Origin of the sequence: Mammaliicoccus sp. G-M28, assembly GCF_022386595.1 — a bacterium.
In the GTDB taxonomy this organism is placed as follows: Bacteria; Bacillota; Bacilli; order Staphylococcales; family Staphylococcaceae; genus Mammaliicoccus; species Mammaliicoccus fleurettii.
The window spans coordinates 1-57,671 of sequence record NZ_JAJNIF010000002.1 but is presented as its reverse complement, the minus strand read 5'-3'; the positions used below and the strand labels follow the sequence as shown (position 1 = coordinate 57,671).

General features: G+C 30.2%; 52 protein-coding genes, 2 pseudogenes and 1 riboswitch (1 of these 55 running past the window's edge). Of the genes and pseudogenes, 35 read left to right on the top strand and 19 right to left on the bottom strand.

All coding sequences use genetic code 11. The features are described from left to right. From LQ609_RS12680 to LQ609_RS02130, 4 genes are all read right to left on the bottom strand, one after another. On the bottom strand, positions 1-204 hold the start of the coding sequence (locus LQ609_RS12680; protein ID WP_275584132.1) for a GW dipeptide domain-containing protein. Its footprint begins 4,191 nt before the window's first position; only the first 204 of its 4,395 coding nucleotides appear in the window; it begins with the start codon at positions 202-204; its stop codon lies off the left edge, out of view. Positions 205-320: 116 nt separating this feature from the next. Next, positions 321-746, bottom strand: coding sequence for a GNAT family N-acetyltransferase (locus LQ609_RS02140; RefSeq protein WP_078356732.1), 426 nt, complete (start codon positions 744-746; stop codon positions 321-323). A 126-nt stretch (positions 747-872) separates the two neighbouring features. After that, on the bottom strand, positions 873-1,349 hold the full coding sequence (locus LQ609_RS02135) for a DUF2538 family protein (protein ID WP_078356886.1): 477 nt from the start codon (positions 1,347-1,349) through the stop codon (positions 873-875). A gap of 18 nt (positions 1,350-1,367) precedes the next feature. Further along, positions 1,368-2,663 carry an LCP family protein gene (locus LQ609_RS02130; RefSeq protein WP_078356733.1) on the bottom strand — a complete coding sequence of 432 codons (1,296 nt, stop codon included), beginning with the start codon at positions 2,661-2,663 and terminating at the stop codon, positions 1,368-1,370. A gap of 197 nt (positions 2,664-2,860) precedes the next feature. Between LQ609_RS02130 and LQ609_RS02125 the strand changes: the two genes are divergently transcribed. The 5 genes from LQ609_RS02125 (at position 2,861) to LQ609_RS02105 (ending at position 6,930) form a co-directional block, all read left to right on the top strand. Next, positions 2,861-3,709: a WecB/TagA/CpsF family glycosyltransferase gene (locus LQ609_RS02125; protein WP_088368990.1), complete on the top strand. Its 849-nt coding sequence runs from the start codon at positions 2,861-2,863 to the stop codon at positions 3,707-3,709. A gap of 129 nt (positions 3,710-3,838) precedes the next feature. After that, positions 3,839-5,212 (top strand): AMP-binding protein, encoded by a 1,374-nt coding sequence (locus LQ609_RS02120; protein ID WP_239734267.1) that lies wholly within the window; start codon positions 3,839-3,841, stop codon positions 5,210-5,212. Further along, entirely contained in the window at positions 5,194-6,342 is a 1,149-nt protein-coding gene (locus LQ609_RS02115; RefSeq protein WP_239734266.1) for a thiolase family protein, read from the top strand. The genes LQ609_RS02120 and LQ609_RS02115 overlap by 19 nt, the downstream gene beginning before the upstream one ends. Continuing rightward, positions 6,305-6,667 carry a hypothetical protein gene (locus LQ609_RS02110; protein WP_078356736.1) on the top strand — a complete coding sequence of 121 codons (363 nt, stop codon included), beginning with the start codon at positions 6,305-6,307 and terminating at the stop codon, positions 6,665-6,667. The genes LQ609_RS02115 and LQ609_RS02110 overlap by 38 nt, the downstream gene beginning before the upstream one ends. 8 nt (positions 6,668-6,675) lie before the next feature. Then, positions 6,676-6,930, top strand: a complete 255-nt coding sequence (locus LQ609_RS02105; RefSeq protein WP_078356737.1) for a hypothetical protein — start codon at positions 6,676-6,678, stop codon at positions 6,928-6,930. A gap of 58 nt (positions 6,931-6,988) precedes the next feature. Here the strand turns inward: LQ609_RS02105 and tagH are convergent, their stop codons facing one another. Continuing rightward, positions 6,989-7,783, bottom strand: a complete 795-nt coding sequence (tagH, locus tag LQ609_RS02100; protein ID WP_078356738.1) for a teichoic acids export ABC transporter ATP-binding subunit TagH — start codon at positions 7,781-7,783, stop codon at positions 6,989-6,991. Between the two features lie 207 nt (positions 7,784-7,990). Between tagH and LQ609_RS02095 the strand changes: the two genes are divergently transcribed. From LQ609_RS02095 to LQ609_RS02085, 3 genes are all read left to right on the top strand, one after another. Next, complete coding sequence (locus LQ609_RS02095) at positions 7,991-8,794, top strand: ABC transporter permease (protein WP_078356739.1); 804 nt, start codon at positions 7,991-7,993, stop codon at positions 8,792-8,794. Between the two features lie 84 nt (positions 8,795-8,878). Beyond that, positions 8,879-9,934, top strand: a complete 1,056-nt coding sequence (locus LQ609_RS02090; RefSeq protein WP_158079020.1) for a CDP-glycerol glycerophosphotransferase family protein — start codon at positions 8,879-8,881, stop codon at positions 9,932-9,934. 4 nt (positions 9,935-9,938) lie between these two features. Then, a complete protein-coding gene (locus LQ609_RS02085; RefSeq protein WP_078356741.1) occupies positions 9,939-10,991 on the top strand; it encodes a glycosyltransferase family 2 protein in 1,053 nt (350 codons plus the stop codon). 80 nt (positions 10,992-11,071) lie between these two features. On the opposite strand, the gene LQ609_RS02080 is transcribed toward LQ609_RS02085, so the two are convergent. Both LQ609_RS02080 and tagD read right to left on the bottom strand, forming a co-directional pair. Next, positions 11,072-12,178: a serine hydrolase domain-containing protein gene (locus LQ609_RS02080; protein WP_239734265.1), complete on the bottom strand. Its 1,107-nt coding sequence runs from the start codon at positions 12,176-12,178 to the stop codon at positions 11,072-11,074. Positions 12,179-12,303: 125 nt separating this feature from the next. Next, a complete protein-coding gene (gene tagD, locus LQ609_RS02075) occupies positions 12,304-12,696 on the bottom strand; it encodes a glycerol-3-phosphate cytidylyltransferase (protein WP_078356743.1) in 393 nt (130 codons plus the stop codon). Positions 12,697-13,034: 338 nt separating this feature from the next. Between tagD and LQ609_RS02070 the strand changes: the two genes are divergently transcribed. The 12 genes from LQ609_RS02070 (at position 13,035) to LQ609_RS02015 (ending at position 29,798) form a co-directional block, all read left to right on the top strand. Continuing rightward, complete coding sequence (locus LQ609_RS02070) at positions 13,035-14,708, top strand: CDP-glycerol glycerophosphotransferase family protein (RefSeq protein ID WP_239734264.1); 1,674 nt, start codon at positions 13,035-13,037, stop codon at positions 14,706-14,708. A gap of 14 nt (positions 14,709-14,722) precedes the next feature. Beyond that, the gene (locus LQ609_RS02065; RefSeq protein WP_239734263.1) at positions 14,723-15,889 is read left to right on the top strand and encodes a glycosyltransferase; all 1,167 of its coding nucleotides are present in this window, start codon (positions 14,723-14,725) and stop codon (positions 15,887-15,889) included. Positions 15,890-16,026: 137 nt separating this feature from the next. Next, a complete protein-coding gene (locus LQ609_RS02060) occupies positions 16,027-18,012 on the top strand; it encodes an acyltransferase family protein (RefSeq protein WP_208144007.1) in 1,986 nt (661 codons plus the stop codon). A 167-nt stretch (positions 18,013-18,179) separates the two neighbouring features. Continuing rightward, complete coding sequence (locus tag LQ609_RS02055; RefSeq protein ID WP_078356747.1) at positions 18,180-19,463, top strand: nucleotide sugar dehydrogenase; 1,284 nt, start codon at positions 18,180-18,182, stop codon at positions 19,461-19,463. 18 nt (positions 19,464-19,481) lie between these two features. Beyond that, positions 19,482-20,426: a hypothetical protein gene (locus LQ609_RS02050; RefSeq protein WP_078356748.1), complete on the top strand. Its 945-nt coding sequence runs from the start codon at positions 19,482-19,484 to the stop codon at positions 20,424-20,426. Next, positions 20,426-23,056 (top strand): glycosyltransferase, encoded by a 2,631-nt coding sequence (locus LQ609_RS02045; protein ID WP_107510090.1) that lies wholly within the window; start codon positions 20,426-20,428, stop codon positions 23,054-23,056. Before LQ609_RS02050 ends, LQ609_RS02045 begins: the two co-directional genes overlap by 1 nt. Positions 23,057-23,082: 26 nt before the next feature. Then, a complete protein-coding gene (locus LQ609_RS02040; protein WP_119634686.1) occupies positions 23,083-24,912 on the top strand; it encodes a hypothetical protein in 1,830 nt (609 codons plus the stop codon). Between the two features lie 23 nt (positions 24,913-24,935). Next, positions 24,936-25,748 (top strand): ABC transporter permease, encoded by an 813-nt coding sequence (locus LQ609_RS02035; protein ID WP_239734262.1) that lies wholly within the window; start codon positions 24,936-24,938, stop codon positions 25,746-25,748. A gap of 12 nt (positions 25,749-25,760) precedes the next feature. Next, positions 25,761-26,972: a glycosyltransferase family 4 protein gene (locus tag LQ609_RS02030; protein ID WP_078356751.1), complete on the top strand. Its 1,212-nt coding sequence runs from the start codon at positions 25,761-25,763 to the stop codon at positions 26,970-26,972. Positions 26,973-27,093: 121 nt separating this feature from the next. Further along, positions 27,094-27,873 carry an ABC transporter ATP-binding protein gene (locus LQ609_RS02025; RefSeq protein ID WP_411815765.1) on the top strand — a complete coding sequence of 260 codons (780 nt, stop codon included), beginning with the start codon at positions 27,094-27,096 and terminating at the stop codon, positions 27,871-27,873. A gap of 23 nt (positions 27,874-27,896) precedes the next feature. Then, complete coding sequence (locus tag LQ609_RS02020) at positions 27,897-29,222, top strand: glycosyltransferase (RefSeq protein ID WP_208144005.1); 1,326 nt, start codon at positions 27,897-27,899, stop codon at positions 29,220-29,222. Between the two features lie 294 nt (positions 29,223-29,516). After that, positions 29,517-29,798 carry a hypothetical protein gene (locus tag LQ609_RS02015; RefSeq protein WP_078356754.1) on the top strand — a complete coding sequence of 94 codons (282 nt, stop codon included), beginning with the start codon at positions 29,517-29,519 and terminating at the stop codon, positions 29,796-29,798. Positions 29,799-30,279: 481 nt separating this feature from the next. On the opposite strand, the gene qoxD is transcribed toward LQ609_RS02015, so the two are convergent. The 7 genes and pseudogenes from qoxD to LQ609_RS01980 all read right to left on the bottom strand — a co-directional run bounded on the left by qoxD (position 30,280) and on the right by LQ609_RS01980 (position 36,080). Next, a complete protein-coding gene (qoxD, locus tag LQ609_RS02010) occupies positions 30,280-30,573 on the bottom strand; it encodes a cytochrome aa3 quinol oxidase subunit IV (protein WP_078356755.1) in 294 nt (97 codons plus the stop codon). Beyond that, positions 30,570-31,178 (bottom strand): cytochrome aa3 quinol oxidase subunit III, encoded by a 609-nt coding sequence (qoxC, locus tag LQ609_RS02005; protein ID WP_078356756.1) that lies wholly within the window; start codon positions 31,176-31,178, stop codon positions 30,570-30,572. Before qoxC ends, qoxD begins: the two co-directional genes overlap by 4 nt. Continuing rightward, positions 31,171-33,165 (bottom strand): cytochrome aa3 quinol oxidase subunit I, encoded by a 1,995-nt coding sequence (gene qoxB, locus LQ609_RS02000; protein ID WP_078356757.1) that lies wholly within the window; start codon positions 33,163-33,165, stop codon positions 31,171-31,173. The genes qoxC and qoxB overlap by 8 nt, the downstream gene beginning before the upstream one ends. Next, positions 33,165-34,280: a cytochrome aa3 quinol oxidase subunit II gene (gene qoxA / locus LQ609_RS01995; protein ID WP_078356758.1), complete on the bottom strand. Its 1,116-nt coding sequence runs from the start codon at positions 34,278-34,280 to the stop codon at positions 33,165-33,167. Before qoxA ends, qoxB begins: the two co-directional genes overlap by 1 nt. Before the next feature lie 344 nt (positions 34,281-34,624). After that, positions 34,625-35,050, bottom strand: a pseudogene (locus LQ609_RS01990) (immunoglobulin-like domain-containing protein); the annotation flags it as partial. A gap of 180 nt (positions 35,051-35,230) precedes the next feature. Next, positions 35,231-35,521: pseudogene (locus LQ609_RS01985) on the bottom strand (immunoglobulin-like domain-containing protein); the annotation flags it as partial. Between the two features lie 130 nt (positions 35,522-35,651). After that, complete coding sequence (locus LQ609_RS01980) at positions 35,652-36,080, bottom strand: RrF2 family transcriptional regulator (RefSeq protein WP_078356760.1); 429 nt, start codon at positions 36,078-36,080, stop codon at positions 35,652-35,654. Between the two features lie 184 nt (positions 36,081-36,264). On the opposite strand from LQ609_RS01980, the gene LQ609_RS01975 reads away from it, so the two are divergent. After that, positions 36,265-37,422, top strand: coding sequence for a globin domain-containing protein (locus tag LQ609_RS01975; RefSeq protein ID WP_078356761.1), 1,158 nt, complete (start codon positions 36,265-36,267; stop codon positions 37,420-37,422). Positions 37,423-37,551: 129 nt separating this feature from the next. Here the strand turns inward: LQ609_RS01975 and folD are convergent, their stop codons facing one another. After that, positions 37,552-38,409, bottom strand: coding sequence for a bifunctional methylenetetrahydrofolate dehydrogenase/methenyltetrahydrofolate cyclohydrolase FolD (gene folD / locus LQ609_RS01970; RefSeq protein ID WP_078356762.1), 858 nt, complete (start codon positions 38,407-38,409; stop codon positions 37,552-37,554). 208 nt (positions 38,410-38,617) lie between these two features. Between folD and purE the strand changes: the two genes are divergently transcribed. From purE to purD, 11 genes are read left to right on the top strand one after another with little or no spacing between them, the layout of a single operon-like run. Next, complete coding sequence (purE, locus tag LQ609_RS01965; RefSeq protein ID WP_078356763.1) at positions 38,618-39,100, top strand: 5-(carboxyamino)imidazole ribonucleotide mutase; 483 nt, start codon at positions 38,618-38,620, stop codon at positions 39,098-39,100. After that, a complete protein-coding gene (gene purK / locus LQ609_RS01960) occupies positions 39,087-40,214 on the top strand; it encodes a 5-(carboxyamino)imidazole ribonucleotide synthase (RefSeq protein WP_107509838.1) in 1,128 nt (375 codons plus the stop codon). Before purE ends, purK begins: the two co-directional genes overlap by 14 nt. A gap of 1 nt (position 40,215) precedes the next feature. Next, entirely contained in the window at positions 40,216-40,917 is a 702-nt protein-coding gene (gene purC, locus LQ609_RS01955) for a phosphoribosylaminoimidazolesuccinocarboxamide synthase (protein ID WP_208144003.1), read from the top strand. After that, entirely contained in the window at positions 40,918-41,178 is a 261-nt protein-coding gene (purS, locus tag LQ609_RS01950) for a phosphoribosylformylglycinamidine synthase subunit PurS (RefSeq protein WP_078356766.1), read from the top strand. Next, entirely contained in the window at positions 41,178-41,849 is a 672-nt protein-coding gene (gene purQ, locus LQ609_RS01945; protein ID WP_078356767.1) for a phosphoribosylformylglycinamidine synthase subunit PurQ, read from the top strand. Before purS ends, purQ begins: the two co-directional genes overlap by 1 nt. Next, entirely contained in the window at positions 41,842-44,031 is a 2,190-nt protein-coding gene (purL, locus tag LQ609_RS01940) for a phosphoribosylformylglycinamidine synthase subunit PurL (protein WP_078356768.1), read from the top strand. Before purQ ends, purL begins: the two co-directional genes overlap by 8 nt. Next, a complete protein-coding gene (gene purF, locus LQ609_RS01935) occupies positions 44,010-45,506 on the top strand; it encodes an amidophosphoribosyltransferase (protein WP_239700535.1) in 1,497 nt (498 codons plus the stop codon). Before purL ends, purF begins: the two co-directional genes overlap by 22 nt. Next, complete coding sequence (purM, locus tag LQ609_RS01930; RefSeq protein ID WP_239700546.1) at positions 45,490-46,524, top strand: phosphoribosylformylglycinamidine cyclo-ligase; 1,035 nt, start codon at positions 45,490-45,492, stop codon at positions 46,522-46,524. Before purF ends, purM begins: the two co-directional genes overlap by 17 nt. Further along, positions 46,521-47,087 (top strand): phosphoribosylglycinamide formyltransferase, encoded by a 567-nt coding sequence (gene purN, locus LQ609_RS01925; RefSeq protein WP_078356771.1) that lies wholly within the window; start codon positions 46,521-46,523, stop codon positions 47,085-47,087. Before purM ends, purN begins: the two co-directional genes overlap by 4 nt. A gap of 15 nt (positions 47,088-47,102) precedes the next feature. After that, entirely contained in the window at positions 47,103-48,581 is a 1,479-nt protein-coding gene (gene purH, locus LQ609_RS01920; protein ID WP_107509835.1) for a bifunctional phosphoribosylaminoimidazolecarboxamide formyltransferase/IMP cyclohydrolase, read from the top strand. A gap of 9 nt (positions 48,582-48,590) precedes the next feature. Beyond that, positions 48,591-49,841 carry a phosphoribosylamine--glycine ligase gene (gene purD, locus LQ609_RS01915; protein ID WP_239734261.1) on the top strand — a complete coding sequence of 417 codons (1,251 nt, stop codon included), beginning with the start codon at positions 48,591-48,593 and terminating at the stop codon, positions 49,839-49,841. 630 nt (positions 49,842-50,471) lie between these two features. Here purD and LQ609_RS01910 read toward each other — a convergent pair. The 4 genes from LQ609_RS01910 to LQ609_RS12675 all read right to left on the bottom strand — a co-directional run bounded on the left by LQ609_RS01910 (position 50,472) and on the right by LQ609_RS12675 (position 53,693). After that, complete coding sequence (locus tag LQ609_RS01910) at positions 50,472-51,263, bottom strand: energy-coupling factor transporter transmembrane component T family protein (protein ID WP_078356774.1); 792 nt, start codon at positions 51,261-51,263, stop codon at positions 50,472-50,474. Continuing rightward, positions 51,253-52,656, bottom strand: a complete 1,404-nt coding sequence (locus LQ609_RS01905; protein ID WP_239734260.1) for an ABC transporter ATP-binding protein — start codon at positions 52,654-52,656, stop codon at positions 51,253-51,255. The genes LQ609_RS01910 and LQ609_RS01905 overlap by 11 nt, the downstream gene beginning before the upstream one ends. Positions 52,657-52,667: 11 nt before the next feature. After that, complete coding sequence (locus LQ609_RS01900) at positions 52,668-53,243, bottom strand: ECF transporter S component (protein WP_078356776.1); 576 nt, start codon at positions 53,241-53,243, stop codon at positions 52,668-52,670. A 95-nt stretch (positions 53,244-53,338) separates the two neighbouring features. Then, positions 53,339-53,442, bottom strand: a riboswitch (TPP riboswitch). Between the two features lie 125 nt (positions 53,443-53,567). After that, a complete protein-coding gene (locus LQ609_RS12675) occupies positions 53,568-53,693 on the bottom strand; it encodes a hypothetical protein (protein WP_256681898.1) in 126 nt (41 codons plus the stop codon). A gap of 147 nt (positions 53,694-53,840) precedes the next feature. Between LQ609_RS12675 and auxA the strand changes: the two genes are divergently transcribed. From auxA to LQ609_RS01885, 3 genes are all read left to right on the top strand, one after another. Beyond that, positions 53,841-55,139, top strand: coding sequence for a lipoteichoic acid stability factor AuxA (auxA, locus tag LQ609_RS01895; RefSeq protein WP_078356777.1), 1,299 nt, complete (start codon positions 53,841-53,843; stop codon positions 55,137-55,139). Between the two features lie 652 nt (positions 55,140-55,791). After that, complete coding sequence (locus tag LQ609_RS01890) at positions 55,792-56,964, top strand: class I SAM-dependent rRNA methyltransferase (RefSeq protein WP_239734259.1); 1,173 nt, start codon at positions 55,792-55,794, stop codon at positions 56,962-56,964. 72 nt (positions 56,965-57,036) lie between these two features. Further along, the gene (locus LQ609_RS01885; protein WP_078356779.1) at positions 57,037-57,573 is read left to right on the top strand and encodes a DUF697 domain-containing protein; all 537 of its coding nucleotides are present in this window, start codon (positions 57,037-57,039) and stop codon (positions 57,571-57,573) included. The last annotated feature ends 98 nt before the right edge of the window (positions 57,574-57,671 follow it).

Below are 57,671 nucleotides of genomic sequence, written 5' to 3'. Positions count from 1 at the left end.
TTTTGTACCTGATAAGTTCAAAGATTGGCTTTTTAATTCTTTTTGCTCATCTTGAATTTGACTAGCATTGTTATGTTGCTCAATGATGTTTTTGTTATCTTTGTTTGATGTTTCTTCTGCATTCACCTGATGAGAAACGAGTGTCGTACCTGCTAAAGTCATTGCTACAAGTGCAGGGGTTTTGTAATAGAATTTTTTATCCATAAACAATCTCCTTTGAATAGGTATTTTATTTAATAACATTATAAGGCTTTTTGACAGTAAAGTATGAAAATTATCTAAATTGTAATGTAACTTTAATATTTGAGATGAATAATAATTTAGCTAAAAGTCAGTTTCATATGGTAGTGGGGGATGTTTTCTTCTAAAAACTCTTCGCCTTCTGTTATATATCCTAATTTTTCATAAAAACCTTTTGCATGAGATTGGCCATTTAAGACAGTACCTAAGAATCCATCTTCTTTAGCTTTTAAATTTATAAAATCCATTACTTTTTTTCCATAACCATATTTTCTGTATGGTTTTAATACGGCTACTCTTTCAACTTTAGCGTAACCGTTATGATATGTTCTATATCTTCCTACTGCAGCAGGTTCTGCTTCATGATAAAGAATAATGTGCTTAGAAATTTCTTCAAATTCATCAATTTCTGCTTCTAATGGCACACCTTGTTCCTCTACGAAAACTGTTTTTCTTATTGTTAGTGCATCTTGTTTTTCTATATCATTTTCAACTATTTTTATCATGATAGTACCTCCATTAAATTGAATGTTTTTATTATACATTATTAATGTATTTCACTCTAATTAATTAAATAACTCTCCTAATCCTGGTAATAAAATTCGGATTGGAGAGTTATATTTTTATAATTTTTAATTTTGAATTGCTGCTCTTCTTACAATCGCTGTATATTGCCAAAACAATCTAAGTTGATGGATGCTCCAATTGGTAATGCCCATTGTGTATCCACTTGGTGTGAATATTTGAATTTGGCTTGTTTCTAATGCTGCGGCAACGAGATATTGTAAGTGCACACTTAATGATTTCATTTCTTCTGTTAACCCTGTTTCAGTGTATACCCATGAGAATGGAAGGGGATTATCGAAAATGTTAATTGCATTAAATATTTCTGGAATTGCAATAATATAACAAGCACCATCTACAATTGGATCATGGTTTGCTTGATTATAATAAAGCAACAATGCTTCGTAATTTTCATGATGTTCATGATTAACATAGTATAAGTTCTTTCTAAAGTTAGATAAATCTCCAGAATGAATGATTTGATTTTCTAACGCATCAAACATTGTATTGATTTGTTCATACTTTTCATATGTTTTACGTTCAATCATAATATACCTCCTTTCCTAGTAAACATTAGGTTCTTGTTGCTGTTGTACACTAGGGTCTACTCCTGGATTAGTTTGTTCAGGAGCTTGTTGCGGTGTTTCTTGTGGTGCTTGTGGCACTTCTTGTGACGGCACTTCTTCGGTAGGTGGCTGCTCTACAGGCTGTTGTTCAATAGGCTGTTCAGTAGGTTGCTCTGTCGGCTGTTCTATTGATTCATCAGTATCAGGTTTAACTGCTGGTTCAACTGTCTCTGATGAATCGTCTGTGTTAGTTTCACCACTTTTTAGACTTTTTTTCGAAACTTCGATATATGGCATAAGATCACCATAAGCTTGAGTCATTAAATAATTCATCATTTCTGTCTTTTTAGTTTTAGGTAGTTTTAAATCTTTTCTCAGTTTGTTAGAAAGTTCTAATAAGTTATCTAAATCTGGATTATAGAAATAAACACCATTAAAGTTAGCATCTGTACCAGTTATTTGTTCTGTTTTAATTTTCACTTTGCTTGAAGAGTAAGTAGTTGCTAAGTTTTGAATATCATCAAATGTGAAATTATGTTTAGCATTTTTACCAACTATTTTAACTAAATCGTCTAGTTTATTAATTGAATTTGTTTCTTGTGCTTTTTTGATAATGGCTTTTATCATTTCCATTTGTCGTTTACCACGTTCTAAATCTGAGTCTTGTTTTCTTGAACGTACAACTGCAAGAGCTTCATCACCAGTTAAGTTTTGTTTTCCTTTTTTAACTTTAATTCTGCCTTTATCTTCTGTATTAGGTTCATTTAAACTGAATGGTACATCATATTCAATACCACCAAGCTCGTCTACAACTTCTACAAAAGCTTCCATATTAATACGTGCATAAAAGTCTACTGGCACATTTAATGTAGATTCAACACTTTCCATTGAACCTTCTGGACCATCAATAGCATGTGCATGTGTAATTTTGTCATAGTACTTAACTGCTGGTATATAACTCAAAGTATCACGTGGAATACTTACCATACGTATTTGCTTTTTGTCTCTATTAAATGTAGTGTAAATCATTGCGTCTGTACGAGACTGGCTAGCTTTTTGGCCACCTTTACGTCTAGAATCGCTATCATCAACACCTAAAAATAATACGGAAACATGATCTAAGCTTGGGTCTACTGGTTTATCTCTTAAAGATGATTTGCTTTTTTTTGAATCTAGAAATGAATCATTTATAGCACCTTTTGTTTCAAGATAAAGCATAAGGCCGAATACTACAGGTAGTATCATAAGAATCATGGACATCAAAAGTAAACCTATCTTTGCGAATCTATTCATATTATATATTTACCCTTCTATTCGTGATTTGATTTAAAATATAAATTTTTGCATATTATACATCATATACGATTATACAAGTAAAATTCAACAATTTAAATGAATTATGTGTATCGATTAACGAGTGTTGAATGTAAATTTGTTGTAAATTATGTAGAAATGGTGTAAATTATAGTGAAGAATGTGAGGTGAAACAAATGGCAAAAGTACTAGAAAAAGATTTAAGTAGCATTGGTGAACAAATTAAATTAAATAGAGAGAATTCGTTTGATGTAATTAAACCACAAACAATAAATGTACTTGGTTTGCCATTTGCAAACCTTACAAAGTACGAGATGGTCGAACGAATTAAATATTTTGTTAACCAAGAAACAAATGATAATTTATTTGTTGTTACTGCGAATCCAGAAATTGCTCATTACGCTTATAACAATAACCATTACCAAAGACGAATTAAACATGCGGATTACATTGTACCAGATGGTATCGGTATTGTTAAAGCAGCTAAATATTTGAATACACCTTTGAAAGAACGTATTCCAGGTATCGAGTTAATGGAAGAAATGTTAAATATCGCGAATGCTAGCAGCAAGAGAGTGTTCTTACTGGGATCTTCTAAAGAAGGCGTTAAAGCTACTAGAAAAATTTTAGAAGAACAATATCCTAATATAACCTTTGATCATAAGCATGGATATAAACATGTACTTGATTATAAAGTTACTAAGAAAATTAAGAAATTCGAACCTGATTTTATTTTTGCAGCAATGGGCTTTCCTAAACAAGAAGATTGGATATACTACAATCGTCATCATTTTAAACATACAGTAATGATGGGTGTAGGTGGGTCATTCGATGTTATAAGTGGTAATGTCAAACGTGCACCTAACATGTTTATTAAACTCAATTTAGAATGGTTATATAGAATTATAACTGACTTAAAACGTGTGAACCGTGCTCTTAAGATTCCATTGTTCTTAAAAGAAGTACAATTTCAAAAATCAAGTACACCTAAAAAGAATAAATATGAATATATGAAATATAAATAAATTTTAATAGAACAACTTGTTGTTGTGAGCTGATGCTTATCATGACAAGTTGTTTTTTTGCTTTTTATTAATCAATATTGTTAACTGAATGATATAATATAGTTAACAATGCGAGAAGGTGTTCAGTTTATGAAAATTTTGGATCTAATTAAAGAACAAGTTTATTTAAAACAACAAGTCAAAGCAATTTACATAGAAAACCAATCGATATCATTTCGTGAATTATGGAATGAATCAGAAATTTTAGCTGGAAAGTTAAAGCAATATCCTGAAAATATAATGGTAGGTATTGCAATAAAGCATCCAATTCAATTTATGAAATGGTATATTGCTACTTTGATGAATAATCAAATTCCATGTGTATTTGATGTAAATTTAACAGATGAAAAAATAAAACATTTGATAGATATATATTATATTGATGTATTCATAGCAGATTCTAATACAATAAGTTATTTCAATCATTCTAATCATAACAACATATCAAACGACACTTTGCATATTGGATTTACTTCAGGTACAACTGGTACTCCTAAAGCATACATGCGCAATAATGATTCGTGGGTTAAGTCATTTAAATACAATGAGAAGTTAATGCAAGACAATACTCAAGTTATAGTAGCTCCTGGCCCTCATGCCCATTCATTGTCATTATATGCGATGGTTTATGCTTTATGTACCGGTAGAGGGTTCATTGGTCAATGTAAATTTAATGCACAATCTTTAGAAAAAGTAATGAATAAAATTAAAGAGCAAAAAACGATGTTTATTGTGCCAACGATGTTACACAGTTTACTTAATTATAAAGTTAACTTAGAGAAGGTTAATAGTGTCTTTTCATCGGGAGCCAAATTATCCAATACGATATTTCAAACTTTCAAAAAAGAATATCCACAAATAGATGTCATTGAATTTTTTGGCAGCTCAGAAGCTAGTTTTATTAGCTATAATATTAATGGGAATGCATCTATTGAATCAGTAGGTAAGTTGTTTCCGAGTGTTAAAGTTAAATTTACAAACCAAGATAAAGACAATGTTGGTATCTTGTATGTAAAAAGTGACATGACTTTTAGTGGTTATTTAAATGATGAGAAATTTGAAGAATGGATTAAAATTGGTGATTGGGCATCCATTTCAGAACAAAATGAATTGTTTTTATATGGAAGGGAAAGTGATCGGCTAATTATTGGTGGGAAAAATATTTATCCTGAAAGTATAGAGCAAAACCTCTTAAACTCAAAAGAAATCGATGAAGCAATTATTATTAGTGAAAAACATAATAAGTTTGGAGAAATAGCTGTTTTAATATATATAGGACAAGAAAAAATATCTTATTTGAAAGTTAAAGAATTGTTATTAGAATGTGGCTTTAGTCGATATGAAATACCATCTAAATTAATAAAAGTTAACAAAATGATATATACATCTAGTGGAAAGATAGCTAGAAATAAGATGAAAATATTATACGACATAGGAGGAGAAGAATGGAACCAGTTATTGTAGCTGCGAAAAGGACACCTTTTGGTAAATATGGTGGTGTATTTAAACATTTAGAACCTGAAATATTATTGAAGCCTTTATATGAATATTTATTAAACGAACATAGTAAAGCGATTGAAGATGTATCAGAAGTTGTCTTAGGTAATGTTGTAGGTAATGGAGGGAATATCTCTAGAAAATCATTGCTAGAAGCAAAATTGCCACAACATATACCAGGTGTAACTATAGATAGACAGTGCGGATCAGGAATAGAAGCTGTTACATATGCATGTCGAATGATACAAGCAAATGCTGGGGATATTTATATTGCTGGTGGTGTAGAAAGTACGAGTAGGGCACCTTGGAAAATAAAAAGACCACAATCAGTTTATGAATCCGATGTTCCAAATATTTTTGAAAGAGCTTCATTTGCACCTGATGGAGAAGACCCATCTATGATTGAAGCGGCAGAAAATGTTGCTCAAGTTTACCAAGTAACTAGAGAAGCACAAGATGATTTTGCATATAATAGTCATCAAAAGACAATTTCTGCATTAGAAAAAGGACATATATCCCATGAAATATTACCTATTAAAGTGCGAAATGAATGGGTTGATCGTGACGAAAGTATAAAGCCAAAATTGACTTTGAAAACCTTATCTCGATTGAAACCGTTAATTAAGAGTGGGACTGTAACCGTTGGTAATAGTTGTATGAAAAATGATGGAGCAGTATTACTTTTAGTTATGAGTAAAGAAAAAGCAATTTCATTAGGCTACGAGGAAGGATTAGAATTTGTAGACAGCGTTGTAAAAGGTGTAAATCCAAAAGTATTAGGTATCGGTCCAGTACCTGCAATGGAATCTTTACTAAAGAAACAAAATTTAGATATAGATGCAATTGATGGTATAGAATTTAATGAAGCATTTAGTTCTCAAGTATTAGCATCTAAAGAAATGTTAAATATACCTGATTATAAATTTAATATTTATGGAGGTGCATTAGCCAACGGACATCCGTATAGTGCAAGTGGAGCTCAACTTGTAACACGATTATTTCATATGAAGCATATCAATACTTCTATAGCTGCAATGGGAATAGGAGGAGGTATGGGACATGCAGCATTATTCAAAAGATGGAACAGAAATAATTGATATAGTATTTAGTACAGAAGATATAAATGCATATAAATTACTTATACAAAATAATGACCGTAAAGAGACCGTACCAGTATTGTACTTAGCGAGTATTTGGCCAAAATTTCAAATGTTTGAGCAATTTTTGGAAACAGAAATATACTTAAGAGAAACGAGTATTAATAAGTATAAAGACTTAATTGTAGATACATGGTATGAAGCGGTCTTAACTAAAGAAAAAAGAACTCATGTAAAATCTTATACAATCTATCAATTTAGCTTAAAGATAAAAAAAGAAGAAGAAACATATGTAACAATCAATCAAACATTTATAGAGAAGTGAGGAACAATATGAAATATGACTTAGAAACAGTTCAAGCTTACTTAAAACTTATCAATGACGCTAATCCTATACATGATGAAATTGTTCCTGGACAGTTAGTTTGCGAATGGCTACTAAATGACGTGGTCTGGTATAAATATAAAATTCAATATAAAAATCCAATTAAGATAAATGAACCTTTAATAAAAGAAATAATTAAAGATAAGATAGTATGTATGAATGAAGATGGAACAGTAAAGATAGTGGTGAGTAAAATAGAATAAAAATAGGCTGAGACATAAATTTGTCTCAGCCTATTTTTACTTTGGATATTATATTTAATTACTTAATATAAAAACGAGTAGAATCTAATTCATCTTTAAAAGCTTTTTTGTCTTTAGCAGATTTCTTGTTGAACTCTTTTAAGAATGATTGATATTTAGGTAATACTTCTTCATTAGAGCCAAATTCTTTTAACTTCCCGCCTTCAATCCAAGCGATTTTTGTACAAAAATCTTTAACTTGTCCAATATTATGACTAACGAAGAAAATTGTCTTTCCTGCTTCTTTAAATTCATTCATTTTATCTAAACTTTTTTTAGTGAAAGTTTGATCACCAACAGACAAGGCTTCATCTATAACTAAAATGTCAGGATTAACTGTAACATTAATCGCAAAACCTAATTTAGATTTCATACCACTTGAATATTTTTTAACTGGTTGATAGATAAATTCGCCTAACTCTGAGAATTCAATAATTTCAGGAGTTAGTTCTTTAATTTGTTTCTTAGTAAAGCCAAGTAAGAGCATTTTATATTCGATATTATCTACACCATTTAATTGCGTGTTTAAGCCTGAATTAATTGCTATAACATTCACATCACCATGACGTTCAATATCACCACCAGTGGGTTGTAAAGAGCCACCTATGATATTACTCAATGTTGATTTACCAGAACCATTAATGCCTACTAAACCTATAATATCTCCTTCATAAGCAGTGAAAGTAATATCCTGTAGTGCAAAAAATCTTTTAGTTTGATGTTTTGGTAAGAACACATCTTTCAATCTCTCTTTATTACTTCTAAAAATTTTATATTCTTTTGTTAGATTATTAATGATAACTGATTCTTTCATATGTACTTCATTCCTTATAATTATTAACAATTCTATTATGCATTATTTTAAGAGTTTAGTAAATTTATTGTAAATTTTGTTGGAATCATGTAAATTATATATGTTCTGTAATTATATGATTAACCTAAAGATAAATATATCATCTATTAGTAATTGATGCTATATTATTGATTAAGTAATAAATGTCTAAGCGAGAGAGTGATATTCATGAATGCTGTATTTACTGTGATAAAAGAGCATGTTAAAAACTTTTATCTAATACAAAGATTAGCGATGTTCCAATTAAAAATTTCAAATCATGACAACTATCTTGGTTTAGCTTGGGAAATTATAAATCCTATGCTTCAAATCTTTGTTTATTGGTTTGCGTTTGGATTTGGGATACGACAAAATGCACCAATTGATGGTGTGCCATTTATTTTATATTTATTAGTCGGTATAAGTATGTGGTTCTTCGTAAACCAAGGTGTATTAGAAGGTACTAAATCTATATCAACTAAATTTAATCAAGTAGCGAAAATGAACTTTCCATTATCTGCCATACCTGCTTATATTTTAACAAGTAAATTTTATAGTCATCTTATTCTAGTTTTAGCTATTGTTTTAATTTGTATTCCAACAGGTATCTTACCATCGATTTATATTTTACAATTGTTTATATATATGCCTTTAGTATATGCATTTGCATTCTCAGTATCAATGTTTACATCAACATTAGGTGTGCTTATACGTGATACTCAAATGGCTATGCAAGCTATTCTAAGAATGTTGTTTTATATGTCTCCGATTTTATGGATACCAGAAAAAGGTTCTATTATAGAATTGATCATGAAATTAAACCCTGTATTTTTCTTTGCGGAAGGATATAGAGCGGCAATCCTTTATGATAATTGGTACATAATCGACCATTGGCAATTGGCGCTGTATAATATATGCGTAACAGCATTATTCTTTGTTGTCGGTTCTATATTACATGTTAAATTTAGACAAAGATTTGCTGACTTTATTTAAAATAATAATCAATAAAAAAGGATTGCTCGTATGAGTAATCCTTGTTTTATAAAAAGAACTTAATTCATGTTAGGAAGTGTCAAAGTGATTAGAAATGTGATTAAACAAGTTTATCTTTCTTTATTATTCATATTTAATAAATTTTTCAAACACAATATAAAAAGTCGAAATGTTGTTGTATTTATGACTTTTAAAGAAGATGTATTACCAATTATTGAAGAACTTAAAAGAGAAGGCTACTGTATCACAATCATTGCACACCCAAAATGGCTTGAATTTGCTAACAGTTTAGAAGTTGATAAAGTGATAAATTTAAAAAATAAATATGTAGTCCAGCAACTTAAAGCAATTAAAAAAAGTAAAACAATTATTATTGATACATATTATTTATTACTTGGCAGTATTAGTAAATCAAGAGAACAATCTGTCATTCAAACTTGGCATGCTGCAGGTGCATTGAAGAACTTTGGACTTGAAGATAATAGTATAAACAAAAGCAATAAACAGCTTATAAAAAATTATTTATCTGTTTATCATTTTACAGATTACTATCTTGTTAGTTCAGATATAATGAAAGATGTTTTTATAAATAGTTTAGATGCTAAAGAAGAACAAATGTTACCGTTTGGATTACCGAGATTAGATCAATATAAAAATAAACATACATATAATGATCATTCAAAAAAAATCGCTCTATATGTTCCAACATATAGAGATTATACGAATGAGATACAAACAATTGATAAAGAAGTATTTGAAAAAATGTGTCCTGATTATGAACTCATAACTAAGTTACACCCGAGCATTACAAGTTATGATTCAGACGAAAGAAATATTCAAGAATTGGTTGAAATAGCAGATGTTATTATTACAGATTATAGTTCTCTAAGTATAGAAGCTTCATTGCTAAACAAACCTATAATATTTTATTGCTATGATGAAGAAAAATATGATGAGATGAGAGGGTTAAATAAATATTATTATGAAATGACTAAAGAAAATAAAGCATATAATTTAGAAATGCTTTATAAACTAGTTAATCGATGTAAAGTTAATGAAGCAATTAAGCCAATGTGGCATCAATATACTCATTTTGATGCGACGAAAAAACTAATTGATTTTATAAAAAAAGGAGTCTAAACCTATGGAAGTAAGTGTCATTATACCAATTTATAACGCTGAAAAAACAATAGAAGAAACGATTCGCTCTATTAAAAGTAACTATGAACATGAAATAATTTGTATTAATGATGGTTCCAAAGATTATAGTGCAGATGTTATTAGTAAAATAAACAATCCCAACATTGTTCTATTAAACAGAGAGAATAAAGGGGCAGCAGCAACAAGAAACGAAGGTATAAGTATTGCTAAAGGTAAATACATTATGTTCTGTGACGCTGATGATAAGTTAGGCGAGGGAATAATCGATAAAATGGTTAAAGCTATAAAAGAAAACGGCACAGATATTGTTGTTGGTAAAGTATCACATTTAATTGGAGAAGAAATAAGACCAATTAAAACTTACAATGATTTAAAAGCTATCGAGCATACAACATTAAATCGTACACCTGAAATCATTCAGTCAATTGGACCATATGGGAAGCTATATAAGAGTGAAATCATACGTGATATAAGGTTTGATGAAGATATAACATTTTGTGAAGAACACACTTTTAACTTAAAAGCTTGGTCGAACAGTAAAATCACAATAATAGATGATCTAGCATATTTATATAATATTGGAATTGAAGATTCTATTGTAGCATCTAGTTATAAACATATTGAAAAGTATTTAAATGATGCTACAGAAGTAAGAAAAAGATCCTTAGTTATTTTAGATGAACTAAAAGAAAAAGTAAGTAATTATTACAGTTATAGAATGGACTATTTAATCATTTATTTCTTAATCCGTAACAATTTTATGAAGGTAGAAAATTTAGATGATTTAATAAACCCAGCTACCAAATATTTAAAAGGCATAGAAAAGATTGAGACAGATAGTGTGAAAGAATTGAAAGAGCTTATATTAACAATCTCTTCAGGTGCACAATATGAAAAGTATGTAGAAGTATCTAAAGAATTGAAATTAGAGTTTAATAAAAAGACATATAGAAATTATCAAATGAAACTTTTAAAACTCAAAACAAAAATGAATTTAAGAAGTATAAAAAATAAAAGTAAGAAAATATCTCATTAGAAAAAAGAGGGTGGCTCGAACAATTAATTTGTCTGAGCTACTCTCTTTTTTAAATAAAATAAATATCTATGTTAATTCACCTATTTTTGTTTCAATTGTTGTCCCAGTATATTAGTGAATATATGTTGTGCCATCTTCTCAGTTTCTTGATTGTATGGTTCTGGTAATTTATTGCTTGCTATAGATACGATATAGCGATCATTAGAATATGTAACGATATCATTTTTATAAAAAATACCTCTATATCTTTGATAGTTTAAATAGTTATAAAAGCCGTATCTATAAGTACCTGGGTATAAATTTAAATCTCCTGTTGAAAGTAAGTTTACTGTAGATGAATGAGATAGGATACTATCAGATTTAAATTTCTTTACGAGTTTAGCCATATCATCTGTAGAAATATAAATATTACCTGCACCATCATACTTATCTAAGTTCATAGGTGGTACGTAAATATTTTGGTTATGGATAGATTTATATCCTTTAGCCATATATTTCTTATGTTCAACTGAATCATAACGTGATGTATATTTTAAATGGGCTTTGTTAAGTATTAGTTCATTGAGATTTTCTTCAAATGTTTTATTAGTTGCGACTTCAATGATTTTAGCTAGGGTTATATAGTTTGCATCATTATAGTTAAATTGATGATACTGTGCAGGTAATACACCTTGTGATTTAATACTTGCTATAGCTCCGTCTAAGTTATGCATATTAGGATTTAAATTTATTTTGGCTAATCCACTTCGATGCAACATTAAATCTTTAATACTAATGGGATATTTATTTTGGAAGTTTGGTATATATTTGTTCACATTATCGTTTATATTGATTGTGCCTTTTTCTTCTAACTGGCGTAACATTAATCCGGTTATGAATTTATTGGCGGACCCGATTAAGTACATAGACTTAGAATCATTTTTTATACTATTTTCAAAATCTCTATAACCATATGCATCACTCATCACGAGTTTATTATCTTTATATATTGTGATATTTCCATTGAAATTTGATGTAGTCAAATAATCATTAACGTCTTTAAATTCAATGAAAGTTTCCTTATCAGAGTTAGCAATATTTTTATGATTTTTACTTTGATGAGAGGATGTTGTCTCTGATGTAAAAGCATCCTTTTTTTTATTAAAATCTTTAAATTGGTTAATAAACAGTATAATGATTAATCCCACAATAATACATAGGGAAAATTTGTATAAATTTTTCATGTATCTCTCCTAATGTTTTTAACATTATATTACCATAATTACTAAATTTTAACATTTATAACCATAAAAAAAGAACACAATTAAGTGTTCTATTCGGTACCATATAATTCTTTTTTAATTTGAGTTGTTGAAATACCTTCAGTTCTTTTAAGGTATATGACTTCACATTCATCTTTTAAGAAGTCAAATTCACCTTCCCAATCATGACCCATTAAGAATGTATCTACGTTATAGTTTTTAACGTCATCTGTTTTTTGTTCCCAATTATTCTCGGGAATTACAAGGTCTACATATCTTATTGACTCAAGCATCATTTTTCTTTGTTCATAATTATAGTATGATTTTTTGTTTTTAAGTTTATTAAATTCATCAGTCGATAATGCAACAATTAGATAGTCCCCATATTGTTTAGCTCTTCTTAAAAGTTCAATATGGCCATAATGTAGTAAATCATATGTTCCATAAGTAATTACTCTTTGCATTTTTTTCACCTCATTATTTTATATATCAAGCTTAATATATATGTATACCAATGTAAACTATTTGTCTACTTTGTAAATTTTATATTAAGGTATTTTAGGTTATTATTTCATCAAAATAACCATTTTACAATTCTGAAAATGGTTATAATGTATATTTATTACTTATTAGTATATTATACTAGAATATGTTGAGTTTGAGTAAAATGGGATGACCCTTTACCAAAATGAAAACTTTGCAGAAATGTTATAATTATAACAATGAAATTACTCATAAATCTTACGTGTACAGACAATGAAGTCAATTTATTGTATTAATTTAATATTATTAGAGGTGTAAAATGATTAAAATTATAGATATTCATGAGCAACCGAACTTAGAGAACTTCATAAATACGCATTGTCGGGAAGTAAGTCATATTATTTTAAAAGATAAATATACTCAAGTTAGAGAAGATATTGTAAAAAATACAGAGCTAGATGACAATTCTTATATAGTCGATTATACAAATAACGGATATTATACAAACGATAGTAGATATATGGGAAAAGCATTTATAACAATATCTGATTGGTTTAATAATGTAACGCTTCAACCAAATATTATTTTTGAAAAAGAAGATTTAAAATGGTTAATCACTAACTTTGAATGGGAAAATATTTTTGATATTACTTTAAATGCTTTAATTCATTTAGATGAAATTAAAATAGATTCTCATGTTGTATTTGATTTTTATGATCAAAACCAACCAAGTATACATGGAATAAAAGCTTTGAAAGAGCAAAATCTTGATTCAGAGTCGAAATTTTATATAAATAAATTAGCGCTGCTTAGTTCTATGAACAGTGTGTTTGAAATGAAAGAAGTCAGCTTACCGTATAATGCTAGAACGATTGACAAGATAATGCTGAAAACAAAGTTTAAATTACCAAAAAGCACCTATCAAAATTTAAATAAAAAAGCTGTACAAAAACAGTTGGAATCTATAAACATTTATGAAAAGGATAAAACAAAATTAAAGCCTTATATTGTATTTTTAGGTTTTGATTTTGGATATAGAGGTAATTCAAAGTATTTGTTTGAGTATTTAACAGAACAATATTCGAAATACACGGTATATTTTGTTACCGATGATAAAAAAGGTGATCATTTTATTTCACCTAGTCATATTGAAACAAATGAAATGATAGAAAGAGCTAGTGTCGTGATACTGGAGAGTTATTTACCAGACAATATAAAACCTAATGGAACGATTATCCAATTATGGCATGGTACACCATTAAAACGGTTATTTTTAGATAGTAAAGAACCTAAACAAAATATTGATATTTTTAATTATAGAGCACGTAAGTATAATAAATTAATTAAGCAAGATTATTTTATTACTGATGTTGAATCGATTAACTATGTATTTGAATCTGCATTTCCTATGCAAGACACAAAGATAGTATCTTGTGGTTATCCTAGGAATCAATATTTATTGGAATATAAAAGGGATATGAATGAAATCGAAAGTATTAAACACCTTTTAAATTTAAATAAAGAGAAAAAAACGATTCTATATACGCCAACATGGAGAGATAATAATGATGAAGAATTTTTACTTGAATTTCCTGAAGAAATAAAGTCGAAATATAATATCATCTATAAATATCATGAAGAAGATCATTCTAATAAACATAAGAATTATATTGATACAGCTCAATTTGAAACGCAACAACTTATATTAGTATCCGATATTATAATTAGCGATTATTCATCTATTATATTTGATGCGTTAACGATTGATAAAAAGGTATACTTATATACACCAGACTATAAAGTTTATGACTACAATAGAGGTTTATATAAACATATTTATGAATTAGTAAACGAGAATCAATACTTTGAAAAAGAGGCTTTATTTAAAGCAATATTGAGTGGAGAATATTACGACATTAACGAAAAATTTATTAATAAAAATAATGAATCATGCGAAACTATCACAAGTTTGATAGATGAGTCCATGATCTGAAATAGGTGATTATTATGAAATCTTTTACATTTTTAGTTCACAATATATATCATATGGGTGGTACAACTAAATCAATTTCTAATTTGGCAAATATTTTAAGTGAAAAAGGACATAAAGTAAAAATTATTTCAGTTTTCAAAGCAAATCAAAAACCTTATTTTGATTTGCATGAAAAAATTGAAATCAAACCAATTATAGAGTATAACAAAACAGTTAAAGGTTTAACTAATATATTTATGAATAGATTGAATAAATTCACACCTTTACTTAAACCGAAAATAATACATCCGTCTGAGCCAGGGTTACATCAGTTTTCAAGTTATATAGAGAAACAAATTATTCGAGAAATTAAAAATGTTCATACAGATATAATTGTAGGTACACGCGCAAGCTATAATATACTTGTTGCAGATTATGGTCCAAGTGATGTCTTAAAAATAGGTATGGAACATATGTATTTACATGCGCATAATGAACAATATCAAAAAAGCATTCTTGAATCTTATAATAAGCTAGATTTGGTAACAACCTTGACGAATGAAGATAAAATGGATTATCAGCAAGGACTGTCAGAAACCAAGGTTATAATAGTACCTAATATTCTTAAAGAAACTAAATATGATATTGCAAAGCAAAATGTTATTACTGCTGCTGGTCGTTTTGAACAAGAAAAAGGTTTTGATTTACTGATTGAAAGTATTAACCATATACAAGAAACTATGAGGAAATACGACTATCAATTTGAAATATACGGTGATGGCCAAGAAAAAGAACATTATAAAAAAATGATACAACAATATGGTATAAGTGATATCGTTCAATTGAAACCAACTACAAATCAACTATCTAAAATTTTAGCATCTAGTAAAATTACCGCAGTTCCATCTAGAGTTGAAGGATTTGGATTAGTCATTTTAGAAGCGATGTATCAAAGTAATATTGTGGTGAGTTATAAAGGTTGCTATGGACCAGAATTTTTAATAGATAATAAAGTTAACGGTTATCTAATAGAACAGCAAGATATAAAGCGTTATGGCAATCAATTGGCATATATTATTGAAAACTATAATAGTGATGAAATACAGAATATTATAAGTTATGGTGAACAAAGAAGTGCCCATTTTGAAGGTGACACAATATATCATCAATTTATTAAAAACATAAATCTGCATATGAAATAGTAGAATCCCTAACAATTCAATTGTTAGGGATTCTTTAATTACGTATTAAGATATTGTAAATATTATATATTTATCTTTCTAATGAATATCTAGATAGATATACTAACATTTGTATAATATTAAAAGGAGTTTTTCATATGCAGACACAACCAATCAATATAGAGAGGAAATTTAGACCTGAAATCGAGGGTTTAAGAGTCATTGCAGCATTGCTAGTAGCAATTTATCATATATGGTTTGGAAAGGTATCAGGAGGCGTAGATGTATTCTTCGTTGTTTCAGGATTTCTTATAACGACATCAATCATATCTAGATACAATCGGGAAGGATCATTTAAATTTTTACCTTACATAACAGGATTAATTAAACGATTATTTCCATCAGTTATCACAGTATTACTTACAACGGTCGTATTAAGCTTTTTCTTATTGCCTGAATCGATATTAGGTAAAACTATAAAAGAAATTATAGCTTCATTGTTTTACTATCAAAATTGGCAACTCGCTTTATCAAGTACTGATTACTTAAATAAAGATCAAATGAAGACACCAGTAGAACATTTCTGGGCAATGTCTATACAAGGACAATTTTATATTATTTGGTTCTTATTATTTAGTTTGATTTTTGTGATATATAAAAAGAAAACAAACTTGAAAATCGTAAATATAATGAATTTATTCTTAGGTACTTTATTTATTGTATCTTTTATTTATTCAATATATTTAACAAATGTAAATCAACCATGGGCATATTTCCATACATTAACTAGAGTTTGGGAGTTTTCATTAGGTGGGTTATTAGCAATTAATTTATCTAAAATAAAAATATCCAGTGTAGTAGCTAGCATTATAGGTTGGTTAGGTCTAATTGGTTTGATCTTAACAGGTGTTATTTTCAATGTATCAACAATGTTTCCGGGATACATTGCATTATGGCCAATGCTTTGTGCAGTATTTATTTTAGTATCTGGAAACCACGAAACAAAGCTTGGTGTTAAGAAATTTCTAGGTTCTTCCTTTATGGTAAAAGTAGGTGGATTATCATTTGGGTTATACTTGTGGCACTGGGTAATACTTTCATTCTATCAATATCATAACAACGAAAAACCAGGTATTATTTTAGGAATATGTATGATTTTACTTTCTTGGTTATTATCATACTTAATGACAAAATATATTGAAAAGCCAATTCGAACAGCATCTTCAGATAAAATTTCATTTAAAAAGTTAGGGATTGGTTTAGTAATTAATTTAATAGCTGTGGCAGCATTATATTTCATTGTATTTAATAATCCATTAGAAAAAGATAAAGTTGCATTAAGTGAGGACTATCCTGGTGCAATGGCTGCAGAAAAACAAGTTAAAGTAAATGATGATGTAGATGTGATACCAGAATTTTCGAAAATTAGAAATGAATCTCCTGATTCTACTAGAGACAAAGTACATCAAAAAATAGGTGAGTCAAAAGTTTTAGTTGGAGAATATGGTAAGAAAGAAGATTATGATAAGACAATTGCACTAGTTGGAAGCTCTCATGCACAACATTGGCTTGGTGCATTACAAACCGCTGCTAAAGAAGGTAATTACAGAGTCTTAAACATGACGAAAAGTGGTTGTGTATTGACAACTAAAGATAGTGAGCAAGATTGTACAGAATGGAATAAAAACTTAATCAAAGAAATTGAAAAGCAAGATATAGATTTAGTTGTAACAACAGCAGATTCAAGTACAGATATAAATGGTAAAATAGATCCATTACAAATTAAACAATTTGAGAATATCACTTCAACTAAGACACCAATAATGGCAATAAGAGATAATCCACGGTATGAATTTAATGTTCCAGAGACATTAGATAAATTTGGTGAAAAAGAAACAATCAATAAAATGAATGCCAAACAACGCTTACCAAAAGAGGATAAATGGAGTCAACTTGAAGAAAAGCCGAAGAATACAAAATATGTTGATTATACAAAGTACTTTAAAGAAAATGGCAAATTTGTACCGGTTATAGGAAATGTAATTGTTTATATGGATAAAGGACATATATCAAATAGTTATTCAAAAACATTCGGACCTAGATTAAAAACTGATATTGAAAAATATTTAAAAGAACTCAATTAATTTTGAGTTCTTTTTATTATTAAGCAAATGTAAACTATGATAAAAGAATGTAAACCCTTCCTTAAGTATCTGTTAAACAACTGTTTATTGCTTTAATAATAGTTACAATATAATTAATATTACATAAGTAATAGCTTAACAATTAATTATTAAAGGATGGATATAATATGAAATTAACTACTATTGGTTTAGGATACATCGGATTACCAACCTCAATTATGTTTGCGAAACACGGCGTAGATGTTGTGGGTGTAGATATAAATAAAGAAGCAGTGAATAAATTAAATAACGGTCAAATTCATATAGAAGAACCTGGCTTACAAGATGCTTATGAAGAAGTATTATCTAAAAATAAATTTAAAGCTAGTTTAAAACCTGAAAAAGCAGATGCTTTTATAATTGCAGTGCCTACTCCAAATAATGATGATCAATATGAATCATGTGATATTTCATTAGTAATGGGAGCAGTTGAATCAATCGTTCCATTTTTAGAAAAAGGAAATACTGTTATTGTTGAATCTACAATAGCACCTAGAACAACGGATGATCACGTTAAACCTTATCTTGAAAGCCAAGGCTTTGAAATTGGTAAAGATATTTTCCTAGTACATTGTCCTGAAAGAGTATTACCAGGAAAGATATTACATGAATTAATTCATAACAATAGAATTATTGGTGGTATCACGCCGGAATGTGTTGAAGCAGGTAAAAAAGTATATGGCACATTTGTACAAGGTGAAATGATTGAAACTAATGCTAAAACTGCTGAGATGAGTAAACTAATGGAAAATACTTATAGAGATTTAAATATAGCATTAGCAAATGAACTCGCTATGGTATGTAATCATTTAGATATTAATGTATTAGAAGTGATTAAAATGGCGAACAAACATCCTCGTGTTAATATTCATTTGCCAGGACCAGGGGTTGGTGGACACTGTTTAGCAGTGGATCCATACTTTATTATTGCAAAAGATCCAGAAACTACACCGTTAATTCAAGAGGGCAGACGTATTAATCGTTCAATGCCACAATATGTCATTGAAGAATCTAAAAAAATATTAAAAGAATTAGGTGGCAACAAGATTACAGTATTCGGCTTAACTTACAAAGGCGATGTAGATGATGTAAGAGAATCACCTGCTTTTGATATTTATAATGATTTGAGAAAAGAAGATGATCTTATAGTAGAAACATATGATCCACATGTTGAATTAGGCTTTGTTGAGAAAGATATTAAAAAGGCAGTTGAAGATGCATCATTAGTATTAATACTAAGCGATCATTCTGAGTTTAAAACATTAACTGATCAAGACTTTGAAGGTATGAAAAATAAAATCATATTTGATACTAAAAATGTTGTTCAATCTAAATTTGAACAAGTTAAATATTATAATTACGGCAATTTATATACATTCGGAAAAGAAATTGCATATTCATTTAATAAGTAAAGATTGAGGGGTCTTCATATGATTGATGTAAAAAGTCCATTTATTCAAAGCGGATTAAGTTTTCAAATTATTTTAAGAGAACCAGAAAATCAAGAAATATTTGATGTGGATGACGATGAAATTATAGTGAATCATGTTTCAGATTATTTAAATAAGGCTTTAAAAGTTATTTCAGTAAAAGACATAGAAAGTGAACTTTATGGACTCGTTGTAAGAGGTACCAATATAATTGGATGGACTAAATTGAATAACTCTATCAAATTAATTTCAAAGCCTATAGAAACAATAAGAGTTGATTTAACTCATTTTAATACGCCACAAATAAATAGAGATTTAGGTTTTAAAGTAGATTATAACTTATTGTTCCAAGAGAAGAACTATTCTTCTAGAGCTTTATATTTATATGAAGGTGAAATTTTAGAAGCAATATTTAATAAAGGTACATTTAGTGGTTTTGTAAAAACTGAAGATATAGACAGAGCAGTTATGATAAATACTAAAGTATCTATAAAAAATTCTACTTTATTTTATCAAGATAGTGCCAAGAACAAAACAATTGACCTTTCTTTAGATGAAGAACAATTTGACTTTAACAATGTGAATATCGATATGGTATTTTTAAAAGCGAAATCAGTTCGCGTTATTATTAAAAAGAAAAAATATTGGATTAGTCTTTCAGATTTAATTGATAACGAAATGATTGATTCTTTAGAAAGTATAAGTTACGAAAATTATAATGAATTGGAACTAGAACAGTTAGATATTATTACTAATTTTCAAGAAGAAAGAAAAGAATCTAAATCAGCTATTGTTCGTTTGATTAATGAGAATATTAATTTACAAAAAAATCATAAAAAAGAAGAAAAAGCACAATACGAAAGACTATATCACAATTTAAGAAATTCTAAATTAGGAAAAATTCAAACGAAATACTGGAGTTGGAGAAATAGGAGGAAATCATAATGTCTTCAAATGAACCAACAAAAATCGACAAAAGTAATAAACTTCAAACAGCTAAAGAAGAATTAGTTAACTTTGACGACAAAACAAAAGTTGAACAATTAGAAGAAGTTCTGGATATTGTTGAACAAGATTATATGTATGGATTGTATAAACTCAAAAAAGTAAAAGATTATACTAATCATCATAATTATTATAAAAAAGTTGCAGATGAATCAAAATTAGATTTCCTTGAAAATCATCAACAACATATCTCACAACTTAATACCTCTAACGAATCAAGAGTATTTGTAAAAAATAAATATAAAGTTGGTTTAATCGCTGATGAATTTTTATATAATTCGTTTAAAGATATAGGTAATATTGTATATATAGATAGTGAGTTTTCATCATTAAGTGATGATATGGATGTATTGATTGTAGCAACTGCATGGAGAGGTATAGATGGAAGTTGGACTGGTCTAGCATCAGTCAATAGCGAAAAGAGAAGAATGTTAATAGAAGGTATACAAAAAGCGAAAAATCTTAATATACCAATTGTATTTTACTCGAAAGAAGATCCTGTTAATTTCCATTTATATAAAGATATTGCTACTGAGTGCGACATTATTTTAACTTCTGCAGAAGAGGTTGTTAATGATTATAAAGAATATTGTCAAAATGATAATGTTCATGTACTACAGTTTGGAATTAATCCACATTATCATAATCCTGTTGGTTCAAGAAGCCAATATAATCAAGCATTTAAAAATGATGTTATTTTTGCAGGAAGTTGGACTGAAAAATATCCTGTAAGAAACCAAGAATCAGCAAGAATTTTTGATGAATTAATAAATAATGAAAATGATTTAACGATTATAGATAGAAATTTACCTTTAAGAAGAACGCGTTATCAATTTCCTATGAAGTATATTCCATTTTTAACAATGCCAATCGATCATAATGAACTTATGAGCTTACATAAAGTTTATCGATGGGCTGTAAATGTGAATTCAGTTAAATATTCAGAAACTATGTTTGCGAATAGAATTTTTGAATTACAAGCGTTTGGCAATTTAATCTTATCTAACTATTCAGTTGGCGTGAATAATCAATTTCCTAATGTGTTTATGATTAATCATAAAAGCGATGTCGCACCAATTATGAATCAATATAAAGAATATGAAATTGAAGATATGCAGGCGAAAAGTATTAGAAGTGTTATGAGAGATAGCACAACTTATCATAGATTAGATGAAGTTTTATCGTATATAGATATAGAGCCAACTCAAAAGGACAGTAAAGTTTTAGTAATTGTTGATCAATTAACAGATAAAATGAATGATATTTTATCTCGTCAACTTTATGTGCAATTTGATGTAGCTGAAGCTAACCAGACAATAGATGACTATAGTCAATATGAATTCATTACATTTATGAAAGACTCTATTTCATATGAAGAATATTATTTAGAAGATTTATTTTCTGTTTTTAAATATGTAGATGTTGATTTTGTCACTAAAGATAAACAGCATGAAGCTCATCAATATATTGATGAAGCAATAAATAAATATTTAACGATGTATCATAGAAATATTGTAGACGAAAACTTAAATATATTACAATCCAATAATGGCTATAATTTAGATCAATCCGAAATTTACGAATCTACTTTATATGGTCAAAATAAGCAAAAGAAAAAATTGAGTGTAATTATCCCTATACACAATAATGGGACGTATTTAGAAGATAAATGTATGCGTAGTTTAAGAAGATCCTCTATCTTTAGTGAAATGGAGATTATATTTGTAAATGATGGAAGCACAGATTCAGAAACGATTTCCATTATTAACAGACTTAGAAGAAGATTCCCTGATATCGTGTATTATGAATATGAACAAGGATCAGGAAGTGCATCAAGACCTAGAAATAAAGGTGCAGAGCTTGCTTCTACAAAATATATAACTTATCTTGATCCTGATAATGAAGCAACAGGCGATGGATATGCAACTTTATTAGAAGAAATCGAAACAAATAACGATGTAGATATGGTTGTTGGAAACATTATTAAAGAAGACAACAAACGTAGAGCATTGTTTAATTATGCTGGAACTGTTAAGAAATACAATGACGGTAACTTATTAATTGAAGATCCTAAGAAATATATGAAGAAATGTGGATTACGAGCACAAAGTATACAAGCTTTAGTTATTAAATCAGCAATTATTAAAGATAATAACATTCAAATGATTGAAGGAGCAGCTGGGCAAGATACATTGTTCTTCCAAGAATTGATGATTAATTCTAAAAAGGTAAAAGCTGTTACTGACGTTATTCATATGTATTATGCAGCTGTTTCAGGTTCTGTAACTAATTCAATTTCCAAAAAATTATTCGATAAATATTATGCTTTAGAAATTGAAAGAATTCCTTTCTATGAAAAGCATGGCTTACTTAGTTCGTATTTAGAACATAGATTTAACTTCTATGTTAAAGGTTGGTATTTACCAAGACTTGAGAAAGTTAAACCTGATGAAAGAAAAGAAGCGGTTGAGAGATTTTTAGAAATTTATAGTTTATACGATCAGTATAAGCGTCCAGAAGACCATGATTTAAATAAATATGTTGAAAATCTAAAAAAAGAAGTTCAATAAGTGATGGATAATAGGGGGAGAATATGATGGATAATGTATTGGCTAAGTTTCATAAAGCATATATTGTATTACCTAATCAATTCTCTCTTGATCATACATACTATCAAGAGAATACGAATATCGGTAAGTTTAATGTTTATTATGCTTATGATTTAGCTCAATGTGAAGTAATGGTGAATGAAACAAAAGTCATCTTATTAGGTCATTTAGTTCATACTCAAAATAGTGAATTAAACTATCATGAAATAATCTCTCGCTTATTATCACATGAGTTAGATTCTTATGAATTTCTTGAAGAGATGAGTTTTTATAACGGTCGATATGCAATGTTTATTGAATATAAAGGACAAGTGTATTTTTATAATGATGCTACATCATTTTTGTCTTTGTATTATCATAATGAATTATCATTGTATGCTAGTCACTCAGAACTACTCAAGCAGTTGATTGAAGATTACTATAATATTGAGTGTGAAAAAATAGCTTCTAAATCAAATGGTTTTTTAGACTATAGCAAATATAAAAACATATATAAGTTTAATTCCAATACACGGCTAAATATGACACAGCATCAAATAAAAAGAATTTATCCAATTAAACCTTTTAAAGTCAAAACAGCTGAGGAAGTATTGAACTTAATAGATAATGAAATAAAAGAATCAGTTAAATATTTATTTAATTTAGATAAAAAAATATTATGCTCTATTACAGCAGGACATGATTCAAAAGTATCATTATCATATATAAAAGATTTTGTGGATAGTGTTAAATTCTTCACTTATACGAGAAACATAGATGAATTGGAAAACAAACAAGTTTCGAAGATATATAAATTAGATGAATCAATCGCACGTAAAATTGCTTATAATCTTAATTTAAACTATAAATTATTTAATATGGATAATTCGTCTATAAAGCCTGAAATGAAAGTTAAATATGAGCAATATGAAACAAGTCATAGCATTAATTTAATCAATTATTATAACGAAAATTATGATTTTCAAAATGCATTACATTTAAAATCGACAATTTTTGAATTAGCAAAAGATATTGTCCCAAAAAGTATTCAAACAAAAGATTCTTTTATTCCTTATACGAATGCTATTAAAAAATGGGCTAAAGACTTTCCGTTTGATGATGAGCATCAAATAGAATATTTATCTAATTTTATTGAAAGAAATGAATTGAATAAGACGATAGAAATGGGTTATCATCCATATGAAATTTTATACTATGAATCTAGAATGAACGGATGGCATAGTTGTATTATTCAAGAAAGTGATGACTTTTTAGATGTCTTTAGTTTAATTAATACAAGGCATATACTATTTGAATTACTTAAAATAAATGATTCAGATAAAAACGAAAACAAGCTTCATCAATTGATTGTAAAAAATAATTGGCCAATTTTAAATTATTTTCAAGTAAACAATAGCCAAACTTTAGAAAATAAAGTGGATCAATTAGAACAGCAAATAAATGAACGCAATAGTAACTTAGAAAACATCATAATTGAAACAGATGATTTTTATCAACGTAATAATTTAAATAGCACACGGTTTAGAGCACTTTCAAATAAGTTTAGCAATGTAAATAAAAAGATAATTACTTTAACTAACAAAACTAATAACGTTCAAAAAATTGAAATAAAAACATTTTATAACAACACTAATGGCAGAGAGATAATATACTTTGATATTGAGGATCATCAAATCGATTTAGTCGATTTAAGTATAAATGGATATGATTTGAATTTTAATCCTCATGAGTCAAAAATAATTTCAGTATATGCAAGTAAAAATTTTGAAAAGTCATCGTGGATAAATGCTTCAGAATTTGAACTTATTGAAAAATAAAAAATCAAGTAGGTCGTTATAATATGAAGATAGTTACTGAAATCTTTAAAGAACAACTTAATAATTTACCTAAAATTTTAAAACTTGCAATTTATAATATGAAAAGTCAATACGCCAATCACTATCTTGGTGTGTTTTGGAATATATTACAGCCAATACTACAAGTAGCAGTTTATTATCTCGTATTTGGTTTAGGTTTAAGAGGAGATGCTAATGCACAAGTAGTTGGTGTACCATTTTTAGTACATTTAATTTCAGGTCTCTTTCCATGGTTATTTATATCACAAGGTATCAATACTGGTGCAACTTCAATACAAGGTAATGTAGGACTATTATCAAAGATGAGATTCCCTTCATCAATATTTATTTCAATCGCATTAACTAACAATATGATTAATTTAATGATTACATCATCAATATTATTTGTAATTTCACTTGTTAATGGTTATGTACCATGGTGGCACTATTTCTGGTTTATTTATTTCTTAGTAGCATCGTATGCAATTATTTTTGGTATTTCACTAATTATGTGTACTTTAATAATTATCATTAGAGATACTAAAAATTTACTTCAAAATATCATTAGAATGTTATTCTTTATGACACCAATATTTTGGGCGATGGAAGAGGCACATGGTATTCTACAAAGATTAGCGAGCTTGAATCCATTTGCCTACTTAGTAGGTGTATACAGAACGGCATTTGTTCATGGAAATGTATCAGTATATGGAGAATGGCATGATCATTTATATTTTTGGTTAATAACAATATTATTATTGTTAATTGGTTCATTAATTCATTCAAGATTTAAAAGGAAGTTACTAGACTACTTATAGGGTGTTTATAATATGACAAAGAAATTATTAATGATTTCCCAAAACTTTTACCCAGAACTCGGATCTGCAGCAAACAGAATGAAAATGATGTTTAAAGCATTTAAAGTCAAAGGCGCAGATCCGACTATGTTAACAACTGAACCAACATATCCAAATCAAAGCTTATTTGATGATGATGCATACTTTACTGATCAATCTTTAAATAAATTAGAAAAAAGTAAAATTATACGTATGAAAATGCATGGTAATAAACAAAATAGTAATTTTATTATGAGGTTAGTATACTATATAGAACAGTACGTTAGATTAAAAGTATTTCTGAATATGCATAAAGAAGATTATGATATTATATACGTTTCCAGTCCAAATATATTTCTTGCTTGGGCGACGCTTTTTTTCAAAAAAGCAAAAAAACCGACATATGTTTTAGAAATTAGAGATTTATGGCCAGATAGTGTAAACGGTTTAAAACATATAAACATCAGTTTATTTATGCCACTTTTAAAATATTTAGAGAAGAAGATGTACAATTCTACAGATAAAATTGTTATAAACAATGAAGCATTTAGAGCACACATACAAAATAAATTAGAAAATAAAACACCAATTTTTTACTTACCTAATGGAATTTCAAAGAGTGAGCTAATAACAGAAGAAAAGTATCAAGATTTCAGTGTAATATATACTGGAAATATAGGGTATGCTCAAGATGTCGATAAGTTAATCTCAATATGTAAAGCATTAAATAATAAAAAAATATACGTAACTGCTATTGTGTACGGTGTACAAGCTGATAAATTTAGAAAAGCTGTCAAAGAATGTGCGTATATCCAAGTGAAAAAGCCAGTTGATCGTGTAGCTTGTCTATCAGAAATTTCTAAACATCATGTATCACTTTCAATATTAGAATCGTCAGATGTTTTTATGAATGTTATGCCAGGTAAAATTGTTGATTCAATTGGAGTAGGTACTCCGCCCGTATCCAATATAAGTGGTCCTACTGAAGCGATTATACAAAAATATGATTTAGGATTTGCTCGGAAACAAGCTTCAAATGAAACAATAGTTAATGAGATAGAATCTTTAAAAAATGACAAAAATAAGTTGTTGATAAAAGAAAACAACGCAAAAAAATACCGAGATGAACATTTAATTTGGGAAGATAATATTGAAAAGCTAATTACGTTTTTAAGAAAAGGTGATGAAGATGACAAAAACATATAAAATTAAATGTGAAAATGTCTCAAAGGTTTATGACTTGAATGTAAATAGAAAAGAAAAATTATTATCTTTATTTACTTTTGGCTTAAGTTATAAATCAAAACCTTACTATGCTTTACACGATATAACATTTGAAGTTGAAGAGGGGACATCTGTAGGCATTATTGGATTGAATGGTTCCGGAAAGTCAACTCTATCTAATATTTTAGGTGGGGTAGTCGAACCGTCGTCTGGTACAGTACATACAAATGGTAAACCTTCCTTAATTGCTATTGGTGCAGGTTTGAACCCAGATTTTACTGGTGCAGAAAATATTCAATATAAATGCTTGATGCATGGCATGACACAAAAAGAAATCAATGAAAAATTTGATGATATTGTACAATTTAGTGAATTAGATGAATTTATATATCAACCTTTAAAATCGTATTCTAGCGGTATGAAATCTAGATTAGGATTTGCTATAGCTATCCATACAGACCCAGATATATTAATTGTTGATGAAGCGTTATCTGTAGGAGATGAAACTTTTTCAAATAAATGTATAGATAAAATGCATGAATTACAAGAGCAGGGTAAGACAATATTTTTTGTATCACACTCAGCAGGACAAATTAAAAAAATGTGTAAGAAAGCAATCTGGATACATTATGGAGAAATGGTTGCGTATGGTGAAGTTAATGATGTAGTTGCGAGATATGTTCATCTCATTCAAAAAGTAAAAAAGAAAACTAAAGAAGAACAGTTAGATTATAAACGTATTAAAATTCAACAACAACGTGATAAAGAAGTTGATGAATCTGTAATTCATAAAGAAAAAAGACCAACAAGCATATTAGCAATGATTGGGCTAGTGAGTGTAGCATGGTTGTATATACTGTTGTTCCAAGTAGGTATACTATAAATCATAAAGAATGAGGTTAGAAAATGAAAAAAGTCACAATGTTTGTTTGGAATCATTTTACAAATGATGCGAGAGTAAATAGAGAATGTACAACATTAGCAGAACAAGGCTATGAAGTAGACTTAATTGCAATCAATGATCCTAAAAATCCTGTCATCACAGCCTATGAAGAAATTTCTAATTCATTTAGAGTCCATAGAGTAAAACGTTATCCTTGGATGTTACAAGCATATCAAGATTATGGAAAAAAATTTTTACTAGTAGTTGCTGGTGTTCAAGTTGCGATTATACCAGCGCTTTTTTACATTAGCTTTACTATAATGGCTGCCTATTTAATGTCACTAGTCATTGCTGCAGGTATGATTAAAATTAAAAAACTAAGAAAATGGTTCATAAACGGTGCCATTATAACGAGAATGATTGTTAAAGGTTATTTCCAGAATGCAGATATATATCATGCAAATGATTTAAATACATTACCTCAAGCAATCGTTTGCTCGAAATTAAGATTAAAACCAAGACCACTTATTTATGATAGTCATGAAGTTCAATCAGATAGAACAGGTTATAATAAAGAAAAAATTAAAAAAATTGAATCATTTATGCTAAAATTTGTTGATCAAATGATTGTAGAAAACCATACAAGAGCAAAGTATAACGAAAAAATTTATGGATTTTATCCAAAAACGCTATACAATTACTCTGAAAAATATGAAATACAAGATAAACATAAAATCAACTTACATCAAATAATAGGTATAAATGAAGATGAAAAAATATTGTTATATCAAGGTGGACTACAACAAGGTAGAGGACTAGAATTATTGATTAAAGCAATGGATGAAATTGAAGAAGGACATTTATTATTTATTGGCGGAGGAAAATTAACACAACAATTAAAAGATATGAGTAAAAGTTCTGCCAAAGCACATAAAATACACTTTTTAGATAAAGTGCCTTTTCAAGAATTACCATCTTATACTAGAGAAGCTTACTTAGGATTTCAAGTGTTACAAAACATATGTTTCAATCATTACTCAGCAAGCTCAAATAAATTGTTCGAGTATATGATGGCACATGTACCAGTTATAAGTTGTGATTTTCCAGAAATCAAAAAAGTAGTAGACGAAACTAATACAGGTATAGTAGTCGACCCTCATAATGCAAATGAAATAGCTGAAGCGGTTAATAAATTAGTGAACGATGAGGCACTTAGAAATAGACTTAGTGAGAACACTAAACAAGCTAAAGAAATCTATAATTGGAATAACGAAAAAGTAAAACTACTTGAAATTTACAATCAATTCGCACCATTATCAAATAAAGAAATACAATTGAACTTTAAGTAAAGGAAAAGCTGAGACAAATCAATTGTCTCAGCTTTTTCGTGTGGAGAAAGTGGGTATGGTTGGGGCTTGGGTTCGGGCTAACTGGCAGAATTCTGGATAATGCTCCTTAACGATAAGACCCCTTACGGACATTACTCGGAATAATGTCCTTAACACTGCTATTTGTAAAACAAAAGTGTTATAAAATAATTATTGATTTAATACTAAATACATTTTAGTTAACTTGTATTTAGCCAACTTAGGTATTACAATGATATAGCTAATATAGATATGGATAAAAGGAGTTTATTTAAGATGTATATTAAAAAGGGAATTAAGAACGTTAGTGATTTTATAAAAGAAGGTAATGATCATGAAGCTATGATGTTATTAAGAGACTTAGAAGCTAACGTAATGAAATATGACTTTGAAATTATGGGAGAAGGATTTAATCAGTTTGCAGATATATACGTTTCACTAAAAAATAGAAAGAAAGCAATAGAAATGTATCAAAAAGCAATACTTTACTTTAGAGAAGTAGGGAATAAAGATAAAGTAGAAGAAATTAGCCATAAATTTGAATATCTTATTTTATAGTAAGGGAAGCTATTAGATAAATTGCGCTACAAAGTAAACCGCCTAATTCGGGAACTAAGTTCTTGAATTAGGCGGTTTTTATATTTTAATGACAATGATTTATAATCTATAAGGAATAAATATAGGGCACCTATATTCACACAAGTTGAAAGAAGTGTAACTAAGGGCACCCATATTCACAGAAGTCGAGAGAAGTGTAAGCAAGGGCACCTATATTCACACAAGTTGAAAGAAGTGTAACTAAGGGCACCCATATTCACACAAGTTGAAAGAAGTGTAAGCAAGGGCACCCATATTCACACAAGTGGAGAGAAGTGTAACTAAGGGCACCCATATTCACACAAGTGGAGAGAAGTGTAACTAAGGACACCCATATTCACATAACTAAAAAGAAGTGTAAGCAAGCCCCCCCCCAATATTCCCACATAAAAACAAAATTAAAAAAGCCACTCTATTCAGAGTGACTTTTAATATATAGGTATTACATATGGGAACTATGTCCGCCAACCATAACCCAATAAGTACCGATTACTACTAATAAAGTAATAATTACTGCGAATAGTACTTTGAAGGCTGTTGCACGTCCATCTGGTCCTTCTGTTAAATGCATGAACATTAATAATTGAACTAATGCTTGTATAAATGCAAATCCTATAATAATTGAAGTTCTTACTTGTAGTGACATGCCAGTGTATAACATAACATAAACAGCTAACAACGTAAGTAAAATTGAAAATATTAAACCGACTGTATGCGTAACGACTGTTTTATTCATGATCCACTCACCATCCCTACAAGATAAACTAGTGTAAAGATAAAGATCCATACAACATCAAGGAAATGCCAATATAAGCTTCCGATAAATACTTTTGGTGCATTATGTTCGTTTAATCCACGTGTAGCAATTTGAATTAATACGCCTGTTATCCAGAATACACCTAAAGTAACATGAAGACCATGTGTTCCTAAAAGTATAAAGAATCCAGACCAGAATGATGCTAATTGTGGTGTAACACCTTCATGAACATAATGTGTGAATTCGTATACTTCAAATCCAACGAATCCTGCACCAAGTAATAATGTGATGATCATCCATACCATCATCATTTTGACATTTTCTTTACGCATGTAATGTACACCGATACCACAAGTGTAACTACTTACTAATAAAAGGAATGTCATTATCATTACTAATGGTAATTCAAATAGTTCTGGTGTAGTAAAACCACCGTAAGAACCACTTTTTTGTAATACTAAAAATGTTGCAAATAAAGTACCGAATAACGCAACTTCTGCAGTAAGAAAGACCCAAAATCCGAGTTTGTTTAATTGGCCTGTTTCATTAACAGTATCAATTGTTTTATGTTGTTCATTACTCATCTTTATTGTCCTCCTTTTCCTGTAATTCTTGTTTGCGCAATTCACGTAATTTTGCTTCATTTTCTTCTAATTCTTCAGCATGAATATGGTAACCGTAGTCTTTTTCGAAACTTCTAAATACCATACATGCTAATACGCCTATACCAAAGATAATTGCTGGAATATACGTTTCAAATACTAAGAAGAAACCTCCGAATAGGAAACATACTGCCATCCAGAAACCAACGTGTGTATTATTTGGCATATGAATATCTTTATAGTCATGATCATCAAGATAGTGTTTACCATTTTGCTTCATTTCTACAAATGTTTCAGTATCATACCATTTTGGTGTGATTGCAAAGTTGTAATGTGGTGGCATTGCTGAAGCAGTAGCCCATTCTAATGTTCTACCTAAACCGTTCCAGTTGTCACCATTTGCTTCACGTTTAGCTTTACCGTAACTATATACTACGTTCCAAACTAACGCTAAGAATCCTATACCCATCAAGAATGCACCAATTGTTGAGATGAAGTTTAATGAGAACCATCCATCTGATTGCGTGTATTTGTATAAACGACGTGGCATACCATCTAAGCCAAGTAAGAATTGTGGTAAGAAACATAAGTTAAATCCTAGAGTAAATGTCCAGAATAACCATTGATTGATTTTTTCATTTAATTTGTAACCAAACATTTTTGGATACCAGAAAATTAAACCTGCGAAACATGCGAATACAACACCAGCAATAATTACGTAGTGGAAATGTGCCACTAAGAAATACGTATTGTGGTACTGATAGTCTGCAGCTGCCATAGCAAGCATGACACCTGTAACACCACCTAATGTAAAGTTAGGAATGAATGCTAATGAGAATAGCATTGGTGATTCAAAGGAAATTCGTCCTTTATACAAGGTGAATAGCCAGTTGAATATTTTAACACCGGTTGGTACTGCGATTAACATTGTAGTTATTGAGAAGAATGAGTTTACTAATGCACCATTACCCATTGTGAAGAAATGGTGAACCCAAACTAAGAAACTTAAGAATGCAATACCACTTGTTGCCCAGACCATACTTTGATGTCCGAATAAACGTTTTCTAGCAAATGTTGGGATAATTTCTGAATAAATACCGAATGCTGGTAATACAAGTATATATACTTCAGGGTGACCCCAAACCCAGAAAAAGTTAGCCCATAGCATTGGCATACCACCATTAGCTACTTCAAAGAAGCTTGTTCCCATTAAACGGTCGAAAGTCATTAATGCAAGAGCGACAGTTAAAATAGGGAAGGCTAAGATGATTAATAATGATGTAATTAATGTTGTCATTGAGAACATCGGAATTTGCATAAATTTCATAGATTTAGTACGTAATTTTAAGATAGTAACAAAGAAGTTAATACCAGTCATTAACGTACCAATACCAGCAATTTGTATTGCAATTAAATAATAATTGATACCAGTACCTGGACTGAAATCAGTTGCAAGTGGAGCATAGTTTGTCCAACCAGCAGCTGGAGCACCACCAAGTACGAATGAAATATTAAATAATCCCATTCCGGCAGCAAATAACCAGAAACTTAAGTTATTTAACATTGGGAATGCAACATCTCGAGCACCTAATTGTAATGGTACAACAACGTTCATTAAACCAATTAAGAACGGCATAGCCATGAAGATAATCATGATAACACCATGTGTTGTAAAGATTTCATTATAGTGCTGAGATTCTAGTAATGTATTATCTGGTGTCATTAATTGTAGGCGGATAAGAAGAGCATCTACACCACCACGGAAGAACATAATGATTGCAGAAAGAATATACATTACACCGATTTTTTTATGGTCAACTGAAGTTAACCATTCAGTATATAACCATTTCCATTTTTTATAATAAGTTAATCCACCAACGACGCAGATACCTGTTAATACAAGCATGACTTGCGCCATTGTAATCATCCAGTCGCTTTGTACGATAAATTCATTCCATGGAAAATTCATTACTTGTCACCTCCATGGTTTTTATTTGAAGATTGCTCATCTTTCTTTTCATCTTCAGATTTAGCATCTTCTTGGATTTTTTCCATTTCGTCCATATGATGTTTTTCGTCTTTCTTGAAGTCACTATCATATTTTTCATTATTTGGAAGAATCATAGGTTTCATTCCATGACGTTCATAGTTAGGGTTAGTAACAGTTACTTTACGAGCAGGTAATACCGGCTTATCAGTTACGCCTTCACTTTCGTCATAGAAGTTTGGATCTTTTGGTTCATAACGGAAACGTTTAAATGCATGGAAGATATATTCCGGATCTGAAGCCGGATCAACATATGCTAAATGTGTACCGCTATAAGTAAGTTCCTGATTCTGAGTTGTAGGTAAAAGTTGGTGATCGAATGTATCTTGATCAATTGTTTTACGTTTTTGAGATTTGGAAACCCATTTATCGTAGTCTTCTGAACTTACTGAATTTACGTTAAATGTTTGTCTTGAGAAACCTTCACCATTAAAGTTTGAGTTTCTTCCTTTAAATGAACCAGTTTCATTAGCTTGCAATGTCCAATCCATTGTCATGCTTGTCATGGCATATTTCTGTCCACCTAATTGTGGAATCCAGAAACTTGTCATCATATCCATAGATTGCAGTTTGAATAAAACTGGGCGACCTTCTGGAATAGTTACATGATTGACTGTTTCAACCTTTTCATCTGGATAACTAAAGAACCATTTATAACCAGCACTTGTAGCATAAATAACTACTGGATCTTCATCAGATTTAGGTGGTTCTTCATAAGAATAAAGAGATTTAATTGTTGGTACAGCCAGTATCACAAGTATGATAACAGGAATTATAAACCATACTGCTTCTAAGATGAAGTTGTGGTGCATTGTACCAGTTGATTCGTTTTTTGTTTTTCTATATTTTATAATAAATATTAAAAACAAAACTGAGACCAATATGACTATGAAGACCATCATTATAATTGAAAAGATAATTAAGAAACGAGAATCTTCTGCCATCGGGCCTTTGGGGTTTAATACTTCTAAATTTGAACAACCACTAAGTAAAATACCTAATGTTGACATGAGAAGTATTGACTTTAACTTTGCCACGTTTTTTACCTCCCAAATTTTCTATATACCTATATATATGGCTAGACCTCAATTTTAAAGGATTTGTACATATTTACAAGGCTATCAAACGGAGTGTAAGCGTTATAATTTCGAAAAGTATAAAAAAACCTTTGATATGACGGGATTTTACCTAAATGTTAAATTTTTGTGTACATTTTAAAAAGGTTTTTAAATCTATAAAAACAATCAAAAATTAATAAAAACATTGATTTTTCAGCATATTATGAAAAATTAAAATGTAATAAAACTTCAATTATGTATGATAATTTTGCTAATAAAAATAAAACGCTCAATCCGTTAATTTTCGGATTGAGCGTTTTATTTTATTTCACTGTAATTGTTCTTCCTTGAGCAGTGATATGACCATCAGAATCTGACACTGCATATCCAACTTTATATTCACCAGGTTTATTAGTATTTACTTCGCCACTCGTTACTATGTCTGAAGTTAAATCTTTTCCTGATTTGTCTTTAGCTTTTACATCTTTTAAAAGGTCGAAATCTTCACCTTTTTTAACTGTAGTATCTTTGACACCTGACATTTCTGGATTAGGTGCTAATTCAGCATCGTTTACGTAAACTCCGCGTTTATATGTGTAGTAATAACCATCAGAATCTTTAACATGATAAGTTATATATTGTAAGCCAGTTTTTGAAGTGTCAATATCACCTTTAACTGAAACTTTATCAGTTATGTCGCCATCTTTTTTATCTACACCTTTAACACCTTTCATTGGGTCAAAGTGATCACCTTGGTATACTAAGTCTTTAGTAGGTACCGTAATAAGAGGCATATTGTCATCTAAATTTTTAGTTGAAGTCTTTTTATTAGAAGCTACTTCAGCTTTAGATTTGTCTTTATCATCAGTCGCTTTATCTTTTGTTCCATTTAAAGAACCTTCTTTTACTACATAAACATAATGCCATTTAGTTCGATATCCACCATCAGAATCCGTAACTTTATACTGTACTTTGTATTTGCCTAATTTAGAAGTATCTACATCACCAGTAACTTTAATCTTGTTAGTTAAGTCACCGTCTTCTTTATCATATGCTTTAATTCCCTTTAATGAATCATAATCGCTACCTTTTTCAACAACGTCTCCTTCAACACCTTTAATTTGTGGCAGACTATTGCTAGTAGCACTTGCAGTTAAAGAAGGTGTAACTAATGATGCTGATACACCAAGAACTGTTAATGATTGTAATATTTTATTCATCATAATTATGTACTCCTTTGTTGTAAACTATAAGAAAAGAATAACACGACTCGTGCATCAATTCCTTATTATTTAAAATATTATCGCAATGTTGTCACATTTACATCGACCTTTAGACCGATTTCAATTATCAAGGAGTATAAAGTGTTTCTTTTAGAGTATTTTTGGGGATAATATCACTTAAATAATATTTATCTAAAGTAAGAAGATATTCATTTAAAGCATGATTAAGTGCACCTTGTAATCCACAATTTAATGCGATAGGGCAAGTATTAGTTTCCATATTAAAGCATTCTACTAATTCAAAGTGATCTTCTGTTAAACGCACAAGTTTCCCGATATTTATATCTCGAGGTGACTTGTTGAGAATAATTCCGCCATTTCTTCCTCTTATAGATTTTAAATAGCCTAATTTTACGAGTTGATGAACTACTTTAGTTAAATGGTTTTTAGAAATCCCATAAAAATTCGCAATCTCTTCTATTTGAGATTGTTTATTCTGTTGAGCAAGATACATAAGCACGCGCAACGAATAGTCCGTATATTGGGTGAGCTTCATAAAGTTCAGCCTCCTTTTAATATATTAATTATACTTAATATTGTATGTAAAAAACAATGATTCAATTTATGTTTTATGGATAAGTGACAATTTTGTAAACTATTGCAAAATTTGTTGAAAAACATTGTGAAATTTTTTACAATTAAAGATGTATTTAAAATATATCTTTTAGAGGGGGATTCTGATGTTATCAGAACAAACTAAAGAAATCGTCAAACAAACAGTACCTGTGTTAGAAGAACACGGAAATGAAATTACAAAAGTATTTTATGAAAGAATGTTTGAAGCACACCCAGAATTATTAAACATATTTAATAAATCAAATCAAAAACAAGGTAAACAACAAACAGCATTAGCACAAACAGTATTAGCAGCAGCTAAACATATTGATCATTTAGAAGCAATCGTACCTAATGTGAATCAAATCGCACATAAACATCGTGCATTACAAGTAAAAGAAGAACATTATCCTATAGTTGGAGAATTTCTTTTAAAAGCAATTAAAGAAGTACTAGGTGATGCAGCAACAGATGATATTATGAATGCCTGGGAAGAAGCATATGGTGAAATAGCTGGCGTATTCATTCAAATGGAAAAAGCAATGTATGAACAAGCAGCTTGGGAAGATTTTAAATCATTTAAAATTACTAATATTGAAGACCAAGGTACTTCAATGAAATCATTTGAAGTAGAACCAGAAGAGAATATTAAAGTACCAGATTTAGTAGCTGGTCAATATATTACTGTTCGTATTAAACCTACAAATGACGAGAATTTAGCGTTAAGACATTATTCAATTTATTCTGTTAAAAATGATGGCAAAATTAGATTTGCAGTTAAAAAAGAAGGATTCGGTGAGAAAAAAGGACTAGTATCACACGACCTACACAATAGCTACTCAGTTGGAGATACAATAGAAATTTCAGCTCCAGCAGGTGATTTCAAAGTAGAATCAGCAGATGACAAAAAAATATTACTATTATCTTCAGGAGCAGGCGTTACACCAATGTTAGCTATGTTAGAAGATGAAGGATATAAAGGCAAAGAAGTTCATTTCGTACACGTTAACGAATCAGAAAAAGATGTGCCTTTCAAAGACGAAATTGCTGCATTAAATGCAATGAATAATAATGTTAAAGTAACTTATCACTTAAAAGAAAGAGATGGTTACTTAACAAGTGACGAACTAAAAGCATGGATCGATAAAGATGTAGATATTTATCTATGTGGTGGTATAACATTTATGGATACAATTTTTGATGAGTTAAGCAAATTAAACATCGATCAATCAGATGTACATTTCGAACCATTCGGTCCAAAAATGAGTATTACAAACGTATAAATTTTATGAAGTATATCGTGTGATTCAGGAAGAATCTGAAATAAACACGAAGACTGATAAAAATATCTGACAATAAAATTAAAATAGGCTGGGACAATTAATTGTCCCAGCCTATTTTAATATATTTTTTTATTCTATTCCGTTTTTCCATTTTTCAGCTAGTAATGTATTATTTAACACCATAGTAATTGTAAGGGGACCAACGCCACCAGGTACAGGTGTAATTGCGCCAGCTACTTCTTTAACGGCTTCGAAATCTACATCACCTTTAAGTTTACCGTCATCATCTGGTGTGTTACCTACATCAATAATGACTGCTCCTGGTTTAACTAAATCTTTAGTTACGAGATGTACATTTCCTACTGCACTAACGATTACATCAGATTGTTTTAATACTTCTTCAGTATTCGTTGATTTAGAATGTAACAACGTAACTGTTGCGTCTTGATCAGTTAATAATTTACTAACAGGTTGACCTACGATATGACTTCTACCAATTACAGCTACGTTTTTACCTTTTAAATCTATTTCTGCATGTTTTAAAATTTCCATAATTCCTAATGGAGTACATGGAACAAATGTACGTTCACCAGTGTATAACCTACCAATATTAATTGGGTTAAAACCATCTACATCTTTTTCAGGGTTAATTGCTTCTAATACTTTAGATTCTGAAACTTGTTTAGGTAGTGGTACTTGCACTAAAATTCCACTCACAGAATCATCATTATTTAATCTGTCTAGCTCGTTTAACACTTCTTCTTCTGTTGATGATTCATCCATGTGTATGATCTCAGATATCATACCAATCTTTTCGGCTGCTTTCTTTTTCGAATTAACATAGCTTTTACTAGCACCGTCATTACCTACTAATATTACAGATAATTTTGGTACGATGTTATGCTTTTTTAATTTTTCTACTTCACTTTGAAGATCTGCTCTATACGCCTTCGCTATTTCTCTACCGTCTAATATCTTAGCTACCATGAAAATTGCCTCCTAAATAATAAATCGAACTTTAATGATGTTTACAATACAAATTATCCCTTTAATACGAACATAAATCAATAATTTTTATAAAAAATATAGAAAATGTTCGTTTTTCCATTGAAAATAGCATTATCAATTGTTATGCTATATCTGTAATATACACAATAAAAGTTAAATATTTCAACTATTTGAAAGGGTGACCTACATGAAAGTGGCAGTAATAATGGGTAGTTCTTCAGATTGGCCAATTATGAAAGAAGCATGTGACATGCTAGATTACTTTAGCATTCAATATGAAAAAAAGGTTGTATCTGCGCATAGAACACCATTAGAAATGGTTGATTTTGCTAAAAATGCTACTAGTCAAAACATCGATATTATTATCGCTGGAGCAGGAGGAGCTGCACATTTACCAGGAATGGTAGCGTCGTTAACAACAGTTCCGGTTATAGGTGTACCAATTGAATCGAAAAGTTTAAAAGGCATGGACTCATTATTATCTATAGTACAAATGCCAGGTGGAATACCTGTTGCAACTACAGCTATTGGTAAAGCAGGTTCTAAAAATGCTGGAATATTAGCAGCAAGAATGATTGGTATGACGGATGAAGATGTTAGAAAACAATTAGTGAATTATGAAAAAAGTTTAGTCGATAAAGTGGAGGAAATGCAAAATGACTTATTATAACCTCGAAACTGGTGACATGATAGGTATTGTGGGTGGCGGACAATTAGGTAAAATGATGGCACAATCTGCACAAAGAATAGGATTTAAAGTAGCAATACTTGATCCTGATGAGAATTGTCCTGCACAATTTGTCGCTCATGAATTTATAAATGCGGATTATTCAAATGAAGACGCACTTAATCAATTAGGTGAAATCTCGAAAGTAGTAACTTATGAATTTGAAAATATAGATGCACAACAATTAAAAACACTTTCCAATAATTATAATATTCCTCAAGGAAGTGAAACTGTTGCTTTATTACAAGATAGATTAACTGAAAAACAAACATTAGAAAGCGCTAATGTAAACATTGTACCGTTTTTAGAGGTTAATCACGCTCAAGACTTGAATAAAGCGATTGAAACAATAGGCTTCCCTTTTATTATCAAGACGCGCTTTGGTGGTTATGACGGAAAAGGTCAACTTGTTATTCATTCTAATAATGATTTAGATGAAGCGAGAAATCTAATTGCCAATACACCATGCGTAGTTGAAAAATATCTCCCTCTTTATAAAGAAGTATCCATAACAGCAACTCGTGATATTTATGATCAAACTGTTTATTTTCCACTACAAGAAAACGAACATAGGGATCAAATACTATATAAGACAATTGTTCCAGCTCGTGTAGACCTTGAAGAACAAGCTATAGATGAAGTGAAGAAGATAATGACTAAAGTTCACTTTATCGGTACTTTCACTGTGGAATTTTTTGTAACAAATGATTTGAAATTATATGTTAATGAAATTGCACCAAGACCACATAACTCAGGGCATTACTCTATTGAAGCTTGTGACTATTCCCAATTTGATACACATGTACTTGCAGTTGCAGGTTGGCATTTACCGAAAAAAATTAATTTATTGCAACCAGCCATTATGATGAACTTATTAGGACAAGATGTCTCAAATTTAAAAAATGAATTTTATAAACATCCAGATTGGCATGTTCACATTTACGGTAAGAAAATTAATAAAATTAATCGAAAAATGGGGCACATTACCAAGCTATCACTTGATCTAGATAAGGATGAATTAACATTTAATCAAACTTTTGAAGGGCGGAACAAGTAACATGTCATTACTTTATGAAGGTAAAGCTAAAAGAGTATTTAATACAGAACAAGAAGGCGTTTTGAGAATTGAATATAAAGATGAAGTCACAGCAGGTAATGGTGCTAAAAAGGATGAAATGATTGGTAAAGGTAGATTAAACAATCTAATTACTTCTAAAATTTTTGGAATATTGAAACAAAAAGGTGTATCAAGTCACTTTATAGAGCAAATATCAGATACTGAACAACTTGTTAAATCTGTAGATATCTTTCCATTAGAAGTAGTAGTTCGTAACGTAGCTGCTGGATCCATTTGTAAAAGGTTAGGATTTGAAAAAGGTCATACATTTAAACAACCATTATTAGAATTATTTTATAAGAAGGATGAGTTAAATGATCCTCTTATCACAGATGATCATGTCGCTTTGCTTAATATCGCATCGACAGAACAACTTTCTACTATTAAAGATGAAGCTTTAAAAGTTAATGAAGTGTTAAGTAAAGTAATGAATGAGATGAATTTAATATTGGTCGATTATAAAATCGAATTTGGCATTACAAAAGATGGTCAAATTTTATTAGCTGATGAAATATCCCCAGACACTTGTAGAATTTGGGATAAAGAAACAAAAGAAAACTTTGATAAAGATGTATATAGAGAAGATACGGGATCATTAATCGATACTTATGAAACTTTTTATAAAAAATTGGAGGAACTATAAATGAAGAAGATTGAATTGCATATCACATTACAAGGACAAGTATTAGACACACAAGGACAAGCATTAAATAGAGCTGTGCATGATTTAGGATATGAGCAAGTGAATGATATTAGAGTAGGTAAAGTTATTTATATGACTGTCGATGAAACAGATGAAAATACAATCAAAAATGTTGTAAATACATTAAGTGAAAAACTATTTGCCAATACTGTAATCGAAGAATATAGCTTTAAAATTCTAGAAGATAAGGAGAACGCGTAATGAAATTAGCTGTATTAGTATTTCCAGGATCTAATTGCGATCGTGATATGTTTAATGCTGCTAAGCGTTCCGGTGTTGATGCAGCATATGTAGATTATAGAGAAACAACTCTTGAAGGATTTGATGGGGTCTTAATACCTGGTGGATTTTCATTTGGTGATTATTTGAGATCTGGTGCGATGGCTCGTGTTGCTCCAATTATTAATGAAGTAAAAAGACTTGCTAGTGAAGGTAAACCTGTACTAGGTGTTTGTAATGGATTTCAAATCTTAACTGAAGTTGGGCTATTACCTGGTGCCTTACTACATAACGATAGTCATTTATTTGTTAGTAGAAATGAGCATTTAACAATTGTAAATAATGAAACTAAATTTACGAACCTATATAAAAAAGATGAAACAGTTGTTTATCCTGTTGCTCATGGTGAGGGTCATTATTATTGTACTGATGATGTTTATAATGAACTTGTAGAAAATAACCAAATTATATTAACTTATAATGACAATCCAAACGGCTCATATAAAGATATTGCGGGCATAATAAATAAGGAAGGTAATGTTTGTGGTATGATGCCACACCCAGAACGTGCAATGGAAACCTTACTTGGATCAGATAGCGGTGTCAAATTATTTCAATCTATGATCGAAAGTTGGAGGGAACAACATGTCTAAGTTTTTAGAACCAAGTATAGAAGAAATTGAAAAAGAATATTTATATAAAGATATGGGCCTAACAGATGAAGAATATCAAAAAGTGATAACTATATTAGGTAGAAAACCTAATTTCACAGAGATTGGAATCTTTTCTGTTATGTGGAGCGAGCATTGTTCTTATAAACATTCTAAGCCATTCTTAAAACAATTCCCGACTTCTGGAGAACATGTATTGATGGGACCAGGTGAAGGTGCTGGTGTTGTTGATATTGGTGACAATCAAGCGGTAGTGTTCAAAGTAGAATCACATAATCATCCTTCAGCAATTGAACCTTATCAAGGTGCAGCCACTGGTGTCGGAGGTATAATTCGTGACATCGTATCTATCGGTGCGAGACCAATTTCATTATTAAATAGTTTGAGATTTGGCGAATTATCAAGTAAGACGAATCGTAGACTGTTTAGTGGTGTAGTAAAAGGTGTGGGTGGATACGGAAACTGTATCGGTATTCCAACAGTAGCTGGTGAAATTGAATTTGATGGTCGTTACGATGGTAATCCACTTGTAAACGCGATGTGTGTCGGTATTATCGAACACGATAAAATCCAAAAAGGTACTGCTAAAGGAATAGGCAATCCTGTTATATATGTTGGATTAAAAACTGGCAGAGATGGTATACATGGAGCAACATTTGCATCAGAAGAATTAAGTGAAGCATCTGAAAGCAAAAGACCATCTGTCCAAATAGGTGATCCTTTCGTAGGTAAAAAATTAATGGAAGCAACTTTAGAAGCGATAACATATCCAGAATTAGTTGGAATTCAAGATATGGGAGCTGCAGGTTTAACTTCATCATCTTCAGAAATGGCAGCTAAAGGTGAAAGTGGTATTCATTTACATTTAGAAAAAGTACCAACACGAGAAGAGGGCATATCTCCTTACGAAATGATGCTATCTGAAACACAAGAACGTATGCTCTTAGTAGTTGAAAAAGGAACTGAACAAAAATTCTTAGATTTGTTTGAACATCATGAATTAGATTCAGCTGTAATTGGAGAAGTAACGGATACTAATAGATTTGTATTATCTTATGAGGACGAAGTTTATGCTGATATTCCAGTTGAACCTTTAGCTGATGAAGCGCCAGTATATATTTTAGAAGGAGAAGCTAAAGAACACCATAAAGATGCAAATCAATATGATCATATTGATGTTGAAGATGTGTTTACTAAACTTATTAACCATCCAACGATTGCATCTAAGCATTATGCTTATGACCAATATGATCAGCAAGTTGGAGCAAATACTATCATTAAACCAGGTATTAGCGCTGGTGTTGTAAGAGTAGAAGGTACAAATAAAGCAATTGCGTCAACAATTGATGGAGAAGCAAGATATGTTTATAACAATCCATATGAAGGCGGAAAAATGGTTGTAGCAGAAGCATACAGAAATCTTATTTCTGTAGGTGCAAAACCTTTAGCGATGACAGATTGTTTAAATTATGGTTCTCCAGAAAAGAAAGAAATCTATCAACAATTAACAGATTCTACACGAGGTATGGCTGAAGCATGTGAAGCTTTAAATACACCAGTCGTTTCAGGAAACGTCTCTTTATATAATGAAACGAAAGGAACTTCAATTTTCCCAACACCAGTAGTTGGAATGGTTGGATTAATTGAAGATGTTAATTATTTAAATGATTTTGAGCCAAAAGTTAATGAACGCATATATATAGTTGGAGAAACTAATAACGATTTCGGTGGAAGTCAAATCGAAAAATTATTATATACAGAAGTAAACCATGAATCAAGCTCAATTGATTTAAATGCAGAAGTTAAACGTGGCGAACAAATTAAAGAAGCAATTAATGCAGGCACGGTTTCTCATGTCCAAGCAATTGGAAAAGGTGGTATAGCTATTAGTTTAGCAAAAATATCAACACACTTTAATTTAGGATTAGATGTAAATGTACCAGTTTCAAATGCACAGTTATTTAGTGAAACACAAGGTCGATATATTTTAATCGCTAAAGAAGAACAAATAGTAGAAATTGATGGTGCGGTTGAAATAGGTAAAGTAACTAACGATGCTCAATTTACATTAACGAATGATTCATCTCAAATTAAATATGATGTATCTACTTTGGATGAACAGTTGAAGGGAGCTATAACGCAATGCATGAAATCAAGAGTTTAAATGAAGAATGTGGTGTGTTTGGCATTTGGAATCATCCAGAATCTGCACAATTAACTTATATGGGACTTCACAGTTTACAACATAGAGGTCAAGAAGGCGCAGGAATTGTTTCTTCAAATGGACTGGAGCTTAAAGGTGAAAGAGGTTTAGGATTGCTAACAGATGCGATTTCTGATGTTCAATTAGAAACTTTTAAAGGTAATCAACATGCGATTGGTCATGTAAGATATGCGACATCAGGAAATAAAGGTATTGAAAATATTCAACCTTTTTTATATCACTTTTATGATATGAGTGTAGGCGTTTGTCATAATGGGAATTTGGTCAATGCCCAAAGTTTACGTATTGAGTTAGAAAAGGAAGGCGCAATTTTTCATTCTTCATCGGATACAGAAGTCATTATGCATCTTATTAGAAGAAGTAAAGCACCTACTTTTGAAGAAGCACTAAAAGAAAGTTTAAACATTATAAAAGGTGGATTTACGTTCGCATTATTAACTAAAGATGCACTTTATGGAGCAGTAGATCCAAATGCTATAAGACCTTTAGCAGTAGGTAGAATGAAAACTGGTGCTTATATTATTGCAAGTGAAACATGTGCAATCGATGTTCTTGGCGCAGAGTTTATTAGAGATATTCATGCTGGGGAATTTATTGTCATTAATGATGATGGTATAAGAGTTGAGTCTTATACAAAAGACACAACAACTGCAATTTCAGCTATGGAATATATTTATTTTGCTAGACCAGATTCTACAATAGCAGGTAAAAACGTACATGCTGTTCGTAAAGAGTCAGGTAAAAAACTAGCTCAAGAAAGTCCTGTTGCTAATGCAGATATGGTTATTGGTGTTCCTAATTCATCTCTTTCAGCAGCATCTGGATTTGCAGAAGAAAGCCACTTACCTTATGAAATGGGTCTAGTTAAAAATCAATATGTAGCTAGAACATTTATCCAACCAACTCAAGAATTACGTGAACAAGGTGTCCGTGTTAAATTATCAGCTGTAAAAGATATCGTACATGGAAAAAATATTGTGCTTGTTGATGATTCAATTGTTAGAGGTACTACAAGTAAGAGAATTGTGAAGATGTTAAAGGATGCTGGAGCAAATGAAATACATGTTCGCATTGCTTCACCTGAATTTATGTTTCCTAGTTTTTATGGGATTGATGTTTCGACGTCTTCAGAATTAATATCTGCTAATAAATCACCTGAGGAAATTAGAGATTATATTGGTGCAGATTCATTATCATATTTATCTGTTGATGGGTTAATTCATTCAATAGGTTTAGATAAAGATGTTCCATATCATGGTCTTTGTGTTGAAAGTTTTACAGGAGACTATCCTGCAGGGCTATATGATTATGAAGAGAGATATTATGAAAATTTAAGTCCACGTCAAAAGGCTTATCTAGAAAATAACAAACAATACTTTGATAAAGAGGGTAATCTTAATGTCGAAAGCATATAAAGCATCTGGTGTAGATATAGAAGCGGGCTATGAAGCGGTAAATAGAATGAAGTCTCATGTACAAAGTACGATGAGAAAAGAAGTACTAGGTGGATTAGGTGGATTTGGTGCAGCATTTGATTTGTCTCAATTAAATATGAAGAAACCCGTTTTAGTATCGGGTACTGATGGTGTAGGCACTAAACTGAAATTGGCTATTGATTATAATAAACACGACACGATAGGTATTGATGCAGTGGCGATGTGTGTTAATGATATATTGACGACTGGTGCTGAACCTTTATATTTTCTTGATTATATTGCAACAAATAAAGTAGAACCAGAAACAATTGAAGCAATCGTATCTGGAGTGTCTGTAGGTTGTAAAGAAACTAATTGTGCGTTAATTGGTGGAGAGACTGCAGAAATGGGTGAAATGTATCATCAAGGTGAATATGATATTGCTGGTTTTTGTGTTGGAGCGGTTGAAAAAGATGATTACATCGATGGAAGTAATGTTGATGATGGTGACATTATAATCGGAATAACATCTAGTGGTATACATTCTAATGGATATAGTCTTGTAAGAAATTTAATTAAAGAAAGTAAAATCAATTTAAATGATCAATTTGATGAAAATAGAACATACTTAGAAGCGTTTCTTGAACCAACTAAACTATACGTTAAACCAGTACTTTCAGTATTAGATAAAGTGAAAGTGAAGGGTATGTCGCATATTACTGGTGGAGGTTTCATAGAGAATATTCCTAGAGCTATTCCAAATGATAAAGATGCTGAAATAGATGTTAGTACATATAAAGTACCACAAATATTTGAGTGGCTAAAAAATCAAGGTAATATTGAAGCTTCAGAAATGTATAATGTATTTAATATGGGTATTGGATTTGTTCTAATTGTTAATAAAGAAGACCAAGAAGAAACATTGAATATTTTAAAACAACATAATGAAGAAGCTTTCGTTATTGGTGGAATTACAAATGGAACTGGAGAGGTCAATATATCGGGGGTTCAATCATGATTAAAATTGCAGTATTTGCTTCAGGAAATGGTTCAAACTTCGAAAAAATTATGGAAAACATTGAAGCAGGATATTTAAACCATATTGAGGTTACTGCTTTATATACAGATAATCCGAATGCTTTTTGTATTGAAAGAGCAAGACGGTTTAATTTACCAGTATATATTATTGATCCAAAAACTTATGACGATAAAAAAGAATATGAAGAAGCACTGTTAACGAAATTATCACAAGATAGAGTGAGCTGGGTTATTTTAGCAGGTTATATGAGAATTGTAGGACCAACACTATTGAAACAATATGAAGGTAAAATGTTGAATATTCATCCTTCTATTTTACCGAGTTTTCCTGGTAAAGATGCTGTTGGACAAGCACTTGATTATGGTGTGCGTGTCACAGGTGCAACTGTACATTATGTTGATAGTGGTATGGATACTGGTAAAATAATTGATCAATTAAGTTGTTCTGTATATCCAGACGATACAAGAGAAACATTGCAATTAAGAATACAAAACTTGGAATACGAATTATACCCACGTGTCATAAAAGAAATCATTCAATAAAGGAGTCTTTACAAAATGAAGAATGCAATATTAAGTGTTTCAGATAAAACAAATATAGTGGAATTTGCAAGTAAACTTATAGAAAATGGTTATAAAATATATTCAACAGGTGGCACTAAAAAAGCACTAGAAGATGCGAAAGTTGAAGTTTATTCCGTTTCTGATTTAACACATTTTCCTGAAATAATGGATGGAAGAGTAAAAACTTTACATCCAGGTGTACATGGTGGGATTCTTGCAAATCGTTCTATACCTGAACATTTATCAGCATTGAAAGAACAAGATATCGATTTAATTGATCTAGTTGTTGTAAACTTATATCCATTTAAAGAAACAATCAAAAAAGACAATGTCACCGAAGATGAAGCGATTGAAAACATAGATATTGGCGGACCAACAATGTTAAGAGCTGCTGCAAAGAACTTTAAATTTGTAACTACAGTAGTTGACCCGGAAGATTATAACGAAGTCATTGATCGTATTGAAAATAATAAACTTGATGAAACATATCGCAAATCTTTAATGGTTAAAGTATTTAAACATACAAATGATTATGACAAAACAATTGTTGAGTTTTTCGCAAATGAATCTGAACAATTAAGATATGGTGAGAATCCTCAACAAAGTGCGACATTTGTAAAAACGTCAAACGAAACAAACACATTAGCTGGTGCTAAACAATTACACGGTAAAGCATTAAGCTTTAACAATATTAAAGATGCTGATGCAACTTTATCACTTATTAAAAAATTCGAACAACCAGCTGCAGTAGCTGTTAAACACATGAATCCATGTGGAGTAGGTGTAGGAGAAACAATCGAAGAAGCTTATGATTACGCATATGAAGCGGATTCTCAATCTATATTCGGTGGAATTGTTGCATTAAACAGACCAGTTACTAAAAAACTAGCGGAATCATTACATTCAATTTTCTTAGAAGTAGTAATTGCACCAAGCTTTGAAAAAGAAGCTTTGGAAGTATTGACTAAAAAGAAAAATATTAGATTGTTAGAAATTAATATGACAGAAACAAAAGATGAACAAGAATTTGTTTCTGTATCTGGCGGTTACTTAGTACAAGATAAAGACAATGCTGTTATATCTAGAGATGAGATGAAAGTTGTAACTGATGTTGAACCTACAGAAGCGCAATGGAAAGCTTTAGAATTATCATGGAAAGTTGTACGTTCAGTAAAAAGTAATGCAATTGTACTTGCAAACGACCACCAAACTGTCGGTGTAGGAGCGGGTCAAATGAATAGAGTAGGTTCTGCAAAAATAGCAATTGATAGAGCAATCGAAATGAATGACAATGTTGCTTTAGCGTCTGATGGATTTTTCCCAATGGGAGATTCAGTTGAAACAGCTGCAAAAGCTGGAATTAAGACAATCATTCAACCTGGTGGCTCAATTAAAGACCAAGATTCAATTGATATGGCTAATAAATATGGAATCAGTATGGTATTTACTGGTATGAGACACTTTAAACATTAGGAGGTCAATATGAAAGTACTTGTTATAGGATCGGGTGGAAGAGAGCATGTATTAGCTAAAAAATGTAGTACTTCAGAGTTAGTTGATAAAGTATTTGTTATTCCAGGAAACGATGCGATGACTGAAGTAGCTACAATAGTTTCAGATATAGATGAAACAGATCATAAATTAATTAGAGATTTTGTTGTAAAGCACGAAATTGAATGGGTAATTATTGGACCAGAACAACCATTAATTGATGGGTTAACAGATGAATTAGAACAGACCAATTCTAAAGTGTTTGGACCTAATAAACAAGCTGCTCAATTAGAAGGTTCAAAAGAATTTGCAAAAAAAATCATGGAAAAATATAATATTCCAACTGCTGAATATCAAACTATTACGGATAAAGATAAAGCAAAAAAATATGTTGAACAATGTAAAATTCCAATAGTGCTTAAAAAAGATGGATTAGCTGCTGGAAAAGGGGTAATTGTTGCATTAACACGTGATGAGGCTAGAGAAGGTGTTGAGACTTTATATCAAACTCAAAATGAAAAAGTTGTTTTTGAAGAATTTCTTGATGGTGAAGAATATTCAGTTATGACGTTTGTGAATAATGAGTTTGCAGTTCCATTCGATTGTATCGCTCAAGATCATAAACGTGCATATGATGGTGACATAGGTCCAAATACAGGTGGTATGGGAGCATATTGCCCAGTTCCTCATATATCTGACGACATCTTAAAAGAAACTAACGAAAAAATAGCACAACCTATTGCAGACGCTTTAGTAAGCGAAGGAATCAACTATTTCGGATTAATTTATATAGGTGCTATATTGACTGAAGATGGTCCAAAAGTAATAGAATTTAATGCAAGATTTGGTGATCCAGAAGCACAAGTACTCCTAACTAGATTGGACTCTGATTTTATAGAAATTTTAGAAAAAGTTTATAAAAAAGAACCTATCACGCTTGAGTGGAAAGATGAAAGTATAGTGGGTGTAGTACTTGCCTCTAAAGGTTATCCAGGATCCTATGACAAAGGTCATTTAGTTGAAGGACTTGAAGACTTAAATCAATATTTTGTTAGTGCTTTGAAAAAGAATGACAAAGGGCAATATGAGAACAATGGTGGTCGAGTTATGATAGCTATCGGTATGGGTGATGATATAGAATCAGCTCAACAAGATGCTTATAACCAAGTTAGTAAAATTAAAAGTAATCAGTTGTTTTATAGAAAAGACATCGCACATAAAGCTATAAAAGCTAATAAGTAAATAACTTGGACATAAATGTCTTAGAAATTTAAAAAGAGCAGAAATTCATTATTAAAATTGAATTTCTGCTCTTATTTTTTATGGAAATCATTGTGACAACTATAGACTTTGTTGGCATTTTTTTATGCGCATGCTTTCCGCGGGCATGTTCTCAGCCTGTAGTCTTCGAATCATGCTTTTCCCGCAGGAGTCAGCGCTAAAAAATGCCAAATATTAATTAAATATTTATAATATAGTTGGAATTTATTCAAGAGTTGATTTTATGTTCAATAAATATATTTATTAAATCAAAAAACTAAACTTATAAATTTAAGTTTAGTTTGACTACAGTCCGAAGTAACACTTAGAGCTACCATATTTCTATATAAAAATAGTTGTTGAGAGTGATTTTGTAAAGTGCGGACGCCTGAGGGAATAGTATGCGTGAGAGACTACAGGCTCGAGCCATACCCCTAGGCAAGCATGCACGTACAAAATCGTAATATAAAAAATAAGCATATCACTGTAAACTTTAAAAATCGGTTAAGTGATATGCTTATTTATTTTGAGTTAGGATTTATGTCCTAAGCATTTTTACATTGCGTTATACTTCATTCTTTTGGGAAAGGTATGGTCAAATATAACGCAATGTTATCTAATATCAGAAATGCTTGTTATGGGTATATAAATACTTAATAAGTACGCAACAACTACAAGCAAAATCGTCATTAGAACAAAATATAAATCTTTCATTGTAATAGGTACTTTATAATAGTAAGTTCTTTTTTGATTCGTAAATCCTTTCGCTTCCATTGCCACAGCTAATCTATGAGACTTTCTAATGCTTTGACTTAAAGTAGGTATAAGCAAATGATTTACCCATTTCAATCCTTTACGATTACTTTTGTCTATAACTGAATACCTCATTTTTAAAGCTTGTCTTAATTGCATAAATGAACTAAACATAATTGGTATCAATCTAATTGAAGCCATAAAAGCATAAGCAATTTTAGGTTTTAACTTTAAATGTTGCATGAAACTGTAAAATACGAAAATAATTTGAGAAGTAAAAGGAATGACCATCCCATAAAATGAAATGACGAGTGTACGCATTGTTACATGTAAACCTCTTAGTAAACTCTCATTTGTTATATGAATGATCCCTAACTGAAATATAGTATTATCTCCTTCACCATAAAAAATCATAAACAAAGAAGAAGTAAATCCAAAGAATAATGTAATCATAATTATAATGAGAAGGGGTAACCATTTAACACCACTCATTATAATTAAATAAATAAACATTATAAGGGTTAAATAAATCATGAAATCAAAATCATGAATAAATATAGCAAAGAAAAATAATACTATACCTAATAAAAGTTTGGTTAAAATATTTACATCATCTATAAAAGTAGAATATTTTTTCCAATTAGTTAACATGTGATTCACCACCGTTAACGTCTAATTGATGATTGTTAATGACTAATGTTCTTGTAGCATATCTTTCTATTATTTCATTTTCATGCGTGATCATTAATATAGTTTGTCCTTTGCGGACTCTTTCATGAAATAACTTGATAAGTTCAAAAGTATTATGACTATCCAAACCAAATGTTGGTTCGTCTAATAAAATAATTTCTGAATTAGTACTTAATGCTGTTGCTACACTTAAACGTTTCTTTTGGCCAATAGATAGTTCAAAAGGATGTTGGTCTTTAACATGATACAAGTTTAAAAGATTTAACATTTCATTAGTTTTTTCAATTGCGGTTTCTTTGTCTTGAAAAGCAAAATTGATAAATATTTCATTAAAGACAGATATTTCTATAAACTGCAATTCTGGGTTTTGATAGACAAAGTACATATGTTTAGATGCATCTTTAACTTTTTTTAATTGTTTATTCTTATATTTAACTTGTCCATTATATTTTATAAGTTGCATTATACTTTCTAAGAATGAAGTCTTACCAGAACCGTTTTGTCCTGTAAGCCCAATCCATTCACCACTATTAATAGTTAAGTTATCTATTGTAAAAAGTTTTCTGTTACTTCTTAAAATATCTAAATCTTTAATTGTTAATAAAGTTTCTTGTGCGGAAGATTTATTTTTTAATTGAGGTGCATAATTCCAAGAAAGTGGATGCCATACACCATACTGATTTAAAATATCTATATGATTTTCCAATATATCAGATGGAGTACTATCGTGTGTGATTTGTCCTTGTTCATTCATAACAATCACTCTATCGACAAAATTCCAAATATAATCAACTTTATGTTCTACAATTACAACAGTTTGATCTTTCCAATGTTGCATTATTAAGTCCCAAAGTTGCGTTGTTGACTGATGATCGAGCATAGCTGTCGGTTCATCTAGAAATAATGTTTGAGAATTTTGTAATAATATAGAAGCAATAGCTAATTTTTGTTTCATACCACCACTTAAACGGTTGATTTTTAACGAGGCATCAGCATTTAAATTCACTTTATTCATTGCTTCATTAATCATTCCATCCATCTCTTTTGGATCTACATTCATATTTTCAAGTACGAAAGCTAATTCTTCTTTAATCTCAGGCATACAAAATTGTGTATCAGGATCTTGAAAAACAACTCCTGGAAGTGTGTCGATAGTTATAGAATCAAGTTTCATTGGAATATCCAATGACCTAGGTATAATGCCGTTTAATACATTTAGTAATGTACTTTTTCCTGAACCACTTGGTCCTAATAACAGTACTTTCTCTTTATCATTAATTTGAATATCTAAATTTTTAAATATAATGCGTTCATCCTCTGGGTATTTAAGTCTTAAATTTTTTAGTGATAACAATTGGTTAACTCCTATAGTAAGTCATAGTCTTTTTTAGATGCAGGTCTAAATAGTTTAGTGACGCCAGTCTGATCAAGCGCTCTTACAATTGCATATCCTAAAGCGCCGCCTACAATAGCACCACTTAAAATTCTAATTGTGAACATCAAAATTACATTCCATAATGCAACATCACTTAAATAATTATAAAACCAATCAATCGGTAACGTAATAATACCTGCCAACATTCCGGCAACAATAGCAACTGATAATTTTCTATATTTATAACGAACTACTAAAAATACAATTTCACAAGCTAAACCTTGAAGTAATGCATAAACAAAAGTAGGTATATCAAATTGTCCCATTACAATTGTTTCGCCAGCACCAGCAGCAAATTCTGCAAGTAAAGCCACACCTGGTTTTTGAATAATTAAATACGCTATAATTGCTGCTATAAACCAAAAACCATATACGGATTGTTCTAAATGTAATCCTAAAGGTTTTAATATTTCATATGGAATCCATAAAAATTTATAAATGATTGCAAATAAAGCACCAATTAAAACTGTGACCAAAATATCAGATAAAGTTAATCTCTTTGACATGCTAATTATCTCCTTTTTTATAAAAAAATGTGCACTCCTATATCTAAATAGAAGCGCACAAAAATATTGTTATCATTTATAAATGAATATTATTATATGATTTACGAACACTTTCCTACGCTAGTATCATCTAGATCAGGTACAAAGGGTTCAGACCTTCTCATGTCTGTCTCAGTTTAAAACACCCCTAGTGCATTTATTAAATTGTTATCACTACGATAAGTCTTATCATGCATTTTGTCAATAGGCTATAATGAACAAAAAAACCCCCTATGAAAAGATAGAATGTTTCCATAGGGTATTTATTAGAACTACGAAAGTTGTTTATTCAAATGTATCTTGAATATTATCTTTTGTTTCGTCTTGTCCATTTTTATCGTCTTTCTTATTTTCTTGTTCTTGTTTCTTAGCTTTTTCTGCTTCGTCTTTATGTTTATCGTTATGTGTCATAAATAACACTCCTTTAAAATGTATGATATTATTATATACCCAACAACATATGAGTTTTAAACTTAATGTACTACTTGGGACTGATTTTCAATTTAATTAAAGACATTTGAAAATGAAACAATTATAATGTTCAATGAGGTGAAGAACATGTCTATAAAGAAAAAAAGCTGGGAAGTTCATTTTAGTCGTATTATAGGAATATTCATTTTAATTACCGGATTACTTATATTATTTAATGCACCACGTATTAAAGATTATAATATCAAGGAATCAAATGATATCCATATAAGAAATATTTGGGACTTTTTTGTAGCTTTTTTTGATGAGTTGGTTAGAATATTGCACCATTATATTGGTGGTTTTCCTGTAATAGCAGCAATAATAATTTTACTATTTGGTATATTTATTTTACTGATTGGACGTACTTTAAGAAGAACAACGAATTATGATTATGACATTTCTATATTTTATATCGGCTTGACGATAATATTAATGATTGTCATGATGATGACGATGTTCCAAGTTTATAGTTTTGCATCATTCTTATTTATTATCCCATTCAGTATTCACATTGGATATGTTGTTTATAAAAATGAGCTTAATCCGATGAAACGGAAACAGCATTATTTATGGATTATCATTTCTTATGGTATATGTTATTTCATTTCTCAATTTGCAATGAACCATAACATTGATGCGGAAAATGTAAAGCCTATCGATGTAATGAGCGTTAATTTATTCTTTGTATTATTATGGTGCTTTAGTCAAATGTCCGTATGGATTAGTTTATATTTAAGAAGATCTTTACCAGTAAGTGATAAAGATATTGAAATGGTTAATGATGAAAAACACTCAAGAGCAAATAATAATTTATTAACAAGTAAAATATTTAGCATATCTGAAAGTTTTTATGAAAAATCACAAAGCCTGAAGCAAACAACTTTAGAAAAGTTTAACTCTGAAGAAGCAATTGCTAAAAGAAAAAAACGTAGTGAAAAATGGAAAGAAATTATAAAAATTGAAGATGATGATATTCCGAAATGGATGAGAAGACCTAAATGGTTAAAGAAAAGTTATATAGAATGGATTTGTACAGCAATTTTATTCTTATTTACTTTTATTGAGTTTAACAATCGTAATGGCTTATTCTTATCAGGAGAATGGAAATTATCACAAACTCAATATGTGTTTGAATGGTTAACATTATTTATAATGTTGTTGCTTATCATTTTATATGCATACTTTAATTACACGACAAACTATAAAAATAAAAATAATTTTGGGAAACTATTCGTTATATCAGCACTGTTCTTTGAAATTGCAACGACATTCTTTGTCTCAGCAATTCAAACATCACAGTTCTCAGTATTCATAACACCAATTTCATTTTTACTATTATTGTTTGTAACACCAGCATTTATAATTCATCTAAAAAAATCTTTCTAGAGAAATATAGTCAAAACCTGCCAACAAAGTCGAACTTTGTTGACAGGTTTTTTATGTTTTAGAGTATCAGTATAATTTTTGTAGGACTTTTTTATTCACACAACATGTAAGTAGAGTAAATATGGATAGGTGTAGTGACAAAACTGAAGAGAAGTGTAAATATGGATAGCTATAGTGACAAAACTGAAGAGAAGTGTAAACAAGGGCAGCTGTAGTGACAAAACTGAAGAGAAGTGTAAACAAGGGCAGCTATAGTGACAAAACTGGAGAGAAGTGTAAACAAGGGCAGCTATAGTGACAAAACTGAAGAGAAGTGTAAACAAGGGCAACTATATTCACACAATTCAAGAGTTATATAACATTTTATATATATAGATTAAAATAAATATTTAGCTTGATAGTGAAATTAAAAATGTAAAAAGTAAATATTTTTAATGAATTTCTTTGGAAAATGTATTGCACGGAATAATCTTATCCTTTATACTAATTTTAGTAAGCGTTTACATAAAAGGGGATCAAACTTTCTGGGGGAAATTTTGATTAATAAATTCGGTTAACAGAGTATTCTAAAGGGGGATACTCTGTTTTTTTGGCGTTTTGCGTAATATACGTTATAATATGTGAGACATTTCGAAAGGATGGCCAAAAAATAATGAAACAGTTAATGCTCAAAAGAGGTAAAGAAGATAAATATTTAAGAGGTTTCCCTCTTGTTGAAAAAGATGATGTATTTGATATGCCAAGTACAGATGAAGGTGAATTAGTAGCGCTTGTAGATTCTGGTAAAAGATTTATTGCTACAGCTTATTATGGTGAACAAAATAAAGGTATCGGTTGGGTATTATCTTTAGATTCAACTGAAAAGATAGATCATAACTTTTTTGTAAATCTATTTAAGACGGCTAAAAGTGAAAGAGAATATTATGATCATGTTGATGGTATAAATGCATATAGAATATTCAATGCTGAAGGTGATGGTATCGGTGGATTGACAATTGATTATTACGACGGACATTTACTGATTCAATGGTACTCTGTAGGTATTTATCGTTTGAAAGATAGATTGTTACCTGCTATTAAAGAAGTATTTGAATATAAATCTATTTTTGAAAAAAGAAGATTTAAAGGAATGGAAACTGCATCTGATTTTGTTGACGGAACAGCACCTGGTTTCCCATACGTAGTGGAAGAAAATCATTTATATTATAATATCGATTTAGACGGTGGACCGATGACAGGTATTTTCCTAGATCAAAAAGATGTACGAAAAAAATTAAGAGATCATTATAGCGAAGATAAAGATGTGCTGAATTTGTTTAGTTATACTGGTGCTTTTTCTGTTGCAGCAAGTGAGAATGCTAATTCCACGACTAGTGTAGATTTAGCAAACAGAGCAAGACCACTTACTGAAGCTAATTTTGGATTAAATGCAATTGATTTAAATAATAATCATATATTCATCATGGATGTATTCGATTATTTCAAATACGCTCTTCGTCACGGTTTGAGTTATGATGTAGTTGTTATTGATCCTCCAAGTTTTGCTCGTCATAAGAAAAAAACATTTAGCGTTCAGAAAAATTACCCAGAATTAATTGAAGGGTCTTTAGAACTACTAAATGAACAAGGTACTTTAGTATTAAGTACAAATTCAAGTGCTTTTCCTCAAAAAGCGTTTAAGAAGATGATTAACCAAACATTGGATGCGCTAGATGTAGATTATACAATTTCAGATGTAATGGGCTTACCTAAAGACTTTAAGAGCCATCCACATTACAAACCGAGCAAGTATTTAAAAGTAGTCTTTGTCCAAATAAATGGTTAAAATTTCCTAAAACGGGTATAAGTTAATATTCTAGTATTGAATACTAACGAAACTGTGAGGAGATTGAACATAATGGGTATTTTTAATAAAATTAGTACAAAAGCAGGAAATAAAGCATTAGGCATAGAAGAAATTAAAAAACGTTCTGAGTTACCAGTAACACAAGATGAATTATTAGAGCGTAGAAAAAGAGCTAAAGAATTAGTTTATAAAAAATCATTAATGTCATCTGCAGCGAATGTAGTTCCTATCCCAGGATTAGGTGTGGGTATGGATATTAAACTTATGGGTGATATTATTGAAGATATCAATAAAATTTATGGACTAAGTCATAAACAAGTGAACAAAATGCAAGATGATTTAAAACAAAAAGTGCTTACATCAGCTGCCATGAAAGGTAGTCAATTCATAGGACAAAAAGTTACTAATGCTATGGTGAAAGTATTCTTTAAATCAGTAGTTAAACGTGAAGCAGCTAAACAATCAAGATGGATACCACTTGTAGGTCAAGCTGTTGCTGGTTCAATTAGTTATTATTTAATGAAAAAAATGGGTGACGATCACATTAAGAAATGTGAAACAGTTATTCAAGAATTTATAGGTGAATAGTGTTATAAAACATACTAAGATTAGCTATGAAGAAATCTATGACGATAGATTTTTTCATAGCTATTTTTTATAGTTATAGAGAGAGGTAGACTGTGCGG

Coding starts and splice junctions, on each gene's coding strand:
- LQ609_RS02030 (WP_078356751.1), top strand. CDS start 25,761: ATGACAAAGAAATTATTAATGATTTCCCAAAACTTTTACCCAGAACTC.
- LQ609_RS02035 (WP_239734262.1), top strand. CDS start 24,936: ATGAAGATAGTTACTGAAATCTTTAAAGAACAACTTAATAATTTACCT.
- LQ609_RS01980 (WP_078356760.1), bottom strand. CDS start 36,080: ATGAAGCTCACCCAATATACGGACTATTCGTTGCGCGTGCTTATGTAT.
- LQ609_RS02130 (WP_078356733.1), bottom strand. CDS start 2,663: ATGAATAGATTCGCAAAGATAGGTTTACTTTTGATGTCCATGATTCTT.
- LQ609_RS01890 (WP_239734259.1), top strand. CDS start 55,792: ATGAAACAGTTAATGCTCAAAAGAGGTAAAGAAGATAAATATTTAAGA.
- LQ609_RS01885 (WP_078356779.1), top strand. CDS start 57,037: ATGGGTATTTTTAATAAAATTAGTACAAAAGCAGGAAATAAAGCATTA.
- purC (WP_208144003.1), top strand. CDS start 40,216: ATGTCATTACTTTATGAAGGTAAAGCTAAAAGAGTATTTAATACAGAA.
- purF (WP_239700535.1), top strand. CDS start 44,010: ATGCATGAAATCAAGAGTTTAAATGAAGAATGTGGTGTGTTTGGCATT.
- LQ609_RS02045 (WP_107510090.1), top strand. CDS start 20,426: ATGTCTTCAAATGAACCAACAAAAATCGACAAAAGTAATAAACTTCAA.
- folD (WP_078356762.1), bottom strand. CDS start 38,409: ATGGTAGCTAAGATATTAGACGGTAGAGAAATAGCGAAGGCGTATAGA.
- LQ609_RS02050 (WP_078356748.1), top strand. CDS start 19,482: ATGATTGATGTAAAAAGTCCATTTATTCAAAGCGGATTAAGTTTTCAA.
- LQ609_RS02040 (WP_119634686.1), top strand. CDS start 23,083: ATGGATAATGTATTGGCTAAGTTTCATAAAGCATATATTGTATTACCT.
- LQ609_RS02120 (WP_239734267.1), top strand. CDS start 3,839: ATGAAAATTTTGGATCTAATTAAAGAACAAGTTTATTTAAAACAACAA.
- LQ609_RS02125 (WP_088368990.1), top strand. CDS start 2,861: ATGGCAAAAGTACTAGAAAAAGATTTAAGTAGCATTGGTGAACAAATT.
- LQ609_RS01910 (WP_078356774.1), bottom strand. CDS start 51,263: ATGTTAACTAATTGGAAAAAATATTCTACTTTTATAGATGATGTAAAT.
- LQ609_RS02065 (WP_239734263.1), top strand. CDS start 14,723: ATGAAATCTTTTACATTTTTAGTTCACAATATATATCATATGGGTGGT.
- purL (WP_078356768.1), top strand. CDS start 41,842: ATGTCTAAGTTTTTAGAACCAAGTATAGAAGAAATTGAAAAAGAATAT.
- qoxB (WP_078356757.1), bottom strand. CDS start 33,165: ATGAATTTTCCATGGAATGAATTTATCGTACAAAGCGACTGGATGATT.
- LQ609_RS02020 (WP_208144005.1), top strand. CDS start 27,897: ATGAAAAAAGTCACAATGTTTGTTTGGAATCATTTTACAAATGATGCG.
- qoxD (WP_078356755.1), bottom strand. CDS start 30,573: ATGAATAAAACAGTCGTTACGCATACAGTCGGTTTAATATTTTCAATT.
- LQ609_RS02070 (WP_239734264.1), top strand. CDS start 13,035: ATGATTAAAATTATAGATATTCATGAGCAACCGAACTTAGAGAACTTC.
- purH (WP_107509835.1), top strand. CDS start 47,103: ATGAAGAATGCAATATTAAGTGTTTCAGATAAAACAAATATAGTGGAA.
- LQ609_RS12675 (WP_256681898.1), bottom strand. CDS start 53,693: ATGACACATAACGATAAACATAAAGACGAAGCAGAAAAAGCTAAGAAA.
- purM (WP_239700546.1), top strand. CDS start 45,490: ATGTCGAAAGCATATAAAGCATCTGGTGTAGATATAGAAGCGGGCTAT.
- LQ609_RS01900 (WP_078356776.1), bottom strand. CDS start 53,243: ATGTCAAAGAGATTAACTTTATCTGATATTTTGGTCACAGTTTTAATT.
- LQ609_RS02115 (WP_239734266.1), top strand. CDS start 5,194: ATGGAACCAGTTATTGTAGCTGCGAAAAGGACACCTTTTGGTAAATAT.
- auxA (WP_078356777.1), top strand. CDS start 53,841: ATGTCTATAAAGAAAAAAAGCTGGGAAGTTCATTTTAGTCGTATTATA.
- tagD (WP_078356743.1), bottom strand. CDS start 12,696: ATGCAAAGAGTAATTACTTATGGAACATATGATTTACTACATTATGGC.
- tagH (WP_078356738.1), bottom strand. CDS start 7,783: ATGAAAGAATCAGTTATCATTAATAATCTAACAAAAGAATATAAAATT.
- purD (WP_239734261.1), top strand. CDS start 48,591: ATGAAAGTACTTGTTATAGGATCGGGTGGAAGAGAGCATGTATTAGCT.
- LQ609_RS02060 (WP_208144007.1), top strand. CDS start 16,027: ATGCAGACACAACCAATCAATATAGAGAGGAAATTTAGACCTGAAATC.
- purE (WP_078356763.1), top strand. CDS start 38,618: ATGAAAGTGGCAGTAATAATGGGTAGTTCTTCAGATTGGCCAATTATG.
- LQ609_RS02095 (WP_078356739.1), top strand. CDS start 7,991: ATGAATGCTGTATTTACTGTGATAAAAGAGCATGTTAAAAACTTTTAT.
- LQ609_RS02105 (WP_078356737.1), top strand. CDS start 6,676: ATGAAATATGACTTAGAAACAGTTCAAGCTTACTTAAAACTTATCAAT.
- purS (WP_078356766.1), top strand. CDS start 40,918: ATGAAGAAGATTGAATTGCATATCACATTACAAGGACAAGTATTAGAC.
- qoxC (WP_078356756.1), bottom strand. CDS start 31,178: ATGAGTAATGAACAACATAAAACAATTGATACTGTTAATGAAACAGGC.
- LQ609_RS02085 (WP_078356741.1), top strand. CDS start 9,939: ATGGAAGTAAGTGTCATTATACCAATTTATAACGCTGAAAAAACAATA.
- purK (WP_107509838.1), top strand. CDS start 39,087: ATGACTTATTATAACCTCGAAACTGGTGACATGATAGGTATTGTGGGT.
- purN (WP_078356771.1), top strand. CDS start 46,521: ATGATTAAAATTGCAGTATTTGCTTCAGGAAATGGTTCAAACTTCGAA.
- LQ609_RS01975 (WP_078356761.1), top strand. CDS start 36,265: ATGTTATCAGAACAAACTAAAGAAATCGTCAAACAAACAGTACCTGTG.
- LQ609_RS02015 (WP_078356754.1), top strand. CDS start 29,517: ATGTATATTAAAAAGGGAATTAAGAACGTTAGTGATTTTATAAAAGAA.
- purQ (WP_078356767.1), top strand. CDS start 41,178: ATGAAATTAGCTGTATTAGTATTTCCAGGATCTAATTGCGATCGTGAT.
- LQ609_RS02140 (WP_078356732.1), bottom strand. CDS start 746: ATGATAAAAATAGTTGAAAATGATATAGAAAAACAAGATGCACTAACA.
- LQ609_RS02055 (WP_078356747.1), top strand. CDS start 18,180: ATGAAATTAACTACTATTGGTTTAGGATACATCGGATTACCAACCTCA.
- LQ609_RS02110 (WP_078356736.1), top strand. CDS start 6,305: ATGCAGCATTATTCAAAAGATGGAACAGAAATAATTGATATAGTATTT.